The sequence below is a fragment of the Micromonospora coriariae genome (assembly GCF_900091455.1).
Taxonomy (GTDB): Bacteria; Actinomycetota; Actinomycetes; order Mycobacteriales; family Micromonosporaceae; genus Micromonospora; species Micromonospora coriariae.
Genome location: NZ_LT607412.1, coordinates 3,301,055 through 3,358,725 on the forward strand (window position 1 = coordinate 3,301,055; position 57,671 = coordinate 3,358,725).

The 57,671-nt window shown below is 70.3% G+C and carries 48 protein-coding genes and 1 pseudogene (2 of these 49 running past the window's edge); 28 read left to right on the plus strand and 21 right to left on the minus strand.

Annotated elements, in window-relative coordinates; genetic code table 11:
* On the minus strand, window positions 1-431 hold the beginning of the coding sequence (locus GA0070607_RS15505) for a glycoside hydrolase family 10 protein (protein WP_089018851.1). Its footprint begins 1,231 nt before the window's first position; only the first 431 of its 1,662 coding nucleotides appear in the window; its start codon is at window positions 429-431; its stop codon lies off the left edge, out of view.
* 303 nt (window positions 432-734) lie between these two features.
* Between GA0070607_RS15505 and GA0070607_RS15510 the strand changes: the two genes are divergently transcribed.
* Window positions 735-2,237 (plus strand): amino acid permease, encoded by a 1,503-nt coding sequence (locus tag GA0070607_RS15510; protein WP_089018852.1) that lies wholly within the window; start codon window positions 735-737, stop codon window positions 2,235-2,237.
* Window positions 2,238-2,301: 64 nt separating this feature from the next.
* Here GA0070607_RS15510 and GA0070607_RS15515 read toward each other — a convergent pair whose 3' ends face one another.
* From GA0070607_RS15515 to arfA, 5 genes are read right to left on the minus strand one after another with little or no spacing between them, the layout of a single operon-like run.
* A complete protein-coding gene (locus GA0070607_RS15515) occupies window positions 2,302-3,327 on the minus strand; it encodes a glycoside hydrolase family 43 protein (RefSeq protein WP_089018853.1) in 1,026 nt (341 codons plus the stop codon).
* On the minus strand, window positions 3,324-4,178 hold the full coding sequence (locus GA0070607_RS15520) for a carbohydrate ABC transporter permease (RefSeq protein ID WP_197701267.1): 855 nt from the start codon (window positions 4,176-4,178) through the stop codon (window positions 3,324-3,326). The genes GA0070607_RS15515 and GA0070607_RS15520 overlap by 4 nt, the downstream gene beginning before the upstream one ends.
* Before the next feature lie 10 nt (window positions 4,179-4,188).
* Window positions 4,189-5,154, minus strand: a complete 966-nt coding sequence (locus GA0070607_RS15525; RefSeq protein WP_089018854.1) for a carbohydrate ABC transporter permease — start codon at window positions 5,152-5,154, stop codon at window positions 4,189-4,191.
* A gap of 6 nt (window positions 5,155-5,160) precedes the next feature.
* Window positions 5,161-6,489, minus strand: coding sequence for an ABC transporter substrate-binding protein (locus GA0070607_RS15530; RefSeq protein ID WP_089018855.1), 1,329 nt, complete (start codon window positions 6,487-6,489; stop codon window positions 5,161-5,163).
* 60 nt (window positions 6,490-6,549) lie between these two features.
* Window positions 6,550-8,064: an arabinosylfuranosidase ArfA gene (gene arfA / locus GA0070607_RS15535; protein WP_089018856.1), complete on the minus strand. Its 1,515-nt coding sequence runs from the start codon at window positions 8,062-8,064 to the stop codon at window positions 6,550-6,552.
* A 146-nt stretch (window positions 8,065-8,210) separates the two neighbouring features.
* Between arfA and GA0070607_RS15540 the strand changes: the two genes are divergently transcribed.
* Window positions 8,211-9,218 (plus strand): LacI family DNA-binding transcriptional regulator, encoded by a 1,008-nt coding sequence (locus tag GA0070607_RS15540; RefSeq protein WP_089018857.1) that lies wholly within the window; start codon window positions 8,211-8,213, stop codon window positions 9,216-9,218.
* A gap of 135 nt (window positions 9,219-9,353) precedes the next feature.
* Here the strand turns inward: GA0070607_RS15540 and GA0070607_RS15545 are convergent, their stop codons facing one another.
* The 3 genes and pseudogenes from GA0070607_RS15545 to GA0070607_RS15555 form a co-directional block, all read right to left on the minus strand.
* Complete coding sequence (locus GA0070607_RS15545; RefSeq protein ID WP_089018858.1) at window positions 9,354-10,079, minus strand: methyltransferase domain-containing protein; 726 nt, start codon at window positions 10,077-10,079, stop codon at window positions 9,354-9,356.
* Window positions 10,080-10,279: 200 nt separating this feature from the next.
* Window positions 10,280-10,525, minus strand: a pseudogene (locus GA0070607_RS15550) (hypothetical protein); the annotation flags it as partial.
* 38 nt (window positions 10,526-10,563) lie between these two features.
* Entirely contained in the window at window positions 10,564-12,201 is a 1,638-nt protein-coding gene (locus GA0070607_RS15555; RefSeq protein WP_089018860.1) for an ABC-F family ATP-binding cassette domain-containing protein, read from the minus strand.
* Between the two features lie 62 nt (window positions 12,202-12,263).
* Between GA0070607_RS15555 and GA0070607_RS15560 the strand changes: the two genes are divergently transcribed.
* From GA0070607_RS15560 to GA0070607_RS15570, 3 genes are all read left to right on the plus strand, one after another.
* Window positions 12,264-13,034 carry an ROK family protein gene (locus tag GA0070607_RS15560; protein ID WP_089018861.1) on the plus strand — a complete coding sequence of 257 codons (771 nt, stop codon included), beginning with the start codon at window positions 12,264-12,266 and terminating at the stop codon, window positions 13,032-13,034.
* Between the two features lie 98 nt (window positions 13,035-13,132).
* A complete protein-coding gene (locus GA0070607_RS15565) occupies window positions 13,133-13,501 on the plus strand; it encodes a tetratricopeptide repeat protein (RefSeq protein ID WP_089018862.1) in 369 nt (122 codons plus the stop codon).
* A gap of 119 nt (window positions 13,502-13,620) precedes the next feature.
* Window positions 13,621-13,875 (plus strand): Smr/MutS family protein, encoded by a 255-nt coding sequence (locus tag GA0070607_RS15570; RefSeq protein ID WP_007465523.1) that lies wholly within the window; start codon window positions 13,621-13,623, stop codon window positions 13,873-13,875.
* A 628-nt stretch (window positions 13,876-14,503) separates the two neighbouring features.
* Here GA0070607_RS15570 and GA0070607_RS15575 read toward each other — a convergent pair.
* Window positions 14,504-14,812, minus strand: coding sequence for a hypothetical protein (locus GA0070607_RS15575; RefSeq protein ID WP_157743163.1), 309 nt, complete (start codon window positions 14,810-14,812; stop codon window positions 14,504-14,506).
* A 472-nt stretch (window positions 14,813-15,284) separates the two neighbouring features.
* Between GA0070607_RS15575 and GA0070607_RS15580 the strand changes: the two genes are divergently transcribed.
* From GA0070607_RS15580 to fxsT, 3 genes are read left to right on the plus strand one after another with little or no spacing between them, the layout of a single operon-like run.
* Window positions 15,285-15,674: a DUF1624 domain-containing protein gene (locus GA0070607_RS15580; protein ID WP_231931057.1), complete on the plus strand. Its 390-nt coding sequence runs from the start codon at window positions 15,285-15,287 to the stop codon at window positions 15,672-15,674.
* Window positions 15,635-16,069, plus strand: a complete 435-nt coding sequence (locus tag GA0070607_RS32770) for a hypothetical protein (protein ID WP_172899043.1) — start codon at window positions 15,635-15,637, stop codon at window positions 16,067-16,069. Before GA0070607_RS15580 ends, GA0070607_RS32770 begins: the two co-directional genes overlap by 40 nt.
* Window positions 16,053-19,619: an FxSxx-COOH system tetratricopeptide repeat protein gene (gene fxsT / locus GA0070607_RS15585; protein WP_172899044.1), complete on the plus strand. Its 3,567-nt coding sequence runs from the start codon at window positions 16,053-16,055 to the stop codon at window positions 19,617-19,619. The genes GA0070607_RS32770 and fxsT overlap by 17 nt, the downstream gene beginning before the upstream one ends.
* Before the next feature lie 307 nt (window positions 19,620-19,926).
* Here fxsT and GA0070607_RS32370 read toward each other — a convergent pair whose 3' ends face one another.
* The 5 genes from GA0070607_RS32370 to GA0070607_RS32375 all read right to left on the minus strand — a co-directional run bounded on the left by GA0070607_RS32370 (window position 19,927) and on the right by GA0070607_RS32375 (window position 29,169).
* Window positions 19,927-20,586: a hypothetical protein gene (locus GA0070607_RS32370; RefSeq protein ID WP_157743164.1), complete on the minus strand. Its 660-nt coding sequence runs from the start codon at window positions 20,584-20,586 to the stop codon at window positions 19,927-19,929.
* Window positions 20,587-21,192: 606 nt separating this feature from the next.
* On the minus strand, window positions 21,193-24,498 hold the full coding sequence (locus GA0070607_RS15590; RefSeq protein ID WP_089018866.1) for a type ISP restriction/modification enzyme: 3,306 nt from the start codon (window positions 24,496-24,498) through the stop codon (window positions 21,193-21,195).
* A gap of 858 nt (window positions 24,499-25,356) precedes the next feature.
* The gene (locus tag GA0070607_RS15595) at window positions 25,357-25,794 is read right to left on the minus strand and encodes a hypothetical protein (protein WP_089018867.1); all 438 of its coding nucleotides are present in this window, start codon (window positions 25,792-25,794) and stop codon (window positions 25,357-25,359) included.
* A gap of 94 nt (window positions 25,795-25,888) precedes the next feature.
* Window positions 25,889-27,685, minus strand: coding sequence for an IS481 family transposase (locus GA0070607_RS15600; protein ID WP_089018868.1), 1,797 nt, complete (start codon window positions 27,683-27,685; stop codon window positions 25,889-25,891).
* Window positions 27,686-28,341: 656 nt separating this feature from the next.
* Window positions 28,342-29,169 carry a hypothetical protein gene (locus GA0070607_RS32375; protein WP_172899045.1) on the minus strand — a complete coding sequence of 276 codons (828 nt, stop codon included), beginning with the start codon at window positions 29,167-29,169 and terminating at the stop codon, window positions 28,342-28,344.
* A 180-nt stretch (window positions 29,170-29,349) separates the two neighbouring features.
* On the opposite strand from GA0070607_RS32375, the gene GA0070607_RS15605 reads away from it, so the two are divergent.
* Window positions 29,350-29,865 (plus strand): hypothetical protein, encoded by a 516-nt coding sequence (locus GA0070607_RS15605; protein ID WP_157743166.1) that lies wholly within the window; start codon window positions 29,350-29,352, stop codon window positions 29,863-29,865.
* Between the two features lie 906 nt (window positions 29,866-30,771).
* Window positions 30,772-31,113, plus strand: coding sequence for a hypothetical protein (locus tag GA0070607_RS15610; protein ID WP_157743167.1), 342 nt, complete (start codon window positions 30,772-30,774; stop codon window positions 31,111-31,113).
* Between the two features lie 176 nt (window positions 31,114-31,289).
* Here GA0070607_RS15610 and GA0070607_RS15615 read toward each other — a convergent pair whose 3' ends face one another.
* Together GA0070607_RS15615 and GA0070607_RS15620 are read right to left on the minus strand one after the other, a co-directional pair.
* Window positions 31,290-31,838: a hypothetical protein gene (locus GA0070607_RS15615; RefSeq protein ID WP_157743168.1), complete on the minus strand. Its 549-nt coding sequence runs from the start codon at window positions 31,836-31,838 to the stop codon at window positions 31,290-31,292.
* A gap of 475 nt (window positions 31,839-32,313) precedes the next feature.
* Complete coding sequence (locus GA0070607_RS15620) at window positions 32,314-32,679, minus strand: winged helix-turn-helix transcriptional regulator (RefSeq protein WP_089018872.1); 366 nt, start codon at window positions 32,677-32,679, stop codon at window positions 32,314-32,316.
* Between the two features lie 73 nt (window positions 32,680-32,752).
* On the opposite strand from GA0070607_RS15620, the gene GA0070607_RS15625 reads away from it, so the two are divergent.
* Window positions 32,753-33,517, plus strand: coding sequence for a group II truncated hemoglobin (locus tag GA0070607_RS15625; RefSeq protein ID WP_089018873.1), 765 nt, complete (start codon window positions 32,753-32,755; stop codon window positions 33,515-33,517).
* Window positions 33,518-33,562: 45 nt separating this feature from the next.
* Here GA0070607_RS15625 and GA0070607_RS15630 read toward each other — a convergent pair whose 3' ends face one another.
* A complete protein-coding gene (locus GA0070607_RS15630) occupies window positions 33,563-36,001 on the minus strand; it encodes a M28 family peptidase (RefSeq protein ID WP_408630884.1) in 2,439 nt (812 codons plus the stop codon).
* Between the two features lie 297 nt (window positions 36,002-36,298).
* Here GA0070607_RS15630 and GA0070607_RS15635 point away from each other — a divergent pair, with 297 nt between their 5' ends.
* From GA0070607_RS15635 to GA0070607_RS15665, 7 genes are all read left to right on the plus strand, one after another.
* Complete coding sequence (locus GA0070607_RS15635) at window positions 36,299-37,516, plus strand: PP2C family protein-serine/threonine phosphatase (protein ID WP_089018874.1); 1,218 nt, start codon at window positions 36,299-36,301, stop codon at window positions 37,514-37,516.
* A complete protein-coding gene (locus tag GA0070607_RS15640; protein ID WP_231931060.1) occupies window positions 37,513-39,255 on the plus strand; it encodes a sensor histidine kinase in 1,743 nt (580 codons plus the stop codon). Before GA0070607_RS15635 ends, GA0070607_RS15640 begins: the two co-directional genes overlap by 4 nt.
* Entirely contained in the window at window positions 39,252-39,704 is a 453-nt protein-coding gene (locus GA0070607_RS15645) for a response regulator (protein ID WP_089018876.1), read from the plus strand. The genes GA0070607_RS15640 and GA0070607_RS15645 overlap by 4 nt, the downstream gene beginning before the upstream one ends.
* Complete coding sequence (locus GA0070607_RS15650; RefSeq protein WP_089018877.1) at window positions 39,697-40,506, plus strand: inositol monophosphatase family protein; 810 nt, start codon at window positions 39,697-39,699, stop codon at window positions 40,504-40,506. Before GA0070607_RS15645 ends, GA0070607_RS15650 begins: the two co-directional genes overlap by 8 nt.
* A 193-nt stretch (window positions 40,507-40,699) precedes the next feature.
* Entirely contained in the window at window positions 40,700-41,716 is a 1,017-nt protein-coding gene (locus tag GA0070607_RS15655; protein WP_089018878.1) for a coiled-coil domain-containing protein, read from the plus strand.
* A gap of 36 nt (window positions 41,717-41,752) precedes the next feature.
* Window positions 41,753-43,315 carry a fused MFS/spermidine synthase gene (locus GA0070607_RS15660; RefSeq protein ID WP_231931062.1) on the plus strand — a complete coding sequence of 521 codons (1,563 nt, stop codon included), beginning with the start codon at window positions 41,753-41,755 and terminating at the stop codon, window positions 43,313-43,315.
* Between the two features lie 71 nt (window positions 43,316-43,386).
* Window positions 43,387-45,012 carry a serine/threonine-protein kinase gene (locus GA0070607_RS15665; protein ID WP_089018880.1) on the plus strand — a complete coding sequence of 542 codons (1,626 nt, stop codon included), beginning with the start codon at window positions 43,387-43,389 and terminating at the stop codon, window positions 45,010-45,012.
* A 47-nt stretch (window positions 45,013-45,059) separates the two neighbouring features.
* On the opposite strand, the gene GA0070607_RS15670 is transcribed toward GA0070607_RS15665, so the two are convergent.
* A complete protein-coding gene (locus GA0070607_RS15670) occupies window positions 45,060-45,728 on the minus strand; it encodes a potassium channel family protein (RefSeq protein ID WP_089018881.1) in 669 nt (222 codons plus the stop codon).
* Between the two features lie 21 nt (window positions 45,729-45,749).
* Window positions 45,750-47,084, minus strand: coding sequence for a TrkH family potassium uptake protein (locus tag GA0070607_RS15675; RefSeq protein ID WP_089018882.1), 1,335 nt, complete (start codon window positions 47,082-47,084; stop codon window positions 45,750-45,752).
* A 193-nt stretch (window positions 47,085-47,277) separates the two neighbouring features.
* On the opposite strand from GA0070607_RS15675, the gene GA0070607_RS15680 reads away from it, so the two are divergent.
* The 9 genes from GA0070607_RS15680 to GA0070607_RS15720 all read left to right on the plus strand — a co-directional run bounded on the left by GA0070607_RS15680 (window position 47,278) and on the right by GA0070607_RS15720 (window position 56,778).
* On the plus strand, window positions 47,278-47,538 hold the full coding sequence (locus GA0070607_RS15680; protein WP_231931063.1) for a hypothetical protein: 261 nt from the start codon (window positions 47,278-47,280) through the stop codon (window positions 47,536-47,538).
* A 205-nt stretch (window positions 47,539-47,743) separates the two neighbouring features.
* On the plus strand, window positions 47,744-48,949 hold the full coding sequence (locus GA0070607_RS15685) for a substrate-binding domain-containing protein (RefSeq protein WP_089018883.1): 1,206 nt from the start codon (window positions 47,744-47,746) through the stop codon (window positions 48,947-48,949).
* A gap of 3 nt (window positions 48,950-48,952) precedes the next feature.
* Window positions 48,953-49,696 carry an ABC transporter ATP-binding protein gene (locus GA0070607_RS15690; protein WP_089018884.1) on the plus strand — a complete coding sequence of 248 codons (744 nt, stop codon included), beginning with the start codon at window positions 48,953-48,955 and terminating at the stop codon, window positions 49,694-49,696.
* Window positions 49,693-50,463, plus strand: a complete 771-nt coding sequence (locus GA0070607_RS15695) for an ABC transporter ATP-binding protein (protein WP_089018885.1) — start codon at window positions 49,693-49,695, stop codon at window positions 50,461-50,463. The genes GA0070607_RS15690 and GA0070607_RS15695 overlap by 4 nt, the downstream gene beginning before the upstream one ends.
* A complete protein-coding gene (locus GA0070607_RS15700) occupies window positions 50,463-51,353 on the plus strand; it encodes a branched-chain amino acid ABC transporter permease (protein WP_089018886.1) in 891 nt (296 codons plus the stop codon). Before GA0070607_RS15695 ends, GA0070607_RS15700 begins: the two co-directional genes overlap by 1 nt.
* Window positions 51,350-52,474, plus strand: coding sequence for a branched-chain amino acid ABC transporter permease (locus tag GA0070607_RS15705; RefSeq protein WP_089018887.1), 1,125 nt, complete (start codon window positions 51,350-51,352; stop codon window positions 52,472-52,474). Before GA0070607_RS15700 ends, GA0070607_RS15705 begins: the two co-directional genes overlap by 4 nt.
* A 126-nt stretch (window positions 52,475-52,600) precedes the next feature.
* Window positions 52,601-53,347, plus strand: coding sequence for an SDR family NAD(P)-dependent oxidoreductase (locus GA0070607_RS15710; RefSeq protein ID WP_089018888.1), 747 nt, complete (start codon window positions 52,601-52,603; stop codon window positions 53,345-53,347).
* An 87-nt stretch (window positions 53,348-53,434) separates the two neighbouring features.
* Window positions 53,435-55,564 carry a RecQ family ATP-dependent DNA helicase gene (locus GA0070607_RS15715; RefSeq protein ID WP_089018889.1) on the plus strand — a complete coding sequence of 710 codons (2,130 nt, stop codon included), beginning with the start codon at window positions 53,435-53,437 and terminating at the stop codon, window positions 55,562-55,564.
* A gap of 284 nt (window positions 55,565-55,848) precedes the next feature.
* Window positions 55,849-56,778 (plus strand): hypothetical protein, encoded by a 930-nt coding sequence (locus tag GA0070607_RS15720; protein WP_089018890.1) that lies wholly within the window; start codon window positions 55,849-55,851, stop codon window positions 56,776-56,778.
* 183 nt (window positions 56,779-56,961) lie between these two features.
* Here GA0070607_RS15720 and GA0070607_RS15725 read toward each other — a convergent pair whose 3' ends face one another.
* The gene (locus GA0070607_RS15725; RefSeq protein ID WP_089018891.1) at window positions 56,962-57,378 is read right to left on the minus strand and encodes a helix-turn-helix domain-containing protein; all 417 of its coding nucleotides are present in this window, start codon (window positions 57,376-57,378) and stop codon (window positions 56,962-56,964) included.
* Window positions 57,379-57,618: 240 nt separating this feature from the next.
* On the opposite strand from GA0070607_RS15725, the gene GA0070607_RS15730 reads away from it, so the two are divergent.
* Window positions 57,619-57,671, plus strand: partial view of a hypothetical protein gene (locus GA0070607_RS15730; protein ID WP_089018892.1) — the 5' portion only. 406 nt of this gene lie beyond the right edge of the window; only the first 53 of its 459 coding nucleotides appear in the window; its start codon is at window positions 57,619-57,621; its stop codon lies off the right edge, out of view.

A 57,671-nucleotide genomic window follows, 5' to 3' on the forward strand; every position in this document is an offset into this window, starting at 1 on the left:
CGCTTGTGCGCCTCGTCGACCAGGAATGCCAGCGGATCCCAACCCGGGTCCTGGCCGCGTACGCCGGTCAGGTACTCCGACCAGGGCTCGTACGGGGAGGGCCAGAGCGCGTCCGCGGTCGGGCGGACCTGCACCACGACCGCGTTGTGGTTCAGCCGCTCGGCGAGGTCGAGCAGGCCGCGGTACTCGGCCTGCTGGGCGGCGACCCGGTCCGGGTCGGTCTGGGATGCCTTGCTGGGCCAGTCGATGTTGACCACCGACGAGATCCACATCGCCCGGAACTGCCGCTTCGGGGTGGCCGGGTCGGTGCTGCAGGTGGCGGTGGTGGCGGTGCCGGCCGCGTCGGGCGCGGCGCTCGCGGGTGTGGCGGTGACGAGCGTGCCGAGCAGGGCTGCGACCAGCCCGGCTGCTCCGAGCCGAGTTGCCTTCATGCGGTGTGTCCCTTCGTTGGGGCTCCCGGGTGTTCAGCGCGGCACTCCCGGCAAGATTCGCCGCTGGCTATCTGCCGCTGGAAGGAAATTTTCACACTCGGGTCGTTATCGCAAGGGTTCGCACGTGCTCGATTCACCCGCCGGGTATCGGGTCGTTCCGCGTCGATCGTCGGGTTGCCCATTGTGACGACGATCGCACTCGGCGTGGAGGGCGGTGGTCGCGGTTGACAGCTTCCGTCGGTGGGTAGCAACGCCGGTCACCGGCCGCCACGGTGGTGGTCGCACGGTGGGAGGGGTGAGGGCGTGTCCGTGCTGCGGACCAAACCGATCAAGGACGTGATAGCCCAGAGCGGGGCGGACGGCACCGACGGCCGACCTGGGCTGAAGAGGAGGCTCGGCGCGGTCGACCTCACCGGCTTCGGCATCGGCATCGTGATCGGTACCGGCATCTTCACGCTCACCGGGATCGAAGCCCGGGACAGCGCCGGGCCCGGCGTGGTGATCTCCTTCGCCATCGCCGGCGTGGTCGCCCTGCTCGCCGCGCTCTGCTACGCCGAACTGGCCAGCAGCGTGCCGACCGCCGGCAGCGCCTACACCTACGCGTACGCCACGATGGGCGAGATCGTCGCCTGGATCATCGGCTGGGACCTGCTGCTGGAGTTCGCGCTCGGCGCGGCCGTGGTGGCCCGTGGCTGGTCCGGCTACCTCGCGGAGCTGCTCGACCTGCCGACCCGGTGGTTCGGCGAGGAGGGCAGCACGGTCAACGTCGGCGCGGTCGCGATCGTGTTGATCCTCGGCGTCGTGGCGATCGTCGGCATCCGGGAGTCCGCCCGGATCACCAACCTGCTGGTGCTGGTCAAGGTGGCCATCTGCGTCTTCGTGGTGGTCGCCGGGCTGTTCTTCGTCAGGGCCGACAACCTCAGCCCGTTCATCCCGCCGGCCGAACCCGCCGGGAGCGGCGACGACGGCATCAAGCAGCCGGTCACCCAGGCGCTCTTCGGGCTGGAACCCTCCGTCTTCGGCTTCGTCGGGGTGCTCAGCGCCGCCGCGGTGGTCTTCTTCGCGTACACCGGCTTCGAGGCGGTGGCCAACCTCGGTGAGGAGACCCGCAAGCCACGCCGGGACCTCACGCTCGGCCTCCTCGGCACTCTGTTGATCTCCACCGTGCTCTACATCGGCGTCTCGCTGGTGGTGGTCGGCATGGTGCCGTACACCGAGATCGACAGCGGTGCCCCGATCGCGTCGGCCTTCGAGGCGGTCGGCGCCGGCTGGGCGGCCGTGCTGGTCTCCATCGCCGCCGTCGCCGGCCTGACCAGCGTCATCCTGGTCGACCTGGTGGCGATGGGTCGGATCGGCTTCGCCATCGCCCGGGACGGGCTGGTCCCGCCGTCGATCGCGGCTGTGCACCCGCGCTGGGGTACCCCGTACCGGATTTCGGCGATCATGACGGTCGCGGTCGCGCTGCTTGCCGGCCTCCTGCCGCTCTCGGCCCTGGCCGACCTGGTCAGCATCGGTGCGCTGTGCGCGTTCGTGCTGGTCTCGGTCGCGGTGCCGATCCTGCGCCGCAAGCGTCCAGACCTGGAGCGGCCGTTCCGGGTGCCGTTCTCCCCGGTGCTGCCGATCGTCTCGGCGCTGGCCTGCTTCTACCTGATGCTCAACCTGTCGGTGGAGACCTGGCTGCGGTTCCTGGCCTGGATGCTGCTCGGCGGGCTGATCTACTTCGGCTACGGCTACCGCCGCAACCGCCTGGCCCGGCACGAGCCCGCCGTCGCCCCGACCCCCCGCGAGCCGGCCGCCGGCAGCTGAGCCCAAACGTTAGGAGGGGCCCCTTGCAATCGCGTAGCGATTGCAAGGGGCCCCTCCTAACACCTCAGGGACGGGCCTGGGGTTCGCCCGTCGGGCCCTTGACGACCGGTTTGCCGTCGACCCAGGTCACCTCGTCCAGCCAGGTCTGGCGGCCGGGGTCGACGCTGCCCTCCTGGCCGGGCGGCCAGGCGTGGTACAGCAGCCAGGTCCGGCCGTCCTTGACCACCATCGAGGCGTGCCCGGGGCCGGAGGCGGCCTCGTTGGTCTTCAGGATCGGGTTCTCGGCGGCCTTCACACACGGGCCGGTCGGGCTCTCGCAGACCGCGTAGCCCTCGGCGTACTCGGCCCGGTCGTAGGCGTTCGCGGCGAAGAAGAGGTACAGGCGACCGTCCTGGCGGTGGAAGAACGGCCCCTCGATGAGGGTGCCCTCCCACGGCTCGGTCTGCTTGAGCAGCTTCGTCGGCTCACCGACCAGCGTCAGGCCGTCCTCGGCGAGACGCTGTGACCAGAGCCAGGTGTCCACCCCGATCGCGTTGCCGTCGTTCTTCCACAGCAGCCAGAGGCTGCCGTCGGTGTCCCGGAACGGGCTGGCGTCGATCGCCCCGCCCAGCTCCGCCTGGCAGATCAGCGGACCGGCCGAGTCGTCCCGGTACGGCCCCTGCGGCGCGCTGGCCACCGCCCGCCCGACGCACTGTCGCCCGGACCCCCGGCCGGCGACGGTGTAGTAGAGCAGGAACTTCTCCGGCGCCAGCTGGATCGCCTCCGGCGCCCAGGTCTTTCCGGCGTCCGCCCAGTCCGGCAGCGTCGGCAGGGCGTCCCCGGCCTCGGTCCAGTCGACCAGGTTCGTGGAGGTCAGCACCGGGACGTTCCGGCCACCGGAGTTGGTGTGGAACAGATACCAGGTGTCGCCCACCTGGATCGCCTGCGGGTCGGGGGCGTCGGTGCGTACGACCGGGTTGGTGAACATGCTCGGGTCGCTCCCGCTGCTCGTGGGTGTGGGTTCGCTGCCGTCGGTGCAGCCCGCGACGAGCAACGCGGCGGCGATGATGATCGCCGCCGCGCCGCGTCGCCGCGTGGTTGTGCGCGTCATCCCTTCAGACCGCTGCGGGAGACGCCCTGGATGATGTGCCGTTGGGCCAGCACGAAGAGGATCAGCACCGGCAGGCTGGCCAGCACCGCACCCGCCATGATCACCGGGTAGTCGGTGACGTACGAGCCCTGGAGCAGGCCCAGGCCCGGCGGCAGGGTGAGCTTCTCCGGGCTGAACAGCACGAAGATCGGCCAGAGGAAGTCGTTCCAGTTGGTGAGGAACGACAGCACGGCCAGGGTGGCCAGCGCCGGCTTGGACAACGGCAGCACCACCCGGAAGAAGATCTGCCACTGGTTGGCGCCGTCCAGCGTGGCGGCCTCCTCCAGCTCGTTCGGGAGCGAGAGGAAGAACTGCCGCAGGAAGAACACCCCGAACGCGCTGGCCGCGCCCGGCACCACCACCACGGCGAGGGTGTCGATCCAGTTCAGCTGGTCGACGATCAGGAAGTTCGGGATGATCAGCGACGTCGGCGGGATGAACAGCGTCCCGACGATCAGCGCGAAGCTCACCCCGCGCCCCCGGAACTTGAGCCGCGCCAGCGAGTACGCGGCCATCGAGGCGGTCACCAGCACCAGCAGCGAGTGCAGGGTGGCGGCCAGCATGCTGTTGAGGAACCAGCGCAGCACCGGGTTCGCCGAATTGTTCACGATCTGGTCGTAGCCGTAGCCGGCGAGCGGGTTCGGTAGCCAGCTCGGCGGGATCTGCTGGGCGGCGGTGTAGGTCTTCAGTGAGGTGATGACCATCCACACCAGCGGGGTCAGGAAGATCAGGGTCAGCGCCACGAGGGTGGCGTAGAGCACGACCCGGCTCGCGGTCGCGGAACCGCGGGTGGTCCGCGTGGGCGTCGTCATGGCGGTCCCCTCAGTCTTCCTTGTAGCGGAAGAGACGGAAGTTGGCGATGCTCACGACCGCCAGCATCAGAGCGAAGACGATGCTCATTGCGGCGGCGCGACCGGCGTCGTTGTCCCGCAGGCCCTCCTCGACGATGAACCAGACCACCGTTCGGGTCTCCGTGCCGGGCGCCCCCTGGGTGATCAGGAACGACTGACCGAACATGTTCGCCGAGGCGAGCACGGTCGTGGTGATCACGAAGAGCAGCACCGGGCGCAAGCCGGGCAGGGTGACGTTCCGGAAGCGCTGCCAGGCGTTGGCGCCGTCCATGCGGGCGGCCTCGTACAGCTCCGGCGAGATGTCCTGCAGACCGGCCAGGTAGATCACCGCGTTGAAGCCGGAGGTCCACCAGACGGTGACACCGACCAGCGAGATCCACGCCCAGGGCATGTTGGTCACCCAGGGGGTGTCCGCGGGCAGCCCGACGGCTCCGGCGAGCCGGTTGACCAGGCCCAGGTTGGCGTCGAGCAGGAACCGCCAGAGCAGGCCGATCACCGCCACGCCCAGCACGTACGGCGCGAAGTAGATCGCCCGGAAGAAGGTCCGACCCGGGAAGGAGCGGTTCAGCAGCAGCGCCAGCCCGAGCGGTACGACCACCAGCAGCGGCACCGACAGCACCGTGAAGATCGCTGTGGCCCGGACGCTCTCCCACCAGTCGCCGTAGATGGCGGAGTCGCTGGAGATCAGGTCCTTGTAGTTGTCCAACCCGATGAACGGCCGGTTGGGCAGCTGGAAGTCCCACTGGTGCACGCTGAGCCAGAGGCCGAGGACGATCGGCAGCAGGCCGAAGACCCCGAACAGGACCAGGTAGGGGGCGAGGAACAGGTATGGCGTCGCCCGTCCGGTCCGGCCCGCCGAGGCGCCCCGGCGGGCTGCGTTGGCCGCCGGGGGCGGCGCGTCACCGCGCGCCGCCCCGACCTCGATCACGTCCGCCACGAGCTATCAGCTCCCGTACTTCTTGCGGTTGTCCTCGAGCTGCTTGTTGGCCTTGGCCACCCCGTCGTCCAGCGCCTGCTTGGGCGACTTCTTGCCCAGCGCGGCCTCGTTGAACGAGTTGTAGAAGGTCGTCATGACCTCGCCGAGCCCCGGGGCCGCGGGCGGGAAGGCCGCGTACTCCAGCTCGGGGGCGAGCGACGAGATCTCCGGCAGCGCCTTGAACTCGGCGCCCTCGCGGACCTCCTTGCGGGCCGGCACCTGGCCGCCCTTGGCCCAGTCCAGCGAGTGCTCGCTCAGCCAGTTGATGAAGACCTTCGCGCCGGAGACCTTGTTGGCGTCGTTGGCCCGCTGCTTCACGATTGTGAAGTTGTGCGAGTTGGCCCAGGCCGCCGGCTTGCTGCCGATCTGGGGCAGCGGGGCGACACCCCACTGCACCTCCGGGCTCTTCTTCAGATCGTTGATCTGCCAGATGCCGTTCCAGGTGAAGGCGTTCTTGCCGCTCTTGAACGCCAGGTAGTCGGCGTCCTGGCCGACGTTGGCCGGCGAGTAGCCCTGCTTGATCATGTCGACCAGCCAGGTGCACGCCTCGACGGCCGGGTCGGAGTTGAAGGTGGCCTTGGCCACGTCGGCGTCGAAGAGCGTGGCGCCCCACTGGTTGAGCAGGGAGTAGAAGGTCATGCCGCCGGTGAACTGGAACGGGCTGACCCAGAAGCCCTGCACGCCGGCCTTCTTCAGCTCGCCCAGCGCCGCGACGTACTCGTCCTTGGTCGTCGGCGGCTTGTTCGGGTCCAGGCCGGCCTTCTGCATGACGGCCTTGTTGTAGTAGAAGCCCAGCGGGTGCATGTCCAGCGGGATGCCGTACCGCTTGTTGTTGTAGAGCCCGCCCTTCCACACCGTGGGGGCGAAGTCGCCCTCGGCGAGCTCCAGGTTCTTGGCCACGTCGTCCAGCTCGGTGATCACGCCACGGGCGGCGAAGGTGGCGAGCTGGTCCATGTGCATGACCGCGATGTCCGGGCCGTTGCCGCTGGAGGCCGCACCGGGGAGCTTGTTGTAGTAGTCCTCCCACTGGTACGTGGCGACCGACACGGCGATGTTCTTGTGCTCGGTGTTGAACTGGTTCACCAGCGCCTTGAAGATGTCGCCGTCGCCGCCGGTGAAGCCGTTCCACAGCTTCAGGTCGACCTTGGGACCGGTGTACTCCTTGCCGCCGTTGCCGGCTGCCGGACCGGAGCTGCTGTCACCGCCGCCGCAGCCGGCGAGGGTCAGCGAGGCAGCGGCACCGAGTCCGAGACCGAGGCCGAGCAGGCGACGCCGACTCATGTCGTTCTGGATCATGCTGGTATCTCCTTGAAGGGGGGACGGGATGAATTGTGCCTGGTCAAACTCGGTGCGACCTCAGGCGTTGGCTGGGCCGAAGCGCAGCACGCTCCAGGACACGGCGGGCAGGCGCACAGTGCACCGGCCGCCGTCGGGGGTGGGGGTGGGCAGTTCCCGGGGCGTCACCCGGTCGGGCTCGGCCTCGGTGTTGATCGCCGATGGGTCAGACCCGGCAGCGAGGCTGACGAATGACAGACCGGACATCCCCGGCAGACCACGCAGGTCAATCTCCAACGGCAGGTCCTCCTCGCCGCGGTTGACCGCGAAGACGCTCAGCTCGCCGGTCTCCTCGTCGTGCACGGCGACGGTGTCGAGCACCGGCACGTCCCCGTACTTCTTCGTGTCGTAGCGCGGCGACACCGGCTCGGTGCGCAGCACGGTGCCGCGGGCGTACCGGGCGGTCAGCGCGAACGGGTGGAAGATGCTCTGCCGCCAGGCCGGGCCGCCGTTGCGGGTGCGGATCGGCGCGATCACGTTGGCCAGCTGGGCCTGGGCGGCCACCCCGACCCGGTCGGCGTGCCGGAGCAGGGTGATCAGCAGGTCGCCGACGACCACCGCGTCGACAGCTGTGAAGTCGTCCTCGATCAGCGCCGGGGCCTCGACCCAGCCGCGCCGGTCCAGGTCGGCCTGGAGGCGGGACTCGTACCAGACGTTCCACTCGTCGAACGAGATCTTCAGCTTGCGCTTGTGCCGCTGCTTGGCGGCCACGTGGTCGGCGGTCGCGACCACCTCGGTGATGAAGTTGTCCATGTCGACGGCTGAGGCCAGGATGCTCGCCCGGTCGCCGTCGGACGGGTCGTAGTAGGTGTGCGCCGAGATGTAGTCGACGTGCTCGTAGGTGTGCTCCAGCACGGTCGCCTCCCAGGAGGCGAACGTGGGCATCCGCCGGTTGGAGCTGCCGCAGGCGATCAGACTGATCGACGGGTCGATCATCTTCATCGCCCTGGCGGCCTCGGCGGCGAGCCGGCCGTACTCGTCGGCGGTCTTGTGGCCGACCTGCCACGGGCCGTCCATCTCGTTGCCCAGGCACCACAGCCGCACCCCGTACGGATCCTCCGCGCCGTGCTTGCGCCGCAGGTCGGAGAGCTGCGTGCCGCCCGGGTGGTTGGCGTACTCCAGCAGGTCCAGCGCCTCCTGCACGCCACGGGTGCCGAGGTTCACGGCCATCATCGGCTCGACACCGGCTTCGGCGGCCCAGGTCATGAACTCGTCCAGCCCGAAAGCGTTCGTCTCGATCGTCTTCCAGGCCAGGTCGAGCCGGCGCGGCCGGTCGCCGACCGGGCCCACCCCGTCCTGCCAGCGGTAGCCGGAAACGAAGTTGCCGCCCGGGTAGCGGACCACCGAGACGCCCAGCTCCCGGGTCAGCTCCAGCACGTCGCCGCGCAGGCCGCGCGAGTCGGCGCTGGGGTGGCCCGGCTCGTAGACACCGCCGTAGACGCATCGCCCCATGTGCTCGACGAAGGAGCCGAAGAGACGTCGGTCGGCGGGGCCGATCGCGAAGGCTGGGTCGATCGTCAGCTGCGCGGTGCGCAAGGGGTGCCACCTTTCCTCATTGCCGGCGCCGGGTGACCGCAGTCACCGTCCACCCGGCCTCCCTGCTTTCTACAACGTTGTAGGCAACGTTGTAAAGGGCTGGTGACGGGGTAGGGTGCGGAGTGTTACATCGGGGAGGTTGCAGAGTGCGACACAGGCTCAAGGATGTGGCCGAACGGGCCGGCGTGTCGGTGAAGACGGTCTCCAACGTGGTCAACGGCTACGTACACGTCCGGCCGGACACCCGGGCCCGGGTCGAAGAGGCGATCGCCGAGCTGAACTACCGGCCCAACCTCTCCGCCCGCCACCTGCGCAAGGGGCGCACCGGCGTGATCGCGCTGGCGGTGCCGGAACTGGACATCCCGTACTTCGCCGAACTGGCCCGCTACGTGGTCACCGCGGCCGCCGACTTCGGCTGGACGGTGCTGATCGACCAGACCGGCGGTGGGCGCGAGCAGGAACGGGTGGTCGCCTCCGGCATCACCGACCACCTGATCGACGGGCTGATCTTCAGCCCGTTGGCGCTCACCGCGGAGGACCTGGCCGGCCTGGACAACAGGCCGATGGTGCTGCTCGGCGAGCGCGTCGACCACGGCCCCGCCGATCACGTGGTGATCGACAACGTGGGCGCGGCCCGGGAGATCACCAGCCACCTGATCGGGCTCGGCCGGCGTCGGATCGCCGCCATCGGCTCGCAGCGCACCCCGGAGGGCGCCAGCGCCCGACTGCGCCTGACCGGCTACACCGACGCGCTGCGCGCCGCAGGCCTGGACTACGACGAGGCCCTGGTGGCGCCCGCGCCGGCCTGGCACCGCGCGGACGGCGCGGCCGCCATGCGCGGCCTGCTCACCTCCGGAGTACGCCCCGACGCCGTCTTCTGCTTCAACGACACGCTCGCCCTGGGTGCCCTGCGCGCCCTGCACGAGGCCGGCCTGCGGGTGCCCGAGGACGTGGCGGTCGTCGGCTTCGACGACATCGAGGACGGCCGGTTCTCGATCCCCACGCTGACCACCGTCGCCCCGGACAAGGCGCAGATCGCCCGGCTCGCCGTCGAACTGCTCGCCGAACGCCTCGACGGCGACCGCACGGCCCCCGCCCGCGAACTCTCCGCCCCCTACCGCCTAGAACTCCGCGAATCAACCCAACTCCCCTAAGGCCTCCCGGGCCTGCCCGGCCCGCTCGGCCTCCCGGCCGGGCCTCCTCGCGTTGATCATGAAGTTATTGCCCTCGCTGCCGGCGTGTCGCCGCAATAACTTCATGATCAACGGAGTCTTGGGGGTGGGGTGGGGTTAGTCGAAGAAGCGGGCCAGGTGGGACTTGGGTGCGGGGTCGGTGTCGGGGGGTAGCGGGGTGAGGTCGGCGAAGATGGAGGCGCCGTCGCAGCCGGCGTGCAGTGGGTACCAGCGCGGGGTGCCGGGCGGCCGGAGTTGGCAGATCCCCTTGAACGTCTGCACGTCCATCAGCCGTACGTGGGTCGGGTCCGCGACCGCGTTCACATGCCCCCACCAGGGGCTCATCACGTGCAGCACACCGCCCGGGCGGAGCACCCGGTGGCACTCGTCCACCAGCGGCAGGAAGTCGATCAGGTGTTCCAGGATGTGCACCGCGAACAGGACGTCCACCGAGTTGTCGGCCAGCGGCAGCGAACCGGAGAGGTCCGCCACCGCGTCCACCCCCGGGGCCGGGAAGATGTCCAGCCCCAGGTTGCCCTGCCACTGCTTGGTCGGTCCGCAGCCGAGGTCCACCACCACCGGATCACGCCCGTCGACGCTCACCCGGCACCACACGCCGTAGACACCGGCCAGCCGCCCCACCAGGTCCCGGACCAGCCGCAGCTCGCCCGGCTCGGTCACCTCCCCGCTCAGGTGGGCGACACCCCGGTCGAACCGCACCTCGACCGCCAGGCCCCGCAGCCGGTCGTCGTGCCGGACCTGGTCCGCCCACGCCTGTGCGAGGAACTCGTCGAACGCCCGCAGCCGGTCGGCCGAGGGCGGAGTCTGCGCCAAAGCGACCATTCGGGCCACCTCCCGCCGCGCGTTACCCGCATCCGCGCTCGGTATGCCACGCCCGTCGACTGACTCGGCGGGTCTCTCGAGCGTCGGTCGGCGTGTCGGGAGCCGGTTCGCCCGGGGCCGGGAGGTCAGCCGGAGAGGGTACGGCGGCCCGGCCGGCCGGCGCCACGCATCCGCTGGCGGGGAGGCGGGGCGGCCGGCTTCGGTCGCTTGAGGTGATAGCGGTGCAACTCGTTGTTGCCCGGCAGGGACGGGTCCTCGCTCATCGCGACCAGTTCCCAGCCCTGGTCGCCGGCCCGGTTCAGGTGGGCCAGCGCCGTGTCGCCGTACGGCGTCACGTCGACCATCGAGCCTTCGGGGCCGTACCAGACGAAGACGACCTCCCAGCCCAGATCGTTGGTCGCCGCCTGGCGACGCCGGATCAGCAGCGCGTACTCCCACTTGAGCATGGCGTCATTCTCACCCCGCGGCGGCCAGTCGGCACGGATCAATCCTCGGCGATCCGCCCGGCATCGACGCGTAGCCGGCGGTTCGTCTCGATGGCGGCCAGCATCCGCCGGTCGTGGGTGACCAGCAGCAGCGTGCCCGGGTAGCTGGCCAGGGCCGATTCGAGCTGCTCGATGGCCGGCAGGTCCAGGTGGTTGGTGGGCTCGTCGAGCACCAGCAGGTTGACCCCGCGCCCCTGAAGCAGGGCGAGCGCCGCCCGCGTCCGCTCGCCGGGGGAGAGGGTGGCCGCCGGCCGTGGCACGTGCGCCGCGCGCAGCCCGAACTTGGCCAGCAGGGTCCGCGCGTCCGCCGGCGACATCTCCGGTACGGCCGCCTGGAACGCGTCGATCAGCGGCGCGTCGCCGAGGAACAGCCCTCGGGCCTGGTCCACCTCGCCGACCACCACCCCGGGCCCGAGCGAGGCGGTGCCGGCGTCCAGCGGCAGCCGACCGAGCAACGCGGCCAGCAGGGTGGACTTGCCCGAGCCGTTCGCCCCGGTCACCGCGACCCGGTCCGCCCAGTCGATCTGGAGGTCGATCGGGCCGAGGGTGAACCCGCCCCGGCGTACCACCGCGCCGCGCAGCGTGGCCACGACGGCGCCGGCGCGGGGCGCGGCGGCGATCTCCATCCGCAGCTCCCACTCCTTGCGGGGCTCCTCGACCACGTCGAGCCGTTCGATCAGCCGCTCGGTCTGCTTGGCCTTGGCGGCCTGCTTCTCGCTCGACTCACTCCGGAACTTCCGACCGATCTTGTCGTTGTCGGTGGCCTTGCGTCGGGCGTTCTTCACACCCTTCTCCATCCACCCCCGCTGGGTGCGGGCCCGCGCCTCCAGGCCAGCCTTGGTGTCGGCGTACTCCTCGAAGTCGGCGCGGGCGTGCCGGCGGGCCACCTCGCGCTCCTCCAGGTAGGCCGCGTAACCGCCGCCGTAGTGGTGCACCTGCTGCTGCGGCAGGTCCAGCTCCAGCACCCGGGTCACCGTGCGGGTGAGGAACTCCCGGTCGTGGCTGACCAGCACCGTGCCGGCCCGCAGCCCGGTAACGAACTCCTCCAACCGCTCCAGCCCGGCCAGGTCCAGGTCGTTGGTCGGCTCGTCGAGCAGGAACACGTCGTACCGGCTGAGCAGCAGCGAGGCCAGCCCGGCCCGGGCGGCCTGACCGCCGGAGAGCCCGGTCGTCGGGTGGTCCAGGTCGACCGCGAGCCCCAGGTCGGCGCTCACCTGCTCGGCGCGCTCGTCCAGGTCCGCACCGCCGAGGGCGAGCCAGCGCTCCAGCGCGTCGGCGTACGCGTCGTCGGCGCCCGCGGCACCGGCGGTCAGCGCCTCGGTCGCCACGTCCAGCGCGGCCTGCGCGGCGGTCACCCCGGTCCGCCGGGCCAGGAAGTCGCGCACCGTCTCGCCCGGCCGCCGTTCCGGCTCCTGCGGCAGGTGCCCGACTGTCGCGGTGGGCGGGCTCAGTCGGACGCTGCCAGCCTCCACCGGCAGCAACCCGGCGAGGGTACGCAGCAGCGTCGACTTGCCGGCGCCGTTCGGCCCGACCAGGCCGACCACGTCGCCGGGGGCGACGACCAGGTCCAATCCGGCGAAGAGCGGGCGGTCACCGTGCCCGGCGGCCAGGTCCTTGACGATCATCGTGGCGCTCATCAGGACGGCAGCCTATCCGGCCGCCGGCATACGGCCGGGCGGCAGCGGGCAGACTCAACGGCGTGGTGACCACACTGGCGATCGACTGCGGTGGCGGAGGCATCAAGGCGTCGGTGCTCGACGAGGCCGGCACGATGCGCGCCCGGCCGCTGCGGGTGCCGACCCCGTACCCGCTGCCGCCCGCGCTGTTCGTCCGGACGCTGCTCGACCTGGGTGGGCGGCTGCCGGCCGCCGACCGGCTGACAGTGGGCGTTCCCGGGATGATCCGGCACGGAGTGGTGGTGACCACACCGCACTACGTGACCCGCAGCGGACCACGCAGCCGGGCCGATCCGGCCCTGGTCGCCGAGTGGTCCGGCTGGGACGCGCGGGGCGCGCTGGCCGACGCGTTCGGGGTGCCGGTGCTGGTGCTGAACGACGCCGAGGTGCACGGCGCCGGGGTGGTCGCCGGCACCGGCTGCGAGCTGGTGCTGACGCTGGGCACCGGGCTGGGTAGCGCCCTCTTCGACGGCGGGGTGCTCGCCCCGCACCTGGAGTTGTCCCACGCGCCGGTGCGGTGGGGCACGACCTACGACACGTACGTGGGGGAGCCGGAGCGCCGCCGGCTCGGCGACGCCTTCTGGTCCCGGCGGATCCGGCAGGTGGTGGACGGGCTCCGCCCGGTGTTCCGTTGGGACCGGCTCTACCTGGGCGGGGGCAACTCCCGGCTGATCCGGCCCGAGCAGCTGGCCCGGATGGGCGATGACGTCGTGGTGGTGCCGAACACCGCGGGCATCGTCGGCGGCGTCCGCGCCTGGGAGCTGTCCACCGGGCGCCGGAACGCCCGCACCTGACCGCTGGCGGCCGGAAGAGACCCGGGGAACAGTCGCCAAACGCCCAGCGTTGTGCCAGCGTCGGGACAGGTGACAGCGCGACCCGAGGAGGTTGGCAGATGGATCTTCTGGCGGACTACCGGCGGGCGACCATGTTCTTCGAAACCGGTGACCCGAGCGGGGCAGCCCGACTGCTGGAGCCGATCGTGGACGCCGAACCCGGCAACGCGGCGGTCCGGCAGCTGCTGGCCCGGGCGTACTTCCAGTCGGCCCAGCTCAACCGGGCCGAGGAGCAGCTGCGGGAGCTGGTCGACCGGGACCCGAGCGACCACTACGCGCACCACGTGCTGGGCCGGACCCTGGAGCGGCTGAACCGGCACTCGGACGCGCTGCGGCACCTGCGGATCGCCGCCGCGATGTACGCGGCCAACGACGACTACCGGGTCGCTCTGGAGCGGGTGGAGACCCGTCTGGGCGGCACGCGCTGAACGCGGACGTGACGTGCACGGGGCGGCCCTTCGGGGCCGCCCCGTCGTCGTCCTGTGGGCACCCCGCCCGGCGTGCCTAGGATGGCGGACATGGGACCTGACCGGCCGGGGGCTGCGGCATGAAGCTCAAGCTGGACCTGCACGAGATCTTCAACAAGGGCCAGGACATCGACCGCGCGTTGCGCGGGATCATGGACGAGGCGGTGGCGAAGAAGGCCACCCTCGTGGAGATCATCCCGGGCAAGGGATCGGGCCAGCTCAAGAAGCGGGTGCTGCGGTTCCTCGACCAGAAGGACGTCAAGCAGCTCTATCACCGGGTGGAGAAGGACTCCAAGAACTTCGGCCGGCTCTTCGTGCACTTCCGCTGGAAGTAAGAGCGCCAACTTCCCGACCTCCCACGCTGCCGGCGGCATGTCTCCTGACCTGCCGAAACGCCTTCCATCGGTTTCCGGCTCCATCCGTCGTTACTCGCGCTCGGTTGTGCCGGATCTGTGCCACGTGATCATGACGGACTAGCCACCTTCGCTCTCGCTCCCCTTACGCTTGCGGCCAAGCCTGTGCTCAATCGCGGCGCGCACGGTTGCGACGGCTGGCTCGTTGAAGCCTTGGGGGAGCAGCCTGAAGCGGTGCGGTTTGGCCTGGGTGCCCTTGGCGAAGCCTCGGACCTTGCTGTTGCCGAAACCGTGGCGGTCTGCGTCAACCTCCACGTCGATGGGCCGAATCGTTCCAGCAGGTGGTGTGCCTGGTAGGTGTCCCGGCCTATCCCGAATTGCAGCAGCCGTGTCTCCCCGTCCAGGTAGACTTGGCGGTCGTGGCCGTATCGGCCGTGCAGGGTGGCGATCATCAGCAGGAGCGAGAGCTCGCTGTCCTCAAGCACATGGATCCATCCGTTGAGGAACAGGCCGGCGGGCAGCCGCAGCAGGTAGCCGCTCCGCTCGCCCGGCACGGTGTACCGAGTGTTGGGCTCGCCAGTTTCGTCGTACGGCGCGCCGCTCTCCCGCATCAGGAGGAAGCCTTCGCGTAGGTCCCAACGGCCTTGGACCTGTTCTCCAGCGTGGCGAGCTGCACCTCCGGATGGGCCAGCCGGCGCAGCGTCTCCTGCACCTGGCGCAGCTTCTGATCCCGCACGCTCACCGACTGGGCCTTGCCCTTACCCCGCTCGGAAGGTGTCGCGACGAGATCGACCCAGCTCACGTCGGCATCCCGGTTGTTCAGCGGCAAGGTGTTTTGCGGCTGCTCCCCGGCCGAGCGCGACTGCGACACGAACAAGGCCGTCAAGTAGAAGCGCAGCGCGATTCCTCCGGGCGACATCAGCCGGGACGCCGGCGGCCGCTCCGACTTGGGCGGTAGCGCCCGGTCAGACCAGTCCCCCGTCCACATCCGCGGGGTCGCGCCGCGCCGTGAACTCCCACCGCATCAGGAGCTGCTTGCCGGTGGGAATCCGGGCGAAGGCCTTGCTGGCTCGCTCCGCCTTCGGATTGATCGTGGGCCAAGGCGTAGTCGATCAAACCGGACGAGACGCCCTGTGACCTGGGCCAGGACTGGTTATCGATGGTCATCAGTGGTCGCCGCTGGTTCACGTCAGACGCCCTGGAGACGCCCTGACGCCCTGCCAACGCCCTGATCTTGGCTTCACCTCAGGTTCCCGCTTTCGTGTGACCCCCCGTGGAGGAGCACGCCGATCAAGGCGCCTACTACTCTTCCTCTGCCTGATTGGCGACAGGTGATCGTTTCGGTAATCACGGGGTCGCGACCGGTGGTTGAGCTGTGGGATGGTGCAGCCGTGAATGAACCGGGCAGACCGAGCCGGTGGCAGCGGCCGCCGGAGAAGCCGGATCAGTGGAACGACTTCCGTCGGGGCATCGCGCTGCTGTCCATGGTGCTGTTCTTCTTCTGCGTCGTCGGCCTCGGGTTCCTGCTCTACCAGTTGGCGACCCTCGACGGAGACGCCGCCTTCGACGGCTGGTCGTTCGTCCGTTTCCCGTCGGTGGCGGTGCCGCTCGGCGTCGCCGCGGTGATGGGCGTCCGCGTCTACCGGGCGGCCAGCAATTCTGAGGCCAAGAGCCGCGGCAGAGTGATGGGCCTAGCCCTGCTCGCCGCTGCGGCCCCGTTAATCCAATACAGGAGGCGAAAATGGCGGTGGAGTTGTTGGCTGCGGCGGCCAGCGCGTTAGTGGGTGCGATGGCCACGGATGCGTGGGGATGGGCCAAAACCAGCTTCGCACAACTGTTTGGCAACAGCGACCGGACGCACGCTGAGGCGGCGGAGCGGCGGCTGGAAGCCTCACGCACGGAACTGGAGGGCCTGTCCGGTGAGGAGCTGTTGAGTGCTCGGTCGAGGGTGGAGGCAGCCTGGCAGGCTCGCCTAGGAGATCTGGTGGAGGATGCGCCGGAAGTGGCTATGCGCTTGGAGTCGCTGGTTAAGGAGGCAACTGCGCGGGTGTCGCAGACCAGGACCGGCTCGATCCAGCAGCACGCCGTCGCATTCGACAACGCCCAGCAGGCGGTGCAGGGCCAAGGGGTCCAGACCAACACCTTCGGTGGCGGCTCGGGTGCAGCAGGCCGATAAGCCCTCGACCGAGGCCCTCTACGGAGCGGATACCGGCGTCCCGGATCAGTTTGTGCTGGCCTCCGACCGGGGGCAACAGGCTGTGCAGGGGTCCGGCACCCAGCACAATTACTTCTTAGCCGCCGCATCGGCAGAGACGCTCCCGTCGATCGCCCCGCCGTGGGGGCGCCGTAACCCGCAGGTGCCGCTGCGGGGAAGGGATGCACTCGTCGAGCGGCTAAGCCGGCTTATGAGCGAGCAAAGTGAAGGTCGGCGGGTGCACGTCTTGTGCGGCCTAGGGGGAGCTGGCAAGACGCGCCTTTCGCTGGAGGTCGCGCACCACGTAGCGGCGCAGGGTACGGAGGTGTGGTGGGTGTCGGCCGTGGACTCCGGAGTCTTTGCCGGAGGGATGCAGGCGGTCAGCCACCGGCTCGGGGCGACTGTCGAGCAGCTGTCGCAGGCCAATCCCGCCGATCTGGTCTGGCGGTTGCTGCGCCAGCGCAGGCAGCCGTGGCTGTTGGTGATCGACAACGCCGATGATCCGCAGCCTGTGCTGGCCCCGAATGGGCAAATCGCCGACGAGACGGGCTGGCTGAGGCAACCCGGACCAAATGGGGCAATTCTTATTACCACCCGCGATGGGAGCCGTCGCACGTGGGGGCCGCAGGCGTCCCTGCATCGGGTGCCGGAGCTGAGCGGACACGACGGCGGCGAGGTTCTACTCGATCTCACCGGTCCGCTGGCCGGATCCCGCGTCGAAGCCGACGCGCTCGCCGAGCGGCTCGGTGGGCTGCCACTTGCGCTACAGATGGCCGGCTCCTATTTGGCGACCGTCAACACGACCCCGGCCGCGTTCCGGGAGCCTTCAGCTCCAGTGACGTTCACCGAGTACCAGGCCACCCTTAACCGCGACTTTGCCCGGCTATTCCCGTCGTCTGAGCGATCGAACGCTTCAGCGCAAGCGGGGGGCAACGAGGTCATCACCCAGACGTGGGAGTTGTCCCTGACCTTGTTGCAGCGGCGGGGGATCGCCGAGGCGCGGCCGCTGCTGCGCCTGCTGTCCTGTTTCGAGATCGCGCCTATTCCCTACGGCCTGCTGCTTCACGTTCCAACGATGGCCGCCTCCCCGCTGTTTCCTGGTCTCACAGCCGCTGGGCTTTGGCAAGCGCTGACCGCGCTTGCGAGCCTGAGCCTAGTAACCCTCTCCCATGACGCGACCGCCGCAGAAGAGGTGGCCGACAACGTAACGCTGCATCCGGTGGTACGCGACACCAACCGAGCACACGCTGATGTCACCGAACGCCTGGATGTCTACCTTCCGCTGGTCACTCAATTGCTCTTGCGCGCCATGGACATCGATCACCACAGCACAGCCGATCCGGCTTGGTGGCCTGTCTGGCAGGCCGTAACGCCGCACGCCTCAAGCGCCCTGCACCTGCTACCGCCTAACACCGACCTCCCTTCGGAAGCCATCGAGAGGATCACCTGGCCAGCAACCTTCGGCGCCTATTACTACAGAGCGATTGGCCGTTACACCCAGTCCGATAGGGATATCCGCGAGGTGCTCGCCGCCGAAACCCGTCTCCTAGGCGAGGAACACCCCGACACCATGACCAGCCGGCAGGTCCTGGCTGGCCTGCTTGAAAATCGGGGGCAGCTGGAGCAGGCCGAGGCCGAGTACCGGGCCGTGCTCGCCGCCCGCAACGCCACGCTGGGCGAGGAGCATCCCAACACCCTGTCCACCCGGTTCGCCCTGGCTAACCTGCTTCACAATCGGGGGCAGCTGGAGCAGGCCGAGGCCGAGTACCGGGCCGTGCTCGCCGCCCGCAACGTGATCCTGGGCGAGGAGCATCCCGACACCCTGACCAGCCGGCAGACCCTGGCTAGCCTGCTTGATAATCGAGGGCAGCTGGAGCAGGCCGAGGCGGAGTTCCGGGCCGTGTTGGCCGCCCGCAACGCCATCCAGGGCGAGGAGCACCTTCATACCCTGTCCACCCGGTTCGCCCTGGCTAACCTGCTGCGTGATCGGGGGCAGCTGGAGCAGGCCGAGGCCGAGTACCGGGCCGTGCTGGCCGCCCGCAACGCCGTCATGGATGAGGAGCATCCCGACACCCTGACCGTCCGATACACCCTGGCTGACCTGCTGCGTGATCGGGGGCAGCTGGAGCAGGCCGAGGCCGAGCACCAGGCCGTGCTCGCCGCCCGCAACGCGATCCTGGGCGAAGAGCATCCCGATACCCTGACCAGCCGGCAGGCCCTAGCTAACGTGCTGCATGATCGCGGGCAGCTGGAGCAGGCCGAGGCGGAGTGCCGGGCCGTGTTGGCCGCCCGCAACGCCGTCCAGGGCGAGGAACACCTTCATACCCTGTCGACCCGGTACGCCCTGGCTGGTGTGCTGCGTGATCGAAGGCAGCTGGAGCAGGCCGAGGCCGAGTACCGGGCCGTGCTCGCCGCGGAAATACGGCTTCTGGGCGAAGAGCACCCCAACACCCTGACCACCCGGCACGCCCTAGCTAACGTGCTGCATGATCGCGGGCAGCTGGAGCAGGCCGAGGCGGAGTTCCGGGCCGTGTTGGCCGCCCGCAACGCCATCCAGGGCGAGGAACACCTTCATACCCTGTCGACCCGGTACGCCCTGGCTGGTGTGCTGTCTGATCAGGGAGAGCTGGAGCAGGCCGAGCGCGACTATCGGGCCGTGCTCGCCGCGGAAATACGGCTTCTGGGCGAAGAGCACCCCAGCACCCTGACCACCCGGCACGCTCTGGGTGGCCTGCTTCGTCGTCGGGGACAGCTGGAGCAGGCCGAGGCGGGGTTCCGGGCCGTGTTGGCCGCCCGCAAGGCCGTCCTGGGCGAGGAACACCTTCATACCCTGTCGACCCGGTACGCCCTGGCGGACCTGCTGCGTGATCGGGGGCAGCTGGAGCAGGCCGAGGCCGAGTACCGGGCCGTGCTCGCCGCGGAAATACGGCTTCTGGGCGAAGAGCACCCCAACACCCTGTCCACCCGGCAGGCCCTGGCTTGGCTGCTGCATGATCGCGGGCAGCTGGAGCAGGCTGAGGCGGGGTTCCGGGCTGTGTTGGCCGCCCGCAAGGCCGTCCTGGGCGAGGAACACCTTGATACCCTGTCGACCCGGTACGCCCTGGCTGGTGTGCTGTCTGATCGGGGAGAGCTGGAGCAGGCCGAGCGCGACTATCGGGCCGTGCTCGCCGCGGAAATACGGCTTCTGGGCGAAGAGCACCCCGACACCCTGACCACCCGGCACGCCCTGGCTGGCCTGCTTCGTCGTCGGGGACAGCTGGAGCAGGCTGAGGCGGGGTTCCGGGCTGTGTTGGCCGCCCGCAAGGCCGTCCTGGGCGAGGAACACCTTGATACCCTGTCGACCCGGTACGCCCTGGCTGGTGTGCTGTCTGATCGGGGAGAGCTGGAGCAGGCCGAGCGCGACTATCGGGCCGTGCTCGCCGCGGAAATACGGCTTCTGGGCGAAGAGCACCCCGACACCCTGACCACCCGGCACGCCCTGGCTAGCGTGCTGCGTGACCGGGGACAGCTGAAGCAGGCCGAGGCCGAATGAGGCCAGTCAGTCCGATCACTGACAGCACGTAGGCCCGCTAGTGAGTTCTTCTCTCCAGCGTCGCCAAGACCGGTGCGTTACGTGGGACGCAGCTCGTCCAGGTTTTGTGTTGTTGCTCAGCCTCCTAATCCAACTCGCTTAGGTGGACCCGTTGCTTTCCCGCCATGCTGCCCAAAGACGACTTGGACGCTCTGGTGGTCAGGCGTGCTGGCCTCGCTTCGGCTGGCTGCATCGGCTTGCCGCTCGTGCACAAGTTGCACCCTGTTGGGGTCGCGCTGGGGTCAGTTACGGTAGCAACTCTCCGGGCCTACCCACTGGATGCACCTGATGCTGGCCGAGGAGCCACCTGCTGTTGAAGCGGAGTAACGAACACCTCCACCGGCACGCTCCACGGCTCGAATCCTTCACGCGCACACTTGAGGAGTAGACGGACGGGCTTGTCCTTGTAGTCGCGTCGCCAGGATGTCTCACTGCCACTTTTGTTCCACCGAGGCGGATACTGCCGGTCCATGGAAAAATAGGTGCCTTCGCCCAAGGGCAACCCGAAGGGTGCAACCGTGCGATCATTCTCGGATCCGCCGTCGGTTCCATGCCTGAACCGGTACGGCCCCCAGACGTGATTGGCGACTTCCTCCGCGCTGGGCCCTCCGGCAACCTGCGATGCTCCACGAGCGTGGTAATCGTCGCGGATAGAGAGTCGAATCTGGTCGAGGCGGTCGAGGCTGGGAGGGCCCACCAACTCCACGCGCATCAGCGCGTACGTGTCGGCCTGAGCCTCAATCGACACCTTGAACTGGGGAATCGTCTCGGCCCAGATGCGTCGCGTTTCGATCCTGGTTAGCGCGGCCGTCGAGCTACCAGCGGTTTGCGTTGCCCCGTAAGCCAAGTAGGCCACAGCCAGAGCAACAAACGCCGCGACAGCGCTGGCTACGGTCCCGATGGCGCTCCAGATTTCAGCTACTTCCACAAGCCAGGGATCGTACGGGTTCCGCTTCGGCGCCGGTTGACGATCCTCACCGGCTCCTCTGCCTCCTGCCTCTTGGCCACGTCGGCCACACAACTTCTGAAGCCTGAGGGCACAGGCTGGCCCTAACCGAGGCGGCGCATACACCGCGAACCGCGATGAGGCACCCGTCTGGATTCAGCCGTTCGGCTCAGAGCGTCTCGGCGGACGCCCTCCGCCGGCTCCGCGACCGGGCATGCTGCGACGCCATTCGTCCACTGCGGGCAGTTGCCGGGGCAGCCAATAGGGTTGGCGGCCATGGTAACCAGCGGGCGCGGGGAAGGGCCGGTTGGCATAGATCCCGCCCGGTCGGGAGCGTTGCAGCCACGAGTAGACGGCGCGGGGTTTCACCGCGTACCGCTGGCACAGGTCGGTTACGTCGATGAACGGCTTGCCGGGCAAGGTCGCGGACGAATCGCCTACCTGCGCGGAGTGCGGGTCCATGGACGGGCTCCTCTGCGTGACCAGCTAGTGATGCAAGGCTAACCGGGGGGTCACGCCGAGCGAGCGACATCCACTTCTCCCCCGGCGGCTTTAGGTTCGGCAGGAACCGGTCCCCAAGCGCTGCGATTACACCAAGCGTACGACACCATCGGCCGCTGCCTCGTGTTGGTCATTGGTGAGGCCGTACAGGGGTTTGCGGTCTGACGTGCCAGTGGGCCAACGGACGCCGGCGGCGGTCAACTGGTCACGATTGAGGACCTCGTTGGCCAGCACTGCGGCGAGGAGTTCGGCCTGGGCGGGCTCCATCTCGACCAGCCGGGTCAGGACGGTCAGCAGGTCGACGAACTCACCCGTCCAGCCCGGCTCCCAAACGTCGACGTGCATATCGTCAAGGGGGGACCCTCGCCGCCCGCCCGGCTCCTTCTTGCGGTAGTTGAACCAGGATTTGATGATGTTCCGGCCGCCGACGGCGTAGTCCCACACGTCCACCCCGACTGGCCCGAACTCGCCGTCACCAACGGCGATGACCTGGCGTTGCGGGTCGTAATTGATCGTCTCAGGCACCCGCGTGACCGGGGCCAGCGACAGCGGCTGCCGCGCATCGCCGGAGGGTAACCGGATCGAGCTGCATGGCCGCTCCGGGGCGGTGAACGCTCTGCCGTAGGTGTGCAGCCAGAGGACCTGGCAGCCAACCTCGATCGCGGTGCGCCAGAGCGCGGGATCGATGGTGATCGGTACTCGGAGGCCGGGTGTGGTCAGTTCGTCGGTGAAGGTGGCGGTGAAGGCTGGATGAGCCGTGATGCCCGCGACGTAAGCGAGGACGTCGTCGGCAGGGACCTCGATGCCAAGTCGTTGGGACAGTGCAGCCGTTAGTCCTGGCGCGAGGTTCGGTTTTCCGCCTGGGTGAAGGTAGGGCAGTGTCCGGCCACCACGGTTGTTGAAGTTATGGAAGTCGGGCATCAGCGCGGAGAAGATCAAGGCGGGACCGCTCGCGATGGGGTGCGAGTGTTGCTCGATGGCGAAGACCTGGCCGGGTACGCGGGCTGACCAGAGGTCTCGGCGGGGCATGTCCATGAGGCGTGGGTCGGCGAGTACCCATTGCCGGTCGAAGGCCCGGTAGCCAACCTGCACGACGACGGCGGCTGGCTCGACCTCGTCAATCACCGGGACGCTTGGGTTCGGGTGCGTGTCGTCGCCGGGAAGCCGCGGCTTTACCTTCACGAGGTTGGCGTCACGGCCTTCCTTGAACAGTTCAGCCTTACGTTGCCGGTCGGTCTCACCGACCAGCATCGCCCACCGTCGCTTCAGCACCTCTCGACTGGGCGCGTAGACCCACGTGCGGGTCGGGAACAGCCCCGGGGAGTACCAGGGCATCAGGTCGGCAAGCGCGGGGTAGGTGTCCCAACTGCTGGTGGCGGCCGGGGTGAGCGGGGCGTCCCACTCGGTCCGGCAGTCTCGCCAGCCGTCGTCGTCGAGCTGCGCCTCCGCCAGCGCGGCTAGTTTGTCAGCTCTGCGGCCGGTCAGGCTGCGGTGATGGATCAGTGCCGGCTTGTCGCGGGTGGCGTCGGCGGTCCGGACGAAGATGCCGATGGCGAGCGGTTGCCGGACACCGGGGAAGATCCGGGTCGGGATATCCGGCGTCTGTCCCTCGGGCGTGAGGTCGATGATCCAGCCCTCGGAGGCGTACCGGCGTAGGTACTCGCGCATGCCCGTGAAAGCCGGCCCGGACAGGTAGCCGGAGGTAGTGACAAAGCAGATCACCCCGGCATCCCCGTCCACCTGGTTGTGGGTCGACTCCCATACCTTCCAGGTGGCCCAGCGCCAGAAGTAGACGTACAGGTTCTTCAGCTTCGCCTTGAACCGTCCGATGCCCGGGGCGTACCAGTCCTCCAACGGGGCTGAGGCGCCGCGCTTGCTGTCGAGGCCGGTGGTGCCGTTTTCGACCCAGCCGCCCTCGCCATTGGCAAGTTCCGCGTATGGCGGGTTTCCGATGACCACGGTGACGTTGGCGCGGGCTTTGATGGCGTTGGCCTTGCGCCGGGCGCGGGCGATGAGTTGCAATCCTGAGCCGAGCTGGACGTCACTGGCGTGCGGGTCGTCGAGCGTGTTGGTGACAAACAGCTTCATCCCGCCGGGTGGAGGAGACGCCCCGTGCGAGGCGAGCAGGTCTGCGGCGCGTAGCTCGGCCACCGCGTACGGACCCATCTGAAGCTCGAAGCCGATCACCCGCTCGGCGGCCAGGCCGACCGCGCCGGCTACTGCGCCCGGACCGTCATGGGCTTCGGCGACCTTGGCGATGCGTTCAAGAATGGTTTGCAGGTACGTGCCGGTGCCCATTGCGGGGTCAACGGTGAGCACGTCGGGGTCGGCGAAGCCACGCGGTTTGTCCAGCCGGGAGACGAGGACGTTCTCGGTCAGCCGGACCATCTGCTCGACCAGCTCAACCGGGGTGTAGTACGACCCGGATGCCTTCCGCAACTCGGGGTCGTACTCGTCGAGGAAATGCTCGTACAGGTGCAGATAGGTGTCGCGCTGACCTCTCCGGATCCTTGTCCAGTCAACGGCGTCGACGACCCGGGCGAGCAGATCGAGGGTCACCTTGAAGTCAGCGACAAGGTCGTCGGTGAGTAGCTGCAACGCCCGACCCATCAGCGAGTGCTCGGCGCGGAGCTGCTCACCGATGGTGTGCAGTGAATGCCCTGTGACGGTGATCGAGTTAGTGCGGGCCAGCAGCAACGCGAACGTCACCGTCTGCGCGTATCCGTCGGCGAAGGTGGCGTCATCAGCCTGCGGGAACAGCATCCGCCGCCAGTCCTGCGCGAGTCCTAGGAAGGGCTGACCTTCCCGCTCGGCCCCTCCCCGAACCGCCTTCCGCTCGGCGGCAAGCTGGTCCAGGACCTCGCCGCGCAGTAGCCGCGTGAGCGGGGCAACAGCGCGCACCAGCGCGCCGACGCTGGTGATCGGTGCCGGCCGCCACTTCAGGAACTCGGTGAGCAGCTTCTCGAAAGCCGGTGGGGCGATGACGCTTCCGCTGTCGAGGCTGCCGGCGAACCGTACCGGCGCGTCGACCAACTCCCGATCGCGGTAGAGCCGCCATTCCGTGCCGTTGGTGTAGAGCAGGTTCGGTAGGTCGCGTTGGCGCTCCCACTGCACCCGGTCATGGCCGCGCAGTCCGCCCGGATCGATGCTCTTGCCGGGTGCCTTGATCTCCATGTACCCGGTGATTGCCCCGCCGACACTGACGCCGTAGTCCGGCCGGACCTGCCGCTCGGTGTCGCGGACCTCATCGTGAAAAACGGCCGTCACGCCCAACTGCTTGCCTGCGGCTCCGAGAAGCATCTCGATCGGGCTGCGAATCGCGGCCTCACGCTCGCCAGGGCCGGCGAGCTTTGATGCACACGCCGCGTTGAAGTCGCGGACAGCGCTGTCCAACCAACCTGCTGTCCCCGGCACCCTTACCCCCACTGATAAGCCCTGGGCCTGATCTTCCGCCAAGCTACCGGATGCACACCCGGCCGTCACCGCTCGCGAACCTCCGACGCCCACCTCATGCGCCGGCCGCCCGACCATCGGGACACGTCCCGCAGCGCCTACCTGCCATCCCGTTTGCCATCGACCCGCCCTCTGGGGAGCGGGGCTCCGCCCGGCCCGCCACGTCAAGCGGACCTTGACGCAGGTTCGGACGCTGGCGGGTCGGGCGGTGGTCTGCTCGGCTTGCCCGGGTCGATGGCAGGCGGGATGGCCTACCGCAACCACCCACGAACCGTGACCCGCCGACGCAGCCCCGGCCATCCTGGAGCCGGAGCGCCCCCGCCGGAGGCGCCTAACCGCAACCCCGCGACCGCCGCCAACTCGCCGACGCGGCCGGCGTGCGCTCCCCTACGCCGCGCGCGCTCGTGGCCGCGCGGCCCGGCCGGCTGCCGGCCCACCACCCCACCGGTCAACGCCTTGCCGTTCTGCGGCGGCCCCTTGGGCTTCCCGCTCTCCGCGCCAGCCGCCGGGCGTTCGGCGCGGCCGGCCGCGAGCCCCAGCGAGCAAGCCGGCCGCGCGCCCTGGCGGCGGCGCGTGCGGCCCGTTGCGGGCCGCCTTGAAGACGTACAGAAACTTTGAACGGGGATTCTGGTGAGGGTGTGTCCTGCGCCGGCGATGCCTGGTCTCGCATGATGTTTGACGGATCGGCGTCGGAGGATCTTTGACACTAGGCCGTGATCGAATGTCGACGGTTCGGTGGGGGATTCCGGTGGATTGTACCGGTCAACGATGTCTGGCGGCGGCTACTCGTGCGGTCGGTCACGCGACCGCGAGTCGTTGCAGTGCGTCATCGAGGGCTTGGCTGGATAGGGCTACGAGATTCGCGACTTCCCCTGGGTGGGGTAGGTCGACTTTCAGGTGCAGTCCGAACGCGTGGTAGCGGTGGATCCGCGCGGACGGCCGCGCGTCGTTGAAGTCCACGTCAGCGCGTGGCCGTTTGGCGAACTGCCAGGCCAGTGCACCGCGGCGGCCTACCTTGTCGGCGGCGCGCAGGAAGTCCGACGTTTCGAAGAGCACGTCATATTTGAGGCGGGCGATGGTCAGGCGAGTTGGTTCGAGCTGGCCGTCCGCGGTGAGAGGAACCAGGCAGTCGTTCCACTCGGCACCTTCTAGTGGAGCGTGCTCGCTGAGCAGCACGTAGCCCGTGTGGGGATCGAACGCGCGGGCAAGCGCGGGCAGCGTGGCCGGCCCGACCATCGCCGAGAAGAGTCCCTCCGACGTTGACGTTCGTGACCACAGGCGCACAGGTCGATCATGCCAGGGCTGGCTGTGTGGCCGTCGTCCGCGCGGGTTAGCCGCCGTTGGCGGTCGTGATCTGGTGTTTGGCTTTGGTGCGGTTCAGGTCGGTGGTGCTGCGGCGGGGCACGGCCTTGATCGGGGTGTCGGCGTCGTAGACGGTGACGTTGTGCTCGTCGAGGGCGACGGTGACGAGTTTGCGGGCGTGCACGACGCCGACTTGGATGCGTTGACCGGCGACTTGGATGCTGCCGGTGATGGACACGACCCGCTCGACGGTCGGGGCGGCGGCTGGGGGTGGGATCGGGGAGGCGGGTCGGGCGTCGCGGATGCGGCCGCAGGCGGTGGGCGGGAGTGGGCAGCGCAGGATGCGGCGCAGCTGCCCGGCCTCGTCGATGACGTGCAGGAGGATGCCGTCGAGGCGGATCCGGACCCGTTGGCCGGCAAGCGGCATGCCGACGCTGATCTGTCGGCCGGCGATGGTGATTCCGCCGCAGGCGTTGACGACCCGGTCGACCTCAACGGCGGTCGCTTGCGGCTCGGGCTGCGGTAGTGGAGGCGGTCCGGCGGGGGTGCCGCCGTCGGCCAGGAGCCGGGCGAGGTCGCGTTGGGACAGCCGGGAGGCGCTGGATTTGATGCGGGCGCCGTCGGCGGTCAGGACGTGCAGCCGGTCGGTGTCGACCCAGATCGTGACCGGGGTGCCGGCGAGGGTGGGGCCGAGCCACACCTGCTGCTGGGCGACGGTCAGGTTTCCCGACGGTGGCACGACGCGGACGAGTTGCACCGGCTGCGGGCGGTTGGTGGATACGGTGACCGAGGTGGCGTCGTTCTCGACGGCGGGTGGCGTCCTCGGGGCCGGTGGTGCGGTGGGCAGCAGCCCGGACGGCAGGCGCAGCTTCGGAGCGTGCAGCTCAACCTGGTTCCGGCCGGGGGTGGGTCGGTGGAACCGGTCGGCGGGGAAGGCGTCGTCGATGCCCTGGTGCGGCCGGTCGTAGTTGTATTCGGCGACGAACAGGTCCACCGCGGCTTGCGCCTGCTCGACGGTGTCAAACACTCGCCCGTCGTCCAGGCATTCGCCCTGCAGGCTCTGGTGGAACCGTTCGACCTTGCCCGTGGTGGTCGGGGTGCGGGGTTTGGTGTTGCGGGCCACGATGCCGTTCTCCCGGCAGATCCGCTCGAACAGCACCTCACCCGGTCGCGGTGTGGTGAACCGGCCGGTGAACTGTTTGCCGTTGTCGGTCAGCACCTCACCCGGCAGCCCGAAGCGGGTCAGTGCGGCGGCGAACGCGGCGCAGACGGCCCGACCGGTGGCACGACGGACCACGGTGGCGATCACGCAGTAGCGGGAGTGGTCGTCCAGACCGGTGACGACCTTCGCCTCGGTGCCGTCGGCCAGCAGGACACCACCGACGATGTCCATCTGCCACAGCTCCATCGGCTCTGGGCGTTCCCACCGCCGGTAGTCCTCCCGCCGGCGCTTCCGCGGCACCGCCGGGACCAGGTTGTTCCGCCGCAGAATCCGATACACCGTCGCCCGAGCCGGCGGCGGAGTCACACCCCGGCGCCCTGCCTCGAACCGCAGCCGACGCGGACCCCACCGCGGATGATCCCGGCGCAGCTCACACACCAGCGCCTCCGTCGAGGGATCAACCCGGTGCGGGCAGACATGGGGCCGGTGAGAGTGGTCCTCCAAGCCTTTGATGCCATCGGCGGCATAGCGGGCCAGCCAGTTGTGGATCGTCTGCCGCGACACCCCATAGCGGGCGGCGACCTCCGTCTTCGGAGTGCCGCCCAGGCATTCCATGACGGCGTGAAATCGCTGTTCCATGACGCTCAACTCCGCGAGTCCCACCCGGAGCTCCTCCCGCCTGAGTTACAGACGCAACGAGGACCAGGCCGACCAGGTGTCAAACATCAACCGAGGCCGCCATGTCAACCATCAACCGGCGCAGGACATGTCCTGCGCCGGCGAAGTGGTTCAAAGTTTCTGTACGTCTTCAAGGCGGCCCTGAACGGGCCGCACACGCCGCCGCCTGGGCGCGCGTCCGTCGCTCCGCTGGTGCTCCGACTCCGGCCACGCAGACGCCCGGCGGCTGGCGCGAAAAGCGGAAAGCCCAAGGGGCCGCCGCAGAACGACAGGGAGCGTTGACCGGGTGATGGTGGGCCGGCAGCCGGCCGGGTCGCGCGGCCATGAGCCCGCGCGGCGTAGGGGAGCGCACACCGGCCGCATCGGCGAGCTGGCGGCGATCGCGGGGTTGCGGTTACTGCGCCTCCGGCGGGGGCGCTCCGGCTCCAGGACGGCCGGGGCTCCGCCGGCGGGTCACGGTCCGGGGGTGGTTGCGGTAGGCCATCCCGCCTGCCATCGACCCGGGCAAGCCGAGCAGACCACCGACCGACCCGCCAGCGTCCAACCGTGCGTCAAGGCCGTCTTGACGTGGCGGGCCGGGCGGCGGCCCGCTCCCCAGGAGGGCGGGTCGAAGGCAGACGGGACGGCAGCCAGCGGGAATGTTAGTCATCAGCGATCGGGCGCGCCTGAAAGCCAGACACGATCATGCCGTTCATGACGATCGTTGGCCCGTAGTGGACTTCATCACCGGTCGCAGTGAGACTGTAAAAGGTTGGCACATCAGGAGTTATTCTCCCGCTCATCACGGACATTTCTGCCACCGGTCCCCGTGGAACAGCGGATCGCGGCAGAACCGAAACCATCAGCTCTCGACCGACTGTAGATCGGTATTCGGCAATTGATCGAATCTCGTCCGCAATTAAACCGACGGCGTTTGCGACATTTAGACCCCGGCTTTTTACCCGCAGTAGCTTGCGGTAGAGCGTCCTCGCGGCCCGCCTAGGCACCAAGTCTGGTGCGAAGACCAGCGTTGGCAGGTCTTCTTGCGCCATCTGCACGAACCAGTCGAACTCCGTAGACGTGGTATGACGCCATCCCTTTCCAATCTCGAACTGATTGGATACTAGGCCTGAGAATGCCGTAGGTTCGTCCGGTCCATTCCTCTTCCAGCCCGTGATGACAATGCTGTGAGGCTGACCTCGGTAGGGCCGTCGCCGGAAAAGGGTAGTGAGGTCACTCGTTAGTTTTTCGAGGCCATCGTTAAGGTTTGGAGTGCTGGCCAAGCGTTGAGCGATCCACAGATCTGTGGTTTCGTTTTCGAGTTCTGCGAGCCCTGTGAATGCGAGGGTTGCCCTGTTCTCATAAAGTACGGCCTTGTTGGTTAGATCGTCCCTCAGCTCGATTGATCCATCCGAATGCAAAAGCGATATCCGTCGATCAGACACCTGAACCACCACAGAGCTACTGGCCAAGGTTCCAATCAGGGTCATGAACGCATCATCCCCTGTCGGGCGAGGCGGCAGAAGCGCCCAGATGGCTGATTCCACGTCGACAAGGTCCCGTTGGGCTCCGAGCAGACGGCCAAGTTGAGCTGGCTGAGCGACGACCGGAGTTGACCCGGTCGGCATCATCGAGTTGTGACGCCACTTTGGGTTCCCATCGCGGTTGCGGTGATCGGTGTACTCGGCACGCTCTCTGGCGGTATCGCGGGCGTGCTGATCACACAACGGCGGTCGGACCGGCGAGAGGACAAGACATGGGAGCGAGAGCGGGCACGTGAACGCGAACGATGGTCTCGCGAGGATGAGGCCAGGACGTTCGATCACCGCCGCGAGTCCTATGTCGACTTCTACGACTCAGTGAAGATCATGGCGCGGTTGGCTTACGACAAGGGTTACGGCTTATTTGAGGAGACCGAACTGCCTGACGACTGGCACGCGCCGGCTTTTGAGAGGCTCAACCGCTTGAGGATATTCGCTACGTCATCAGTTGCTGCGGCAGCCGCCGCGGCGTACAACGCAGCCTGGCAGTGGGGGCACTATTGCAAGCACGACGACCCGGATGACCCCAAGTTTCATGAGGGTCAAGTCGCGTACGACCACGCAGAGATCGACCTTCTGATGAGGATCCGCGACGATCTGGCGATTCCCGGCAGTGACATAGACGACGTAGCACCCTTCATCTGAACGTGCGGCAACTCCGGGACAGTGGTGGCGGAGGCCAGTCGGGGCACGCACGGGGCACAAGACACCGTCAAACGTCGGCAACCAGCCAGCAACGACGGCAACCCAAGACATGGCACGACCAGCGTGCAGACCAGGTCTCCGCAGGTCACGTGCGAGCCGCTCTAAGTTCCGCTTCAACGTCTGAGCCGGACCGCTCAGCTCTCTCGCGCCTGAGCAACTGTTATCCAGGAGTTGGGAAAGCTTCAGCTTGAGGACCCCGCTCCCGCTCAGGGCCGCGTCACGTCGTTTGACGACTCGAGTATCTGCTTGGCCGCCTGCCGTTGATTCCACGACACGAGGCCCAAAACGAGAGGTACGAAACCCCCTACCCCGCACCACCACGCAAGGAAAAGATTCCCGGAGGCCAATCCGCCGGCCATGAGCACCACGCTCAACAGCGGTAACACGAAGGGTGGGATCCGGTTCCACCAGGCGGGCCGGAGAACTGCCCGTGCCCACCGTTCGGCGGCCGCAGCGACCTGAGGATCTGGGTGGGAGCGTCTCTTGTTGGAGTACCGGATGACGTCGCGACGCACAGCCGCAGGCACCTGCCGGTAGGCACGGACGGCTGCCCGCCGCTCCGCTTGGCCCTGTCCTGCTTGATCAATCACGCCAGATGATCTACCGACTCCGCAGGCATGTGTCAACCATCAAATTGACTGCGCATCTGGGCCGTCCATGGGCCCGTCTGGGCCGTCGCCGGGCCGTCTAGCGCCGACCAATGACGACCAGCGACGACCGGCAGCGCCCCAAGGAACAGCAGGTCCGCCCCCGCGTCAGGGCGGCTGGCCTGGTGGGCGACGGACGAGTCGACCTGTACGCCGGATATTGGTTCTGGTGCATACTGAGCGCCCCAGGATGAGGACGGTGGCAGTGGCGACGACGGGACTCGACGAGGCCATTGCGCGGATCCAGGGCAGCGGTGGCTACCGCAGCGTGGTTTGGGGATACCGATGCCTTGCCGTCGGGTTGATCTTCGGTCTGTTGGTCCTGGTGTCGACGCTCGTTCGTTCCCTGCCGGTGACGATGATGTTGTTCGCCATGGCAGCACTGGCGATCACCGCTGGTGTGTGTCTCTGCTGGGCGGGCATGATCAAGCTGCGGGTCGATCGGTTGATGCCGCGCGGCGGGACCAACCGTCATCGAGCCCTGATGCGAGGACTGTGGCGAGACGTGGTCAAACCAGTGCAGCGCAACGGGCACAGGTAGCAGCTGACAGCAGCGGCGACAGCAACGGGCCAAGACGAAGGCGACCAGGGCTGGCCGCCGGCGGACGGTCGCCCGAGGTCGTGGACGTGCCCGAACACCCCTGGACGAAGCGCTCAGAACTTGTAAGCGAGATGTAGCCGCGGGGTTCGGCTGTCCTGGTCGTAACCGCCGCTGGCTCAGTCGTCGCAGAAGGAGTCCTCGTACTTGGGCCAGAAGGTGACCTCGACGCTGTAGTAGCCGGGCCGACCGGCTTCATCGCGGAAGACGCTCAACCATAGGCAACGATCCCGCAGCGTCTTCATGGCGAATACAAGCCGCCGGTCTGAGACGTCGAACGTCCACCCCGACTCGCGGGCAACCGCCTCATAGTGGCCTCGAATCTCCTCGTCCGACAGGTCACTGCGATACTCGACGGTCACCTCGCCGAAGATCTTGCTCTCACTGTCGCGGCGACCGTCGGCGCACGGCTGCTGCACGGTCGGCCCGCCAATCGACGAAGCGCCTGCCGGCACCCGCTGAAACACCGCCTCATCATCTAGCTTCGTCGGCTCGTCTGGTGCGGCGATGCACCCGCCCGTGATCGGTGAGAGAAGCGTGTAGACCGCCTTAGCCACGACAGGTCGCGCGAGGTAGCCACCGACAGCGCATACGACGAGCATGACGGCGAGGCTGGCCGCAATCCGCAAGAACCGCGCTCGCCAACGAGGATGGGGCTCGCCATTCACGACGTTCACCCTACGCAGCGACTGCATTGGATTGGTGCCCGCTTGGCAACGTGCGTACGAGGCCCAGGCCGTCGGCGACCGCATCCGGTACAAGTTTCGGGCTACGGCGGAGACGACCAAGCCGAGGGCTGGAGGCAGCGACGAGGCAGCAGGCCCTTTGATCTAGGCGGGTAGGAGGCAGCAGAGAACATCTCGCGTCAGCTGCTCGGTCGCACTGGTCGACAACGCCCGGCACGAGTCGACGAGCTGTGTCCGCTTCCCCCCGGCGGGGGTCGGAGCCCTTGGAGGGCACCAAGATCAGGCCGTCTCCAAGCCGTCTGAGGTGAACCAACGGCGACCACGGATGACCGTCGATGACCTGTCCAAGCCCAGGTCACAGGGCGTCTCGTCCAGTTTGATCGGCTGCACACCCGCGCTAGATCAATACCGCTGGAAGTAAGTGCTCGCTTAAAAATCACCCAGATCCTGAGTCACGTCACCTGCCGCTCGCCGGGAGAACCCGCCGGATAGGTTCGTCGATGGCGGTACCGGTACGTGCGGCCCGCGCGGCACCCCAGTCGTAGAGGGCCTGCAGCACCGGGGCCAGGCTGAGTCCTTCCTCGGTGAGCCGGTAGTCGACATGAGGTGGTGTGGTCTCGTGGTCGTGCCGCACCACGAGCCCGTCGGACTCCAGCTCGCGCAGACGCTGGGTCAGCATCTTCTCGCTCACCCCCGGCATCCGGCGGCGCAGTTCGCCATAGCGGTGTACGCCCTCCTTGAGATGAGCCAGGATCACCGGCCGCCATTTGCCGCCGATGACGTCGACGGCCAGCTCGACCGGGCAGTGGTATCGCTCGGGCATCGTGGGCCCCCTTCAGGCACGTACCAGATGGTGCGTACTTGATCGCCGTCGCTCTGGATGTTGGGCTGTCCCCATGGTCATCGAGTACATCAGGTACCGCGTACCGCAGGATCGGCTGGACGGCTTCGAGGCGGCGTACGAGCGGGCCGCTGGCGCGCTACGCGCTGCGCCGCAGTGCGTGGACTACGAGTTGAGCCGCTGCCTGGACGATCCCGCCTGTTACGTGCTGCGCATCGCCTGGACATCGGTGGACGAGCACCTGAAGGGGTTTCGGGGCGGCCCGGTGTTCGGGCAGTTCTTCGCCGCGATCAAGCCGTACGTCGAGGACATCGAGGAGATGCGGCACTACGCCCAAACCTCGGTTTCCGGCCCTGGTGGCGCCGCGCCGCCGAGCTTGTACGAGTGGGCCGGCGGCACCGACGCGTTCATGAAGCTCTGCGACGCGTTCTACCGCCTGGCCCGCTCCGACGACCTGCTCGCGCCGATGTTCGCGAGCATGGACCCCGACCACGCCCGGTACATAGCTGTATGGCTTGCCGAGGTCTTCGGCGGACCGACCACCTACACAGTGGAGCACGGCGGCTATCCCCACATGGTCGGCCTGCACGTGGGTAGGGCGATCAGCGAGGCGCAGCGGCGGCGGTGGGTCAACCTGATGATGGACGCCGCCGACGAGGTCGGCCTACCCGACGATCCGGAGTTCCGTGCCGCCTTCACGAGCTACCTGGAGTGGGGCAGCCGGTTGGCGGTAAGCAATTCCCAACCCGACGCGAACCCGATCCAGCAGGCGCCGGTACCACGCTGGGGCTGGGGTGTGGCGCCGCCTTACCAGGGATGACCGGCATCCCGCCCGACCCCGTCCCAGCGTGGACCGGACCGCCCGTCAGACGGGGTAGGTGCGGGCGACCGCCAGCATCTCGGAGCTGTGCGAGCCGACGATGCCGACGGCCGGCGGTCGGGGCCGGAATCCGGGCAGCCCTTCCAGGCCGTCACTGGCGTCCATCGCCCGCAACGCCACCTGCCCGGCGATCGGTCGCAGGGTCAGCGTGACCTCGATTCCCTCCGCCGGCGGGGCGTGGAAGATCAGCCCGAAGCCCCACCGACCGTCGCGGGGCTCCACCGGCACCGACCGGCCGGACACCTCGGCCCGCAGCACGGTGGCGGTCGACGTGTCGACGTGCAGGGTGGCGAGGCGGACCTCCCGCTGCGGGGTGAGCCGCAGCCGGAGCGTGCGTTCCCCGCCGGAGCCGGAGCCGGAGCCGGAGCCCGAGTCGGCGAGCACCTCCAGCTTCGGCGCCGGCAGGTTCGCCGGCTGCGCCGGGCCGGTCCGCAGCTCACCGTCGCCGAGGCCCGGGAAGTCGTCGCCGACGTCGGTCACCCCGTCCACGTAGCCGTCCGTCCACGGTTGCGGGTCTGTCTCGTGGCTCAGCCAGCGGGCCTGGCCGGTGCCGGCGTCCATGGCGTACATCAGGTGGGTGGGCGCGGGGTGGGCGGCGTCGAACCGGTCGACGGCCAGCCCGACCCCGGCGAGCACCACCGCCGCCACGGCGGCGGCCCCGGCCGGCAGCATCGCGAGCCGTCGGGCCCGCAGCGCCCGCATTCCCCGTTGGCCGCCGGCCTGCGGGTACAGCAGGTCGACCACCGGAAGCGCGGTGAGGCCGAGCAGCACCGCGACCAGGGCGGCCACCCCGCCCATGGCCATCCCCAGCGCGGGGAAGAGCAGCACCACGGTGGGCAGCAAAATCATCACGCCGACGGCCGCGGCGGCCGTCACCGCCACCACCGGCCACGGCCCGGTCTGCCGGGTACGCAACGCGAGCAGGCCGCCGAGCGCGCCGGCCAGCGCCGGCAGGGTGGTGAGGTACGCCCCGCCGGGCACCGCCACGGCGAGCAGCACCCCGAGCAGGGCCAACCAGGCCAGCCCGCCGAACGCGAGCGCGGCCGGGCCGATCCGGCGGCGCAGCAGCGCGTACCAGGTGAACAGGATGGCGGCGGCGAGCGCCAGCACGGCCAGCCGGTACCAGATCGGCCGGTACGGGTCGAGGAGTTCGGCGTACCCCGGTCGGATCGCGGTGATCGCCATCCAGAGCAGTTGCGCGGCCAGCGGCGCGGCCACGATCGGCACCAGTGCCAGTCCGAAGCCGGTGGCGAGCCGGCCGGTGCTGGCCCGGCCCCGCCGCCGGGTCAGCCAGCCGAGCGCGGCCACGCCGAGCACCGCGAGCAGTGCCAGCGGCAGGGTGAGCCAGCCGGGGTAGCGGACCAGCCCGCCGGGGACCGGGAAGTAGGTGGCGTCGTGCCCGGAGCGCAGGTCGGTCAGGTCGGTGCGACCGAACTCCCGGGCCAGGCCCAGCGCGTTGTCCCCGTGCTGCTGGAGGCTGCTCCGGTCCATGGCGGCCGGGGTGTCCAGCGGCGTGTGGTAGATCGCGCCGCCGTCGATGTACGCCGAGTTCAGCCCGACGAATCTGCGGTCCAGGAACGCGGTGAAGTCGGTGTCGTTGGGCAGCGCGCGGTAGATCTCCACCGCGAAGGAGGTGCCGACCGGGTGCGGGGCGGCCCGGCCGAAGACGTCCACCATCTTCGCGTTGTTCCGGGACGTCTCGAACATGATGACCGGGCCGGTGGAGCCGCGCGCCTCCAGGTTGAGCACCACCCCGCCGTCGGCCGCCAGCGGATGGCTGGCGGCGAACGCGGACGCGCCGCAGAGGCAGGCCTCCTCGGCGTCGGTCAGCACGAAGACGATGTCGTTGCGCGGCCGGGGGCCGGCCGCCAGCGCCCGGGCCACCTCCAGGATCGCCGAGGTGCCGGCCGCGTCGTCGTTGCCGCCCGGGCCGGTCTGCACCGAGTCGTAGTGGGCGACCAGGAAGACCCGGCCGGTCGGGTCGGTGCCGGGCATCCGGGCCACCACGTTGCGGACCCGGGCCACTGTGGCCCCGCCCGCGGCCCCGCTGAGCTGGCCGGCTTCCGGGGCGACAGTGTCCTGCACCTCGGTCTCCAGGCCCAGACCGCGGAGCTGCTGCTCGATGTGCGCGCGGACCTGGTCGTTGGCCGGGCTGCCGGCGACGTGTGACCGGGCCGCGATGACCTGGACGTCCTCGTACGCCCGGGTGGCGCTGAACTCGTCGGCGGGCGCGTCGGCGGGCGTCGGGGCCGGGGTGCGCAGGTCGAGCAGGCTGCCGGCGCCGACGGCGGCCAGCGCGACGAGGGCGGCCGCGGCGGCCGTGAGCCGCCGGCGGGGCCGGGCCAGCGCGCGGTCGGCGGCGGGTACGCCCGGACCCGGGCGAACCGGCATGCCCGTCGCGGCGGGGGTGGGGGGTGCGCCCACGGGAACTCCTCGGGATGGTGGGGCCTGGGGTGGGATCATCCTGCCCTCCGGCAGCCCCGGGTGGGACGGCCGGTCGGGCAGTGGTCGGGTGGGACGGCCGGATGCCCGAGCGTCCACCGTGCCCGGTTTGTCCTTCGGCGGGGCAGTGATGCGGCCCATCCCCGGCCGCGCCGAGGCCGTCGTGTTGTGTGTGACCGTTGTCTAATACAGGATCAGCAGGGCACTCGGAAGGAGCCCGACATCACCAGCGATCTCCCGCGTCTCGCGGCGGTGGCCCGGCCGCACCGGGGAGCCGGCATGGCCGGTTCCCCCGTCGTGCCGTACCCGCACGGCGGCCTGGCGCGGCACGTCAACCTGCCGCCCGGTGAGCGGTTGCGGGTGCTGCTGGTGGAGGACGACGAGGGCGACGCCTTCCTGGTCGGCGAGCTGCTGGCCGAAACGAACTCGATGATCGACCTGCTGGTCGCCAGTAGTCTCAGCGAGGCGCGGCAGCGGATGATCGGCGTCGACTGTGTCCTGCTCGACCTGGGCCTGCCGGACGCGCAGGGCCTGGACGGGCTGCGTCAGGTGCTGGAGATGTCCAGCGGCGCCGCGGTCTGCGTGCTGACCGGCCGCTCGGACGAGCACCTGGGCATCGTGGCGGTCGCCGAAGGTGCGCAGGACTACCTGGTCAAGGGTCAGGTGGACGGGGTGCTGCTGACCCGGGCGCTGCGCTACGCGGTGGAGCGCAAGCGCGCCGACGTGAACGCCCGCCGGCTGCGCGAGGTCGAGCTGCGTCAGGCCGAGTCGGCTCGGCTCGAACGCGGCCTGCTGCCCCAGCCACTGATGTCGACCGACCAGGTGGCCGTGCACACCTTCTACCGGCCGGGCCGGCACGCCGCGCTGATCGGCGGGGACTTCTTCGACGTGGTGCAGACCCGTCCGGACCGCCTCGACCTGATCGTCGGGGACGTCTGCGGGCACGGTGTGGACGAGGCCGCGCTCGGCGTGGAGCTGCGGGTGGCCTGGCGGGCCCTGGTGCTGGCCAAGGTGCCGGACGACGAGGTCCTGCCGGCGCTGGAGCAGGTGCTGATGAGCGAGCGCCGCCTCCAGGAGATCTTCGCGACGGTGGCCACCACCCGACTCGACCTGGACGCCAACCGGGCGACCGTTCGGCTCGCCGGGCATCCGCCGCCGCTGCTGCTCGCGAACGGGCGGGTCGCCCCGGTGCCGGCGCCCGGTGGTCTGCTGTTGGGCGTACGACCCCGTCGGCCGATCGCCTACGACCTGGAGTTCGACACAGATGACTGGTCCCTGCTGATGTACACCGACGGCCTGATCGAGGGGCGGGTGGGCGAGGGCAACGAGCGGCTCGACGTGCCGGGCCTGTGCGGGCTGCTCGACGAGCCGGCCGACCGTGACGTGTCGTTGCCCGAACTGCCGGCATGGCTGGTCGGCCGGGCCGAGCAGATCAACGGTGGCCCGCTCGCCGACGACGTGGCGATGCTGCTGGTCAGCCGGGGCGGTGGCCGGTGACGCCGGTGTTCGGCGGCTGGAGTCTGCGCCGCCGGGTCATCACCCTGCTCACCATCGTGGGCGTGCTGCTGATCGGCCTGGCCGGGGCCGAGGCGGCGATGGCCGCGCGCAACCGCACCCAGATCGACGCGATCCTGAACGAGACCGGCCCGCTGCGGGTGCAGGCGCAGGAGTTGCTCAACGCGGTGCTCGACCAGGAGACGGCGGTCCGGGGGTACGCCGTCAGCGGTGACCAGAACGACCTGGGCCCGTACCAGGCGGGGCTCGACCAGGAGAAGAAGGTCGTCGCCGCGATGCAGGCACTGCTCGACAACTACCCGCAGATCGGTCAGGAACTCCGGACCGTCGAAGAGCGGGCCGAGCAGTGGCGGCAGTCGGTGGCGGTGCCGGTGATCAGCACCACCGAGCAGAGCGGCACCAGCGCGGGTCAGGCGTTGGTGACCGAACAGGCCCGGCAGCAGTTCGACGAGGTCCGGGCGGCGATCGACGACCTCCAGCAGGAGATCCTGGCGGCCCGGGAACAGTCCGCGGCTGACGTACGCAACAGCAGCAACCTGCTGGTCGCACTCTTGATCATTGCCGCGTTGGTGGTGGTCGTCGCCGGCGCGGTGCTGCTGGTCTCCCTGGACCGGATGGTGGTCCGGCCGCTGATCGGGCTCGCAGACCAGGTCCGCGAGGTCGCCAAGGGCGACTACCAGCACGGCATCGCCACCACCGGGCCGCCGGAGTTCGTCCAACTCGGCGCGGACGTGGACGCGATGCGCCAGAAGATCGCCTCCGACCTGGCCGAGGTGCGCGAGGCCCGCGAGCGCATCGAGTGGGTCAACAGCCAGCTGCAGAAGCAGGCCGAGGAGCTGACCCGGTCCAACCGTGACCTGGAGCAGTTCGCGTACGTGGCCTCGCACGACCTCCAGGAGCCGCTGCGCAAGGTCGCCAGCTTCTGCCAACTGCTCCAGCGCCGCTACGCGGGTCAGCTCGACGAGCGGGCCGACCAGTACATCGCCTTCGCGGTGGACGGCGCGCAGCGGATGCAGCGGCTGATCAACGACCTGCTCGCGTTCTCCCGGATCGGGCGGCTCACCAGCGGCTTCGTCGAGGTCGACCTGAACAAGGTGATGGGTGACGTGGCCGGACAGACCGAGGCCGCCCGGCAGTACGCCGACGCCGAGCTGACCTGGACCGAGCTGCCGGTGATCCGGGGCGAGGAGCCGCTGCTCACCAACCTGCTGGCCAACCTGGTCAGCAACTCGATCAAGTTCCGCCGTCCGGACGCGCCGCCGAAGGTGCACATCTCGGCCCGGCTGGTGGGCGCCGAGTGGGAGATCAGCTGCCAGGACAACGGCATCGGGATCGAGCCGGAGTTCGCCGACAAGATCTTCGTGATCTTCCAGCGGCTGCACTCGAAGGACGCGTACCCGGGCACCGGCATCGGGTTGGCCATCGTCAAGAAGATCGTCGAATATCACGGCGGCCGGGTCTGGGTGGACACCGACGTCCCGGAGGGCACGGCGATCCGGTTCACCCTGCCGGCGCTGCCCGAGGACGTCGAGGCGGCAGCCGCTGCCGCCGGCACGCCGGAACCGCCGCAGGCGGCGGCGGACGCGACCGGCGACGCCGTGCCCTCGAACGAGACGCCGGCGACCCCCGCCGAGCGGTCCGACGGGGCGGACCGGCCGGACCGGGCCGACGGATCCCCGGAAAGCGGTAGAACGGGTGACATGAGGGAGACGGTGGGATGACCGCGCCGGCGGACGGCAAGAGCCCGATCGAGGTCCTGCTCGTGGAGGACGATCCGGGTGACGTGTTGATGACCCAGGAGGCGTTCGAGGAGCACAAGCTGCGCAACCGGCTGACCGTCGTGTCCGACGGCGCCGAGGCGCTCGCCTACCTGCGGCAGGAGGGCCAGTACGCCGACGCGGTGACGCCCGACTTGATCCTGCTCGACCTCAACCTGCCCCGCCGGGACGGCCGGGAGGTGCTGGAAGAGATCAAGAAGGACAAGGAGCTGTGTCGGATCCCGGTAGTGGTGCTCACCACCTCGCAGGCCGACGAGGACATCCTGCGCAGTTACCAGCTGCACGCCAACGCCTACGTGACCAAGCCGGTGGACTTCGAGCGCTTCATTTCGGTGGTCCGGCAGATCGACGAGTTCTTCGTCAGCGTGGTCAAGCTGCCGCCGCGTGGCTGACGCCCTGCTCGACGACGTCGGTGACCTGCTCCGGGAGGCCGCCGACCAGATCGTGCTGCCGCTGTTCCGCAAGCTCGACGAGGCCGACGTGTCGGAGAAGGCGCCCGGCGAGATCGTCACAGTCGCGGACCGCCGTGCCGAGGAGCTGATCTCCGCGGGGCTGCGCCGGCTGCGGCCCGGCTCGATGGTGGTCGGCGAGGAGGGCGTCGCCGACGATCCGGGGCTGCTGCGGCACCTGCGCGACGGCGGGGACGTCTGGCTGGTCGACCCGGTCGACGGCACAGCCAACTTCGCCGCCGGTCGCCGGCCGTTCGCCCTGATGGTGGCGCTGCTGACCGACGGGCGGCCGGTCGCGGGCTGGATCCTCGACCCGCTGGCCGGGATCCTGGCCAGCGGCCGGGCCGACGACGGCACCCTGCTCAACGGCCGGCCGGTGGGCGACACTGGTGCCGGGCCGCGACTGGGCGAGCTGCGCGGCACCGCGATGACCCGGTTCCTGCCACCGGAGACCCGGGACCGGGTCCGTGCCGGCGGCCGGCGGCTCGGCGAGCTGCTGCCCGGCCAGCACTGCGCCGGCCGGGAGTACCTGGACATCCTCACCGGTGAGCAGCAGTTCGTCCTCTTCTGGCGCACCCTGCCGTGGGACCACGCCCCGGGCTCCCTGCTGGTCCGCGCGGCCGGCGGCGTCGCCCGCCGGTTCGACGGCGTCGACTACCACCCGGCCGACGAGGGCCATGGGCTGCTCGTCGCGGCCAACGAGCAGGTCTGGGCCGAGGTGCACGAAGCCCTGCTCGGCACCTGATCCGGGCGCTGCGCGACGGTGGTGGCACGCTGCGTCGACACCGGAGCCGCCGAGCCGTCACGGGGCTGGTCACCGGCGCGGGTTCCGGTATCGTGACCGGCGGTCTCCGCCAGCAGGCCGCCGTCCGGCGCCGGCGGGGACGCCGCCGCGCAGTGGTTCACCGGGGGCCGGCGGTCGACGGAAGGACGCTTTCGTGCCCAGGATCAGGCTCAGCCAGCGGCGCGGTCGCCGCGTGCTGCTCACTCTCGTCGCCGCCGTCGCGCTGGTGCTCGGCGGTGGCGCGGTGCCCGCGTACGCGGAGCCCGGCGAGGGCGGCAGCAAGAAGCTGCGGGACGCGCTGGAGCTGACCGCCAAGGGGCACATCGAGGCGAAGGCCAAGCTGGACAACTCCAAGCGTCGGCAGGCGGCGCTCACCGGCGAGCTGAAGAGTGTCGAGGGCCGGCTGGTCGAGCTCACCGCCCAGGTCGGCGAGGTGGCCGCGCAGTCGTACCGCGCGGGCCGGCTCACCCCGGTGTCGATGCTGCTCAACTCCGCCAACCCGGAGGCGTTCCTGCAACGCGCGGCCGACCTCGACCTGATGGCCCAGCGGGACGGCAAGCGGCTTCGCACCCTGACCGACGCGCGGCAGCAGGCGCAGCAGGCCAAGCTCGCCATCGACACGGAGGTCCGCGAGCAGCAGAAGCAGCTCGCTGTGATGGCGAAGAAGAAGAAGGAGGCCGAGGCGGCGCTCGCCGAGGTCAGCTCGGGCAGCAGCAACGGTTTCAGCGGCGGCAGCTCCACCTCGGCGAAGCCCGCGCCGCGTAACTCCGACGGGTCCTGGCCGTCGGAATCCTGCTCGGTGAATGACCCGACCACGTCGGGCTGTATCACCCCGCGCACCTTGAACGCCCTCAAGCAGACCCAGGCGGCCGGGTACAAGCGGCACGTCTCCTGTCACCGCAGCGGCGGCGGCGGCGAGCACCCGAAGGGACGGGCCTGCGACTTCGCGGCCGCCACGAACGGCTTCGAGGACCGCAACGCGACCGGCGGCGACAAGGCGTACGGGGACAGCCTGGCCGCGTGGCACGTGCGCAACGCCGACCGACTGGGTGTGCTCTACGTGATCTGGTACAGGCAGATCTGGCATCCCGGCACCGGGTGGCGCTCGTACAGCGGCAGCGGCAGCCCGGCCGCCAGCCACACGAACCATGTTCATCTCTCGATGTACTGACCCGCGACACCGGCTTGGCTGCGTACCATCGCGACGATGAGTTCCCCACCGTCCGATGTAGCGGCCCCGCCGGCTTCCTCGTCCCCGTCCGTGCCGGTCACCGGCCGGGCGCTGCCCAACGGCCTGGCCGCCTTTCTGGTCTTCTTCTCCAGCGGTGCCGTGCTGGTGCTGGAGACGGTCGCGCTGCGCCTGGTCGGCCCGTACGTCGGGGTGACCCTCCAGGTGACCAGCTCGGTGATCGGCATCGCGCTGGCCGCGATCGCGTACGGGGCGTGGTCCGGCGGCTGGCTGGCGGACCGTCGCGACCCGCGGGGCCTGCTGGCGCCGGCGCTGGTGCTGGCCGGCATCGCCACCGCGATCACCCTGCCCGTGGTCCGGTACGCGGGTGAGGTGCTGCGCGGCGGTGCCGCCAGCGCCATCCTGCTGCTGGTGGCGCTGGCCGTGTTCGTGCCGGCGGCGCTGCTCGCCGCGGTCACCCCGCTGGTCGTGAAGCTTCAGCTCGCCGATCTGCGCCGGACCGGCCAGGTGGTCGGCCGGCTCTCCGGGATCGGCACCCTGGGTGGCATCACCGCCACCCTGCTCACCGGTTTCGTGCTGGTCGCCGCGCTGCCCAGCACGGTGATCCTGCTGGCGCTGGCGGTGGCGCTCGGTCTGGCCGGCATCGGCCTCGGCTGGTACCTGCGCCGGCAGTCGCGGACCGAGCTGCCCGGTCCCACCCGGGCCCGGGCCGCGCTGGCGGTGCTCGGCCTCATCGGGGCGGGGCTGACCACCGTCGCGCCGAACCCGTGCGACATCGAGACGGCGTACCACTGCGCCCGGGTGACGTCGGACCCGGACCGGCCCAGCGGGCGCACGTTGCTGCTCAACTCGGCCCAGCACTCGTACGTGGACCTGGCCGACCCGAAGCACCTGGAGTACGCGTACACCAAGTGGATCGGCGCCGTGGCGGACGTGGCCGCGCCCGCCGGGCGGCGGCTGGACGCGCTGCACCTGGGCGGCGGCGGGTTCACCGTGCCGCGTTACCTGGCCGCCACCCGGCCGGGCACCGACAACGTGGTGTTCGAGATCGACGGAGGGCTGGTCGAGCTGGGCGAGCGGGAGCTGGGCGTACGCCCGGGGCCGGAACTGCGGGCGGTGGTGGGCGACGCCCGGATGCTTGTCGTCGGCGAGCCGACGGACAGTCGTGACCTGGTGGTCGGTGACGCCTTCGGCCACCTCGTGGTGCCCTGGCACCTGGCCACCCGGGAGATGGCCGCCGAGATCCGGCGGGTAACCCGCCCCGGCGGGGTGTACGTGCAGAACGTCATCGACTACCCGCCGCTGCGGTTCATCCGCGCCGAGCTGGCCACGGTGGCCGCCGAGTTCGCGCACGTCGCGTTGATCGCCCCGCCGGAGGCGCTCGCCGAGGAGCAGGGGGCGAACTTCGTCATCGTCGCCTCCGACGCGCCACTGCCGCTGGACGCCGTCCGGGCCCGGCTCGACGAGGTCGACCGGCGGGTCAGCCTGCTCTCCGGCGCGGACCTGACGGACTTCACCGGCGACGCGCTGGTGCTGACCGACGACTACGCCCCGGTGGACCAACTGCTGGCCACCGCCTGATCGGGTGACTTTCCTGACCGATTCCGATCCCTGAGGTGTAGTCGGGGCTGACCTGGGCAACAACGGCCACCATGGGTGGTGGGGACCGGAACGGCGCGCAACTCCTCGATGAGCGGTACCGGCTGATCGAGCAGCTCGGCGCGGGCGGCATGTCCGTGGTCTGGCGCGGCTACGACGAGGTGCTCGGCCGGCAGGTCGCGGTGAAGGTGCTCGCCTCCCGGCTGGCCAGCGACCGGGCCTTCCGCCACCGGATCCGCATCGAGGCGCAGGCCGCCGCGCGGCTCTGCCACCCGAACATCACAAACGTGTACGACTACGGCGAGTCCGAGCAGGCCGGCCTGACCGTGCCGTACGTGGTGATGGAACTCGTCGACGGCGGTTCGCTGGCCGGCAGGCTGGGCCGGGAGGGGCGGCTGCCGTGGCGGGAGGCGGTGACCATCGGCGCGGAGGTCAGCTCGGCGCTGGCCACCGCGCACGCCCGGGGCGTGGTGCACCGGGACGTTACCCCGGGCAACGTGATGCTCACGTCGACCGGGGTCAAGGTGGTCGACTTCGGTATCTCCGCGCTGGTGGGGGAGAGCGAGAAGGGCCCGGACGGGTCGCTGCTGGGCACGCCCGCGTACCTCGCCCCCGAGCGACTGGACAACGGCCAGGTCTCCCCGGCCACCGACGTGTACGCCGTCGGGCTGCTGCTCTACCGGATGCTCACCGGCCGGCTGCCCTGGCAGGCCAGCACGACCACCCAGATGCTGCGCGCGCACATGTACAACGACCCGGACCCGATGCCGGAGGTGTCGGGGCTGCCCGACGAGGTGTCCGACCTGGTGCGGCGCTGCCTGGCCAAGCAGCCCGGGGAACGACCGGCCACCGCCGAACTGGCCGGGACCCTCGCCGACGCGGCCGGAATGCTGGCGGCGGTGCCGGTCTCGCCGGCCGGCGGGCCACTGGACCCGGCCGCGCTGGCCAGCGCGGGCACCACGATCCTGCCGTGGTCGGCGGAGACCGACGCGTTGCCGCTGTCGCGCACCCGCAACCGGAGCAGGCGGGCGACCAGGCGTCGGCGGGTCGAGGCCGGGGTGGCCGCCGCCAGCCTGCTCGCGGTCACCGGGGCTCTGTGGGGGCTGACCTCGCGCAGCCCGGCCAGCGGAGGAGACCGGCCGCCGACCGAGGCCCGGATGGGCCTGCCGAAAGCGGCGCCCTGTGAGGTGGCGTACGCCCTGCGTACAGACTCCGGCAGGGACTTCACCGCCGAGCTGACCCTGACCAACACCGGGGGCAGCGCGCTGCGCGACTGGACGATGAGCTTCACCTTTCCCGGTCAGCAGACGGTGACGAAGGCGGAGCCGACGCCGGTGCGCCAGCAGGGCCGCGCGGTGCTGATCCGGCCGGCGGCCCAGCGCACCACCCTGGCACCCGGTGCGGCCGAGAAGCTCACCCTGGCGGGGAAGTACAGCGGGGCGAACCCGCTGCCTGTGGAGTTCCGGCTCGGCGACGCGACCTGCGGGGTACGGGTCTCCGGGGTGGCCGGCAGCACGCCGTCCGCCGCCCCGCCCAAGGCGGCGACGGTCCGCGGCGGCCCAGGTGGCTCCGGTGGGTCGGGCAGCGCCTCGACGAAGGCGAAGCCGGAGAAGGCCAAGCCCGAGAAGCCCGGCAAGGGCAAGGGGCCGGGTGGTGGTTCGGGAAAAGGGGGAAAGTGAACAACGGTGAGGGGAGGGGGCACGGCGGCGGGAAGAAGTGACGCGGCTCAGCGGAGCCCCGCGAACCGTTGCACCTGGTCGATTCCCCCCTCCACCACGAGCAGCCCACCCCGGGGAAGTTCGGTGCTGTCCGACGCGTACTGGAAGCGTTCGCCCGGCAGCTTGGCGCCGATCACCCGGACCCCGTAGCGATCGTCCGGGCGTAGCTCGAGCACGGTGCGCCCGACCAGGGACTCCGGCACGCGGACGGTGGCGATCGCGAAGTCGTCGTCGAACTCGATGAAGTCGAGCAGCCGACTGACGATCAGGTGTGCCACCCGCTCGCCCGTCTCCGCCTCCGGGAAGATCACGTGGTGCGCGCCCACCGACGAGAGGATCTTGGCGTGCTTCTGCGAGGTCGCCCGGGCCCAGATCTGCGGCAGGCCCAGCTCGACCAGCGCCAGTACGGTGAGCACGCTCGCCTCCACCGAGGCGCCGATGGCCACCACCGCCCGCCCGAAGCTGGCGACGCCGAGCTGCCGCAGCGCCCCCTCCTCGGTCGAGTCGGCCTGAACCACCCGGTCGAGCTGGGCCGACCAGCGCTGCACCCGGTCCGGGTTGCGGTCGATGACCAGCACCTCGCGGTTCATCCGGCTCAGCGACCCGGCCAGGTGGCTGCCGAACCGGCCCAGCCCGATCACCACGACGCCGCTGCCGTCCGCTCGCCTACCCGACACCTCGACCTCCTCGCTGCGGCCCTAGCCGACAATGGGTTGTGCCTGGGGATAGCGGTAGAGCCGGCGCCGGGTGTTCAGCGCGATCGCCGACCCGAGGGTGAGCGGCCCGACCCGGCCGATGAACATCAGCACGGTCAGGGTCAGTTGGCCGCTGGCCGGCAGCGTGCCGGCGAGCCCGATGGTCAGCCCGGTGGTGCTGAACGCGGAGGTGACCTCGAACAGGGCCGCGACGAAGCGGACGCCCTCGGTGAGCAGCAGCAGGATCATCGTGCCGGCCGCCACCAGCGCGACGCTGAGCAGCGTCACCGTGATGGCCTGCCGCTGGCTGGCGGTGGCCACCCGGTGGCGCCCGACCGTCACGTCGGGCTCGCCCCGCAGCTCCGCCCAGATGGTGAACGCCAGCAGGAAGAACGTGGCGACCTTGATCCCGCCGGCTGTGCTGGCGCTGCCGCCGCCGATGAACATGAGCACGATCAGCAGCGGGTAGCTCTCCTCCTGCAGGGCGGTGATGTCCATGACGCTGTAGCCGCCGGTGCGGCTCAGCGCGATCTGGGTGAACGACGCGAGCATCTTGCCCCGGACGTCGTATGAGCCGATGGTGCTGGTGTTGGTCCACTCGGCGGCGAGCAGGCCGGCGAAGCCGAGCAGCAGCAGCGCGGCGCTGCCCCAGATGGTCAGCTTGGTGGACACCAGCCAGCGCGCCGGTCGACGCCATTCGCGGGCAGCCTCGAACAGAGCGGGAAACCCGAGCCCACCGACGATCGCGCCGAACGCCAGCGGCAGCGACACCCACGGGTCGCGGTCGAACGCCAGCAGGCCTTCGGAGTAGAGCGCGAAGCCACCATTGTTGAACGCCTGGATGGCGTGGAAGACGCCCGACCAGAGGGCTCGCCCGAACGGGTAGTCGTAGACCAGCCAGAGCCGGCCGGTGACCAGTGCGGTCATCACCGCCTCGCAGGTGAAGACGGTGACCGCGATCCGGCGCAGCAGTCTGGCGACGTCACCGATGCCGAACTCCGCCGACTCGGCCTGCACCAAGAGCCGGTTGCGCAGCCCGAGCTGACGGGCGACCACCAGGACGATCAGCGCCGCGACGGTGAGGATGCCGAGGCCGCCGAGCTGCGTGAGCAGGGTTATCACCACCAGTCCGCCGTCGGACCAGTAGTTGGGGGTGTCGGTGACCGCCATGCCGGTGACCGACACGGCCGAGGTGGCGGTGAAGAGTGCGGTGATCAGGGGCGGACGCTGGTGGCCCACGGTCGCCCAACGCGCCATCAGCAGCCCGGTGCCGAGCAGGATCAGCACCAGGAACCCGAACGGCACCAGCCGCACGGGGTTGCGGAGAAGCCGGCGCACCAGACAATCTTCCGTTCTCGCGGCGCATCGGGAGCGGGAACACCAGCCTTGAGGCCACAACTTCAGGGATGTTGCTGTGTCCATGGGGCGTGAGGCAGCAACATCAGGGATGTTGTGGCGATCTTCGCCGGGCGCACGCCCCGCCCTCGCGATGCGGTCGGTAGACCGGGCGGGAGGCTCTACCGCCCGGAACGTGCTGGGCGACGGCCGGGAGCGGTTCGTTGTGCACCTGCCGGTGACGGCGGTGGATCTGCCGGCGGCGCTGCGGCGCGCGCGTGTGATCACCCGGGCGCTGGGCTTCCTCGCCGACGTGGACCGGGCCGAGACGACCGTCTCCGAGGAGGACGCGCAGTGCGTACGCCATCGGGTCTTCTGTGACAACCTGCTCGACGGTCGCCGGCGGTGCCCGCGCCCGGCGGCTCACGACGGGCCCTGCGGTCGCTCGGGTGGATGAGTGCGACACAGGGGCCGGGCGGTCCGTGGGGGTACGGGCCATCGGGAGGCCGGGCTCCCGGGTGGTAGTGCGGCCAGTTGTAACGTCCGGCCACCCCCTTCCTGTTACTTGTGTGTTTCCGCCACATAGCTCGTGGGTGACGTCACTTCTAGCGTGAGCCGTCACGAAGAAGTTCTCTCCCTCCGAGTCCTCATGTGGAGTCGCAATGACGGTCCGGACGACGCGGCGGGTGTTCCTCTCCGCCGCCACGATGATGGCCGCGGCGTTGGCCGCCACGGCCTGTGGCAGCCCGCAGGACACCGCCACCGGCGGCGGCGACAGTGCCGCGCCGGTCAAGGTCGGCCTGGTGTACTCCCAGTCGGGTGCCCTGGCCAGTTACGGAAAGCAGTACATCGAGGGGTTCAAGGCGGGGCTCGACTTCGCCACCCAGGGCACCGGCAAGGTCGGTGACCGCAAGATCGAGCTGACCGAGGTCGACGACGCGGGCGATCCGGCCAAGGCGGTCTCCGCGGCGAAGGACCTGATCGGCAAGGGCACGAAGATCATTGCCGGCTCCACCGCCTCCGGCGTGGCGCTCCAGGTCGCGCCGATCGCGGCGCAGAACAAGGTCCTGTTCATCTCCGGGCCGGCCGCCACCGACGCGGTGACCGGGGCGAACAAGTACACCTTCCGTTCCGGCCGCCAGTCCTACCAGGACGTGGTGACCGCGAAGTCGTTCATCGGCGACCCGGCCGGCAAGAAGGTCGTGGTCTTCGCCCAGGACGGCGCGTTCGGCGACGCCAACGAGGCGGCGGTCAAGGCGGTCATCGGCGGCGCGGGCGCGACCGTGAGCAGCGTCCGGGCCCCGGCCAGCGCCACCGAGTTCACCCCGTTCGCCAGCCAGATCAAGACGGCCAAGCCGGATCTGCTCTTCGTCGCCTGGGCCGGCACCACCGCCCCGGCCATGTGGCAGAGCCTCGACCAGCAGGGCGTCCTTTCCACCACGACGGTCGTCACCGGCCTGGACATCCGCGCCTCCTGGCCGACCTTCGGCGCCGCCGGCACGAAGATCTCCTTCCTGTCGCACTACTTCGACGGGGCGAGCGACACCGAGGCGTCCAAGGCCGCCAAGGCGAAGATCCCCGGCGGCACGCTGGACCTGTTCCACCCGGACGGCTTCGCCGCCGCCCAGATGGTGGTCCGCGCGGTGCAGGAGGGTGGGGACGACGTCGACAAGATGGTCACCGCCCTGGAGGGCTGGAGCTTCGACGGGGTCAAGGGCAAGATGACCATCCGGGCCGCGGACCACGCGCTGCTCCAGCCGATGTTCCAGGCCAAGCTGACCGGCAGCGGCACCGCCTTCACGGCGACCGCGCAGAAGAGCCTCACCGGTGACGAGTCCGCGCCGCCGGCCGTGGCCATGAAGGGCTGACCCATGCTCGCCACCCGCGGTCTGACCTGGCGGATCGGTGAGGTCGCCATCGTCGACAGCGTCTACCTCGACCTGGCGCCCGGGGAGTTCCTGGGCGTGATCGGGCCGAACGGCGCCGGCAAGACCTCACTGTTCAACCTGATCACCGGCCTGCGCCGGGCCACGGAGGGCCGGATCACCCTGGACGGGCAGGACATCGGGGCGCTTCCGCCGCACCGGCGGGCCCGCCTCGGGCTGGGCCGTACCTTCCAGGCGTCGTCGGTCTTCGGCTCGCTCAGCGTGCGGGAGAACGTCCGGCTCGCCGTCCAGGCGCACCGCGGGGGCTCGATGAAACTGTGGCGGCGGGCGGCGGCCGACCGGGAGGTGGCCGCCGCCGCCGACACGGCGCTCGACCGGGTCGGCCTCGCCCACCGGGGTACGGCGCTGGCCGGCACCCTGGCACACGGCGAGAAGCGCAAGCTGGAGATCGCCCTGCTGCTCGCCGGTGAACCGCGGGTGATGCTGCTGGACGAACCGATGGCCGGGGTGAGCGCCGAGGATGTGCCCGAACTGGTCTCGGTGATCAAGTCGTTGACCGGGGACAGCGGCCGGGCGGTGTTGATGGTCGAGCACCACATGGACGTCATCCTGGAACTGGCCGACCGGATCGCCGTCATGCACCACGGCGCGCTGCTGGCCTGCGACACCCCGGAGACGGTGATGGCCAACCCCACAGTGCAAGAGGCCTACCTGGGGGAATCGCTGTGACCGAGCCGATCCTGAACGTGGAGGATCTGTCGGTCCGGATCTCCGGACTGCACATCCTCCAGGGCGTGTCCTTCACGGTCGCACCCACCGGCGTGACAGTCCTGCTCGGCCGCAACGGTGTCGGCAAGACCACCACGCTGCGCGCGATCGTCGGCCTCACCCCGCCCGCCGGGGAGGTCCGCGGCACCATCCGGATGGGCGCGCAGAGCCTGCTGGCCCGCCCCACCCACCGGTTGGTGCGCGGCGGGCTCGGCTACGTGCCGGAGGACCGCTGCGTGTTCGCCGGCCTGACCGTCGCGGAGAACCTGCGGCTGGCCGAGCGGCGTGGCGTCAGCCCGGCGTACGACAAGGTCTTCGCGCTCTTTCCGGAGCTGGACCGGCGCGGACGGCAACGGGCCGGGTCGCTCTCCGGCGGGCAGCAGCAGATGCTCGCGATCGGCCGGGTGCTGCTCAACGACAACCGGCTGCTGCTGGTCGACGAGCCGACCAAGGGGTTGGCGCCGAAAGTGGTGACCGAGGTGGCCGAGGTGCTCGAACGGGTCGCGGAGTCCGTGCCGGTGCTGCTCGTCGAGCAGAACCTGGCGGTGGTCCGGCGGCTCGCCAGGGACGCGGTGGTGCTCGCCGCCGGCAAGGTGGCCTGGACCGGTGACGCGCGGGAACTGCTGCTGGAGACGGCGCTGACCAGGTCCCTGCTGGGCGTGGGCAGCGGCGAATCACAGCACCCGGCCCAGCCGGGCCGCGCCGCGGCGGGGAAGGACGGGCACTGATGGGCACCGTGATCCTGTTGACGCTGACCGGGCTCGGCCTGGCGGCGCTGTACTTCCTGGTCGCCTCCGGGTTGTCGCTGGTCTTCGGCCTGGCCGACGTGCTCAACTTCGCGCACGGGCTGTTCCTCGGCGTCGGCGCGTACGGGACCTGGTGGGCGGCGGGCAACCTGCCGGGCGCCGGGTCGGACGGGTTCGGCTTCGTGCTCGCGGTCGTCTTCGGGGTGGCCGCCGGCACGCTGGTGGCGGTGCTGGTCGAGCTGGTGCTGATCCGGCCGCTCTACTCGCGCACCATCGAGCAGGTGCTGGTCACCGTCGGCCTCTCGCTGGCCGGGGTGGCGCTGCTCCAGGCCACCTGGGGCGCCGACGCCCGGCCGTTCCCCCGGCCGGACTGGACCCGGGAGGTCACCGGGATCCTCGGCGCGCAGGTGCCCAACGGCGGGCTGCTGCTGATCATCGCGGCGGTGCTGGTGCTGGGCGCGCTGCTCGCCTTCCTCCGCTGGACCCGCTACGGCCTGGTGATCCGGGCCGGGGTGGAGAACCGGGAGATGGTCACCGCGCTCGGCATCGACGTACGCAAGGCGTTCACCCTGGTCTTCGCGATCGGTGGGGCCGCCGCGGCGCTGGCCGGGGCGCTCGGCGGGGTCTACTTCGGCACCGTCTCGCCCGGGCAGGGCAGCTCGCTGCTGATCTTCGCGTTCATCGTGGTGGTGATCGGCGGGATGGGCTCGGTGGTGGGCTCCGCGTACGCGGCGGTCGCGGTCGGGCTGCTGCAACAGTTCGTCAACTACTACGGACCCTCCGGTCTCGGCGACGTCTGCGTGGTCGGGCTGCTGGCCGTGGTGCTGCTGCTGCGTCCCCAGGGCATCGCCGGAAAGGTGGCAACGGCATGACCGAGGTCAAGAGCCCCGAGGTACCCGCCCCGCCGGCGGCGGTACCCGCCGAGCTGACCCCCGAGCGTGGGCGGTGGCACCGGGTACGACCGTTCCTGCCACTTGTCGCGCTGGTGGTCGCGGTGATCGTGCCGTACTCGACGCTGCCCCTGCCGGGGATCTTCGAGGGGCCGCTGAACTCGCCCGGCACCCTGCAGGTGCTCGCCGTCTGCCTGGTCTTCGGTGGCCTCGCCGCCGGGTACGACCTGCTCTTCGGTCGGACCGGGATGCTCTCCTTCGGGCACGCGCTCTACTTCGCCGCCGGGGTGTACGGCACGGACATCCTGGTCACCAAGGCCGGATTGCCGCTCTGGCAGGCGGCGCTGCTGACCGTCACCGGCGGGACGATCCTGGCCGCGCTGCTCGGCGCGGTGGCGCTGCGTACGGTCGGCATCGCGTTCGCCATGGTGACGCTGGCCTTCGCGCAGGTCGGGGCGATCCTGGTGGCCCGGGACTTCGGTGGCTTCACCGGCGGTGAGGAGGGCCTGCCGCTGGACGTGTCCGGGCTGCCCGCCGGGCTGGTCGGGGTTACCAACACGGTCAACCTCTACTGGTTGGCGCTGGCGTACCTGACCCTGGTGGTCTTCGTGGTGCACCGGGTCTCCGGCTCGCCGACCGGGCGGGTGCTGGCCGGGTTGCGCGACGACGAGCGCCGGATCGGCGTGCTCGGGCTCGACCCGTACCGCTACAAGCTGGTGGCGTTCACCCTGGCCGGCGGGCTCGCGGCGGCCGGGGGAGTGATCTACTGCCTGATCGTCGGCGGCGCCTCGCCGCACATCACCTCGTCCGAGTTGACGCTGTCGCTGCTGGTCATGGTGGTGCTCGGCGGGCCGGGCACCCGGTGGGGACCGGTGCTCGGCGGCGTCCTCTACATGTACCTGGACCACCGGCTCACCGCGTTCGGCAGCTCCGACGCGGTGGAGAGCCTGCCCGCCGTGCTCAGCCGGCCGCTCTCCCAGCCCCTCTTCGTGCTCGGCACCCTCTTCATCCTGGCCGTCTACTTCTTCCCCGGTGGCCTGGCCAGCCTCGGACCCCGCCTGACCCTCCTCCGCCACTCCCTACAACCACCCACCCGCCGCTAACCCCCGGCCCCCCGTCCCCCCGGGGGCCTTCACCCCGTCGATCATGAAGTTATAGCCGTGACACGCCGCGGCGGATCGCGATAACTTCATGATCGACGGGGTTCTGCGCCAGGGGAGGTCGGGGAGATGGGCTCGCGGGTTGCGGTTGTCAGCGGGGGCGGGACCGGGATCGGTGCGGCGGTCGTACGGGCGCTCGCCGGAGACGGGTACAACGTGCTCGTCGTCGGTCGGCGGGCGGACGTGTTGACGGACACGGCCGCACGGATCTCCGCCGAGTGCGGGCGGGCCGACGCGGTCACCGCGGTCACCGCGGATCTGACCGATCCCGAACAGCTCGACCGGGTGGTCGCGGCCGTCGACGGCCGGACGCTCGACGTGGTGGTCAACAACGCGGGCGGTTACCTCGACGGGGACACCGGCACGCTCGCCGGCACCGCGGCCTACTGGCGGGCCAACCTGGACGCCAACGTGCTCACCGCCGTGCTGCTCACCGAGGCGCTGCGGCCGGCCCTGCGCCGTCCGGGCGGCCGGGTGATCCTGGTCAGTTCGATCGCCGCCCAGCGCGGCGGCGCCGGGCCGTACTCCGCGGCGAAGGCGGCGCTGCACGGCTGGGCGTACGACCTCGCCGCGCAGCTCGGCCCGGAACAGATCACGGTCAACGTGGTCAGCCCCGGCTACGTCGCCGACACCGAGTTCTTCGGCGACCGGATGACGCCGGAGGGCCACGCCCGACGGGTCGCCGCCACGCTGGTCGGGCGGGCCGGCGAGCCAGCCGACATCGCCGAGGCGGTCCGCTACCTCGCCAGCCCCGCCGCCGGGTACGTCACCGGCCAGGTGCTCGGGGTCAACGGCGGGTCGGTGCTCGGCCGCTGACCGTCGACAGGGAGACGGGGCCGGATCGTGACCGGAACCTCCCGCGCGAACCGGGGCCCTGACGCACGGCGCTGGTAGAAATGCCGGATGGGCGACGAGCGGGCGGCGGTACGGGAGCGGGCCGAGGCGGTGCTGCGCCGGCTGGCCGGTGAGCACGCCCGGCTGCGCGAGGACCAGTGGCGGGCGATCGAGGCGCTGGTCGTCGACCGGCGGCGGGTGCTGTGCGTGCAGCGCACCGGCTGGGGCAAGTCGGCGGTCTATTTCGTGGCCACCGCGCTGCTCCGGGACAAGGAGCAGGCCGACCAGGCCGGGCCGACGGTCATCGTGTCGCCACTGCTGGCGCTGATGCGCAACCAGGTCGAGGCGGCTGCCCGGGCCGGCATCCGGGCCCGCACCATCAACTCGGCCAACCTGGACGAGTGGGACCAGATCACCGCCGAGATCCAGGCCGGCGCCGTGGACGTGCTGCTGATCAGCCCCGAGCGGCTCAACAACCCCGACTTCCGGGACGGCGTGCTGCCGAAGCTGGCCGCGACCACGGGGCTGCTGGTGGTCGACGAGGCGCACTGCGTCTCCGACTGGGGCCACGACTTCCGGCCGGACTACCGGCGGCTGCGCACGTTCCTCGCCGAGCTGCCCGAGCGCACCCCGGTGCTGGCGACCACCGCCACCGCCAACGCCCGGGTCACCCAGGACGTCGCCGAGCAGTTGGGCGACGCCCTCATCCTGCGCGGCACCCTGGACCGCGAGTCGCTGCGCCTCGGGGTGCTCGACCTGCCCAGCCCGGCGCACCGGCTGGCCTGGCTCGCCGACCACCTGGACCAGCTGCCCGGCTCCGGCATCGTCTACACGCTGACCGTCGCGGCGGCGGGGGAGACCGCCGAGTTCCTGCGCACCCGGGGCTACCCGGTGGCCTCGTACACCGGGCAGGCCGACGACGCCGACCGGCGGGCCGCCGAGCAGGACCTGCTGGACAACAAGATCAAGGCGCTGGTCGCCACCAGCGCGCTGGGCATGGGCTTCGACAAGCCCGACCTGGGCTTCGTCGTCCACCTCGGCGCGCCGCCCTCGCCGATCGCGTACTACCAGCAGGTCGGCCGTGCCGGCCGCGCCGTCGAACACGCCGAGGTGCTGCTGCTGCCCGGTGCCGAGGACGCCGCCATCTGGCGTTACTTCGCCTCGCTCGCCTTCCCGCCCGAGCAGCAGGTCCGGGCCGTGCTGGCCGCCCTGCACACCGACCGCCCGCTCTCCACCCAGGCCCTCGAACCGCTGGTCGACCTGCGCCGGGCCCGGTTGGAGCTGATGCTCAAGGTGCTCGACGTGGACGGCGCGGTCCGCCGGGTGCGCGGTGGCTGGCTCGCCACCGGCGAGCCCTGGACCTACGACGAGGCCCGGTTGCGGCGCGTCGCGGAGGCGCGCACCGTCGAGCAACAGGCCATGCGGGAGTACGCGACCACGTCCGGCTGCCGGATGCGGTATCTACGCGAGTGCCTGGACGACACCGGGGCGGCCGACTGCGACCGGTGCGACCGGTGCGCCGAGCCGCTCTTCGGCTCGGACGTGTCGACGGCCGCGCTCACCGCCGCGCAGACGTTCCTGGGGCGGCCGGGCGTGGAGATCGCCCCGAAGAAGCTCTGGCCGACCGGTCTGGACGCGGTGGGCGTACCCCTGAAGGGCCGGATCCCCCCGGCGGAGCAGGCGCTGCCGGGGCGTGCCGTCGGGCGCCTCTCCGACCTGGGCTGGGGTGGTCGGCTGCGCGACCTGGTCGGCCCGGAGGCTCCCGACGCCCCGGTGCCCGACGATGTGGCCGCCGCGGTGGTGGAGGTGCTGAAGTCGTGGGCGCACGGCGACGACCCGTGGCCCCGGCGGCCGGCGGCGGTGGTGGTGATCGGCTCCCGGCGGCGGCCCCGGCTGGTCGGCTCGCTGGCCGAGCGGATCGCCGCAGTGGGTCGGCTGCCGCTGCTCGGCGAGGTTTCCCCGAGCGGTCCGGGTGGCGTCGGCGGGCCGCGCGGCAACAGTGCCCAACGGGTTCGCGCGCTGCATGACGCGTTCACCGTGCCGGCCGAGCTGGCCGACGCGCTGGCCGGGCTGGCCGGCCCGGTGCTGCTCGTCGACGACCTGGTCGATTCGGGCTGGACGATGACGATGGTGGCCCGAGCGCTGCGCCGGGCAGGTGCGCCGGACGTGCTCCCGCTCGCCCTCGCCGTGGCCGGCTGAGCTCGCCGGGCCGCTCCCGCTGGCCGTTCCGCTGGCAGGCCGGGCGGTCCCGTCCGGCGTCCGCTGCCCCCGGCCGGTCGACCGGCCCGTCCAGTAGCGGAAAAGTTCCCGGGCAGGGCGGATTGCGACGGTCGCCACGCCGCCCCGACGTCGGCCGGGACCGGCCCGCTGCGGCGGTACCGTGGGCGGCATGACCGATCGACCGCCCGTCACCGCCGGGTTGACCTGCGAGCACCCCGTGCGGGCGGGTGCCGGCGAGGGTGCCCACGCGCTGGACGCCGACGGTGCCTGACCGGATCTCCGCCACGCCGGACCGGAGCACCCTCCGGCTGGCGCTGGTGGTCGGCGGGCTGGTGCTCGCGGTGCTGCTCGGCTTCGGCCTGGGGCGGATGAACGCTGGCGGCGCCACCAGTGCCGGCGGCGCGGCGCTGGCCGCCGACCACACCCACCCGCCGGGCACGGAGCCGCACGAACACGGCAGCGCCACCGGTGCGGACCAGGGCGCGGGCGGCGAGCCGGGCGGCCTGTCGGTCAGCTCCGCCGGGTACACCCTGGCTCCCGTGGCCACCGAGTTCCCGGCGGGCCGTTCCGAACAGCTCCGGTTCCAGGTGCGCGACGCGCAGCGCCGGCCCGTCACCCGCTTCGCCGTGGTGCACGACAAGCCGATGCACCTCATCGTGGTCCGCCGGGACCTGACCGGCTACCAGCACCTGCACCCGACCATGGCACCGGACGGCACCTGGTCGGTGCCGTTGACCCTCGCGCAGCCCGGCGTCTGGCGGGCGTACGCCGACTTCACAGTGGTCGCCGCCGACGGCGGCCAGACCGCGGTGACCCTCGGCACGGACCTGGTCGCGCCCGGCGGCTACCAGCCCCGTCCGCTGCCGGCCCCGGCCACCTCGACGGTGGTGGACGGGTTCACCGTCGGCTACCAGGGCAGCCCGCAGGCCGGGGCGACGGTGCCGCTGACGTTCCGGATCGACGCCGCTGGCGGCTCCGCCCCGCTGGAGCGCTACCTCGGGGCGTACGGACACCTGGTGGCGCTGCGCGAGGGCGACCTGGGCTACCTGCACGTGCACCCCGAACCGGAACTCGTGGACGGCCAGGTCAAGTTCTGGCTGACCACCCCCGGCCCCGGCCGCTACCGCCTCTACCTGGACTTCCAGGTGAACACCAAGGTCCACACCGCAGAGTTCACCCTCACGATCCCCTAACCCCACCACCCCCCGGCCCCACCCCGGTCGGCCCCACCCCGTTACCCCCGTTGATCATGAAGTTATTGCCCTGCGGCGCGGCGTGTCGTGGCAATAACTTCATGATCAACGGGGGGAGTTGGGGGGGCCGGGGTACCGGGCGGGGGGAGGGGAGGGGAGGGGAGGGGAGGGGAGGGGAGGGGGTTAGCCGGCGCGGCGGATGGGGCGGCGGGCCAGGTAGCGGAGCAGGTCGCGGATGTGGTGCTTCTCCTCGGCGGGGACGGTGGGGTCGGCCAGCCGGTCCAGGATGGCGCGAACGTCCGCCTCGACCGGGCCGTCGTCGTGCCGCCGGCGGGGTGCCGGGCCGGCGTCGGGTAGCCCGAGCGCCCGGAACGCCGCCGCGACCGGCAGATCCAGCGCGGAGCAGAAGCCGCGCACCTTCGCCAGCTCGGGGTAGTCCTGCCAGTCACCGGCCAGCCAACGGAACACCGTGGATCGGCCCACGCCCGTGTGCGAGGCAAGGTCGGTGACCGTCCACCCGCGTTCGTCGCGGGCGTCGTCGATGGCGCGCCGGACGAAGCGGGCGAAGGCCATCTGTGGTGAAACGTCTGCGGAACCCATCCCTGCGGGTCTTCCCCTCCCGGCCGAAGCACTGGGGTATGCGCCTTCTGAGGGTAGTACGCCGAGGGGCGGAAACAATTGACTGACCGCACAAACTGTCCCGTGGACGGGACTTTTTCTCAGCCGGAACACGGACCGGACCGGGAACGCGTACCAAGCGATCATCGTCGTTCTTCCACTAAGCTCGGTGCCCGTCCCGGCAGCCTGCCCCGTCCGACCGGACCACCGTCGAGGAGCACCATGGCCGACTCGAGCAGCCCCCAGCCGTACCAGCCCGGCGCGGTGAGCGTCTT

Excerpts from the sequence above, each read along its gene's own strand:
- GA0070607_RS15710 (WP_089018888.1), top strand. The coding sequence starts at position 52,601 with ATGGGCTCGCGGGTTGCGGTTGTCAGCGGGGGCGGGACCGGGATCGGT.
- GA0070607_RS15690 (WP_089018884.1), top strand. The coding sequence starts at position 48,953 with ATGCTCGCCACCCGCGGTCTGACCTGGCGGATCGGTGAGGTCGCCATC.
- GA0070607_RS15555 (WP_089018860.1), bottom strand. The coding sequence starts at position 12,201 with ATGAGCGCCACGATGATCGTCAAGGACCTGGCCGCCGGGCACGGTGAC.
- GA0070607_RS15595 (WP_089018867.1), bottom strand. The coding sequence starts at position 25,794 with ATGGTCGGGCCGGCCACGCTGCCCGCGCTTGCCCGCGCGTTCGATCCC.
- GA0070607_RS15635 (WP_089018874.1), top strand. The coding sequence starts at position 36,299 with ATGGCCGGTTCCCCCGTCGTGCCGTACCCGCACGGCGGCCTGGCGCGG.
- GA0070607_RS15515 (WP_089018853.1), bottom strand. The coding sequence starts at position 3,327 with ATGACGCGCACAACCACGCGGCGACGCGGCGCGGCGGCGATCATCATC.
- GA0070607_RS15570 (WP_007465523.1), top strand. The coding sequence starts at position 13,621 with ATGAAGCTCAAGCTGGACCTGCACGAGATCTTCAACAAGGGCCAGGAC.
- GA0070607_RS15705 (WP_089018887.1), top strand. The coding sequence starts at position 51,350 with ATGACCGAGGTCAAGAGCCCCGAGGTACCCGCCCCGCCGGCGGCGGTA.
- GA0070607_RS15685 (WP_089018883.1), top strand. The coding sequence starts at position 47,744 with ATGACGGTCCGGACGACGCGGCGGGTGTTCCTCTCCGCCGCCACGATG.
- GA0070607_RS15620 (WP_089018872.1), bottom strand. The coding sequence starts at position 32,679 with ATGCCCGAGCGATACCACTGCCCGGTCGAGCTGGCCGTCGACGTCATC.
- GA0070607_RS15645 (WP_089018876.1), top strand. The coding sequence starts at position 39,252 with ATGACCGCGCCGGCGGACGGCAAGAGCCCGATCGAGGTCCTGCTCGTG.
- GA0070607_RS15715 (WP_089018889.1), top strand. The coding sequence starts at position 53,435 with ATGGGCGACGAGCGGGCGGCGGTACGGGAGCGGGCCGAGGCGGTGCTG.
- GA0070607_RS32375 (WP_172899045.1), bottom strand. The coding sequence starts at position 29,169 with ATGACCCTGATTGGAACCTTGGCCAGTAGCTCTGTGGTGGTTCAGGTG.
- GA0070607_RS15665 (WP_089018880.1), top strand. The coding sequence starts at position 43,387 with ATGGGTGGTGGGGACCGGAACGGCGCGCAACTCCTCGATGAGCGGTAC.
- GA0070607_RS32770 (WP_172899043.1), top strand. The coding sequence starts at position 15,635 with ATGGCGGTGGAGTTGTTGGCTGCGGCGGCCAGCGCGTTAGTGGGTGCG.
- GA0070607_RS15700 (WP_089018886.1), top strand. The coding sequence starts at position 50,463 with ATGGGCACCGTGATCCTGTTGACGCTGACCGGGCTCGGCCTGGCGGCG.
- GA0070607_RS15625 (WP_089018873.1), top strand. The coding sequence starts at position 32,753 with ATGGTCATCGAGTACATCAGGTACCGCGTACCGCAGGATCGGCTGGAC.
- GA0070607_RS15530 (WP_089018855.1), bottom strand. The coding sequence starts at position 6,489 with ATGATCCAGAACGACATGAGTCGGCGTCGCCTGCTCGGCCTCGGTCTC.
- GA0070607_RS15565 (WP_089018862.1), top strand. The coding sequence starts at position 13,133 with ATGGATCTTCTGGCGGACTACCGGCGGGCGACCATGTTCTTCGAAACC.
- GA0070607_RS15660 (WP_231931062.1), top strand. The coding sequence starts at position 41,753 with ATGAGTTCCCCACCGTCCGATGTAGCGGCCCCGCCGGCTTCCTCGTCC.
- GA0070607_RS15725 (WP_089018891.1), bottom strand. The coding sequence starts at position 57,378 with ATGGGTTCCGCAGACGTTTCACCACAGATGGCCTTCGCCCGCTTCGTC.
- GA0070607_RS15575 (WP_157743163.1), bottom strand. The coding sequence starts at position 14,812 with ATGTCGCCCGGAGGAATCGCGCTGCGCTTCTACTTGACGGCCTTGTTC.
- GA0070607_RS15545 (WP_089018858.1), bottom strand. The coding sequence starts at position 10,079 with ATGGTCGCTTTGGCGCAGACTCCGCCCTCGGCCGACCGGCTGCGGGCG.
- GA0070607_RS15520 (WP_197701267.1), bottom strand. The coding sequence starts at position 4,178 with ATGACGACGCCCACGCGGACCACCCGCGGTTCCGCGACCGCGAGCCGG.